51 protein-coding genes (1 of these 51 running past the window's edge) are annotated in these 56,923 nt (G+C 62.4%); 20 read left to right on the top strand and 31 right to left on the bottom strand.

Translation table 11 applies throughout. The features are described 5' to 3' along the window. On the top strand, positions 1–217 hold the end of the coding sequence (locus IQ26_RS07460) for a GcrA family cell cycle regulator (protein WP_145715422.1). It extends 302 nt beyond the left edge of the window; 217 of the gene's 519 nt are visible here — the last part of the coding sequence; its start codon lies beyond the left edge, outside the window; its stop codon occupies positions 215–217. 68 nt (positions 218–285) lie between these two features. Here IQ26_RS07460 and IQ26_RS07455 read toward each other — a convergent pair whose 3' ends face one another. From IQ26_RS07455 to IQ26_RS07445, 3 genes are all read right to left on the bottom strand, one after another. Further along, on the bottom strand, positions 286–1,293 hold the full coding sequence (locus IQ26_RS07455; RefSeq protein ID WP_145715421.1) for a magnesium and cobalt transport protein CorA: 1,008 nt from the start codon (positions 1,291–1,293) through the stop codon (positions 286–288). A 110-nt stretch (positions 1,294–1,403) separates the two neighbouring features. Then, the gene (gene phoU / locus IQ26_RS07450; protein ID WP_145715420.1) at positions 1,404–2,129 is read right to left on the bottom strand and encodes a phosphate signaling complex protein PhoU; all 726 of its coding nucleotides are present in this window, start codon (positions 2,127–2,129) and stop codon (positions 1,404–1,406) included. Between the two features lie 109 nt (positions 2,130–2,238). Then, positions 2,239–3,498: an ATP-binding protein gene (locus IQ26_RS07445; protein WP_162457882.1), complete on the bottom strand. Its 1,260-nt coding sequence runs from the start codon at positions 3,496–3,498 to the stop codon at positions 2,239–2,241. A 287-nt stretch (positions 3,499–3,785) separates the two neighbouring features. Here IQ26_RS07445 and ppk2 point away from each other — a divergent pair, with 287 nt between their 5' ends. After that, entirely contained in the window at positions 3,786–4,694 is a 909-nt protein-coding gene (ppk2, locus tag IQ26_RS07440) for a polyphosphate kinase 2 (protein WP_145715418.1), read from the top strand. 64 nt (positions 4,695–4,758) lie between these two features. On the opposite strand, the gene IQ26_RS07435 is transcribed toward ppk2, so the two are convergent. The 3 genes from IQ26_RS07435 to IQ26_RS07425 form a co-directional block, all read right to left on the bottom strand. Then, entirely contained in the window at positions 4,759–5,508 is a 750-nt protein-coding gene (locus IQ26_RS07435; protein ID WP_145715417.1) for an enoyl-CoA hydratase-related protein, read from the bottom strand. Between the two features lie 14 nt (positions 5,509–5,522). After that, on the bottom strand, positions 5,523–6,161 hold the full coding sequence (locus tag IQ26_RS07430; RefSeq protein WP_145715415.1) for an acyl-homoserine-lactone synthase: 639 nt from the start codon (positions 6,159–6,161) through the stop codon (positions 5,523–5,525). A 97-nt stretch (positions 6,162–6,258) separates the two neighbouring features. Next, positions 6,259–6,990, bottom strand: a complete 732-nt coding sequence (locus IQ26_RS07425) for a helix-turn-helix transcriptional regulator (protein WP_145715413.1) — start codon at positions 6,988–6,990, stop codon at positions 6,259–6,261. Positions 6,991–7,250: 260 nt separating this feature from the next. On the opposite strand from IQ26_RS07425, the gene IQ26_RS07420 reads away from it, so the two are divergent. Next, on the top strand, positions 7,251–8,102 hold the full coding sequence (locus tag IQ26_RS07420; protein WP_407660269.1) for a transporter substrate-binding domain-containing protein: 852 nt from the start codon (positions 7,251–7,253) through the stop codon (positions 8,100–8,102). Between the two features lie 40 nt (positions 8,103–8,142). Here IQ26_RS07420 and IQ26_RS07415 read toward each other — a convergent pair whose 3' ends face one another. Further along, entirely contained in the window at positions 8,143–8,553 is a 411-nt protein-coding gene (locus tag IQ26_RS07415) for a tellurite resistance TerB family protein (RefSeq protein ID WP_145715411.1), read from the bottom strand. Positions 8,554–8,723: 170 nt separating this feature from the next. Between IQ26_RS07415 and IQ26_RS07410 the strand changes: the two genes are divergently transcribed. Continuing rightward, complete coding sequence (locus IQ26_RS07410) at positions 8,724–10,373, top strand: lysine--tRNA ligase (RefSeq protein ID WP_145715409.1); 1,650 nt, start codon at positions 8,724–8,726, stop codon at positions 10,371–10,373. Here IQ26_RS07410 and IQ26_RS07405 read toward each other — a convergent pair. The 8 genes from IQ26_RS07405 to IQ26_RS07370 all read right to left on the bottom strand — a co-directional run bounded on the left by IQ26_RS07405 (position 10,336) and on the right by IQ26_RS07370 (position 19,635). Beyond that, a complete protein-coding gene (locus IQ26_RS07405) occupies positions 10,336–11,172 on the bottom strand; it encodes a thermonuclease family protein (protein ID WP_145715408.1) in 837 nt (278 codons plus the stop codon). The genes IQ26_RS07410 and IQ26_RS07405 overlap by 38 nt on opposite strands. A gap of 8 nt (positions 11,173–11,180) precedes the next feature. Then, positions 11,181–11,831 (bottom strand): S24 family peptidase, encoded by a 651-nt coding sequence (locus tag IQ26_RS07400; RefSeq protein WP_145715406.1) that lies wholly within the window; start codon positions 11,829–11,831, stop codon positions 11,181–11,183. A gap of 97 nt (positions 11,832–11,928) precedes the next feature. Continuing rightward, entirely contained in the window at positions 11,929–14,148 is a 2,220-nt protein-coding gene (locus IQ26_RS07395; protein ID WP_145715404.1) for a 3-hydroxyacyl-CoA dehydrogenase NAD-binding domain-containing protein, read from the bottom strand. 14 nt (positions 14,149–14,162) lie between these two features. After that, positions 14,163–15,371, bottom strand: a complete 1,209-nt coding sequence (locus IQ26_RS07390) for an acetyl-CoA C-acetyltransferase (RefSeq protein ID WP_145715402.1) — start codon at positions 15,369–15,371, stop codon at positions 14,163–14,165. A gap of 17 nt (positions 15,372–15,388) precedes the next feature. Continuing rightward, on the bottom strand, positions 15,389–15,832 hold the full coding sequence (locus IQ26_RS07385) for an OsmC family protein (protein WP_322791147.1): 444 nt from the start codon (positions 15,830–15,832) through the stop codon (positions 15,389–15,391). A gap of 20 nt (positions 15,833–15,852) precedes the next feature. Further along, positions 15,853–17,025, bottom strand: coding sequence for an acyl-CoA dehydrogenase family protein (locus tag IQ26_RS07380; protein ID WP_145715398.1), 1,173 nt, complete (start codon positions 17,023–17,025; stop codon positions 15,853–15,855). A gap of 53 nt (positions 17,026–17,078) precedes the next feature. Then, positions 17,079–18,875: an acyl-CoA dehydrogenase gene (locus IQ26_RS07375; RefSeq protein WP_145715396.1), complete on the bottom strand. Its 1,797-nt coding sequence runs from the start codon at positions 18,873–18,875 to the stop codon at positions 17,079–17,081. 298 nt (positions 18,876–19,173) lie between these two features. Next, positions 19,174–19,635 (bottom strand): MerR family transcriptional regulator, encoded by a 462-nt coding sequence (locus IQ26_RS07370; protein ID WP_145715535.1) that lies wholly within the window; start codon positions 19,633–19,635, stop codon positions 19,174–19,176. Positions 19,636–20,128: 493 nt separating this feature from the next. Here IQ26_RS07370 and IQ26_RS07365 point away from each other — a divergent pair, with 493 nt between their 5' ends. The 4 genes from IQ26_RS07365 to IQ26_RS07350 all read left to right on the top strand — a co-directional run bounded on the left by IQ26_RS07365 (position 20,129) and on the right by IQ26_RS07350 (position 27,306). Then, entirely contained in the window at positions 20,129–24,034 is a 3,906-nt protein-coding gene (locus IQ26_RS07365; protein ID WP_145715394.1) for an SEL1-like repeat protein, read from the top strand. 192 nt (positions 24,035–24,226) lie between these two features. Further along, a complete protein-coding gene (locus IQ26_RS07360) occupies positions 24,227–25,150 on the top strand; it encodes a sulfite exporter TauE/SafE family protein (protein WP_145715392.1) in 924 nt (307 codons plus the stop codon). Continuing rightward, positions 25,150–25,941, top strand: a complete 792-nt coding sequence (locus IQ26_RS07355; protein WP_145715389.1) for a TIGR02186 family protein — start codon at positions 25,150–25,152, stop codon at positions 25,939–25,941. Before IQ26_RS07360 ends, IQ26_RS07355 begins: the two co-directional genes overlap by 1 nt. 108 nt (positions 25,942–26,049) lie before the next feature. Continuing rightward, positions 26,050–27,306 (top strand): Hsp70 family protein, encoded by a 1,257-nt coding sequence (locus tag IQ26_RS07350; RefSeq protein ID WP_145715387.1) that lies wholly within the window; start codon positions 26,050–26,052, stop codon positions 27,304–27,306. Positions 27,307–27,313: 7 nt separating this feature from the next. Here IQ26_RS07350 and IQ26_RS07345 read toward each other — a convergent pair whose 3' ends face one another. Then, the gene (locus IQ26_RS07345) at positions 27,314–28,216 is read right to left on the bottom strand and encodes a LysR substrate-binding domain-containing protein (RefSeq protein WP_145715385.1); all 903 of its coding nucleotides are present in this window, start codon (positions 28,214–28,216) and stop codon (positions 27,314–27,316) included. 277 nt (positions 28,217–28,493) lie between these two features. Between IQ26_RS07345 and IQ26_RS07340 the strand changes: the two genes are divergently transcribed. The 4 genes from IQ26_RS07340 to IQ26_RS07325 all read left to right on the top strand — a co-directional run bounded on the left by IQ26_RS07340 (position 28,494) and on the right by IQ26_RS07325 (position 33,987). Next, on the top strand, positions 28,494–31,424 hold the full coding sequence (locus tag IQ26_RS07340) for a molybdopterin oxidoreductase family protein (RefSeq protein ID WP_145715383.1): 2,931 nt from the start codon (positions 28,494–28,496) through the stop codon (positions 31,422–31,424). Next, positions 31,421–32,155: a 4Fe-4S dicluster domain-containing protein gene (locus IQ26_RS07335; RefSeq protein ID WP_145715381.1), complete on the top strand. Its 735-nt coding sequence runs from the start codon at positions 31,421–31,423 to the stop codon at positions 32,153–32,155. Before IQ26_RS07340 ends, IQ26_RS07335 begins: the two co-directional genes overlap by 4 nt. Before the next feature lie 5 nt (positions 32,156–32,160). Continuing rightward, a complete protein-coding gene (locus IQ26_RS07330; protein WP_145715379.1) occupies positions 32,161–33,096 on the top strand; it encodes a dimethyl sulfoxide reductase anchor subunit family protein in 936 nt (311 codons plus the stop codon). A gap of 117 nt (positions 33,097–33,213) precedes the next feature. Further along, entirely contained in the window at positions 33,214–33,987 is a 774-nt protein-coding gene (locus IQ26_RS07325; protein WP_145715377.1) for a tetratricopeptide repeat protein, read from the top strand. A gap of 26 nt (positions 33,988–34,013) precedes the next feature. Here the strand turns inward: IQ26_RS07325 and pdeM are convergent, their stop codons facing one another. The 5 genes from pdeM to IQ26_RS07300 form a co-directional block, all read right to left on the bottom strand. Continuing rightward, positions 34,014–34,730: a ligase-associated DNA damage response endonuclease PdeM gene (gene pdeM / locus IQ26_RS07320; RefSeq protein ID WP_145715375.1), complete on the bottom strand. Its 717-nt coding sequence runs from the start codon at positions 34,728–34,730 to the stop codon at positions 34,014–34,016. A gap of 22 nt (positions 34,731–34,752) precedes the next feature. Next, positions 34,753–37,287 (bottom strand): ligase-associated DNA damage response DEXH box helicase, encoded by a 2,535-nt coding sequence (locus IQ26_RS07315; protein WP_145715533.1) that lies wholly within the window; start codon positions 37,285–37,287, stop codon positions 34,753–34,755. A 99-nt stretch (positions 37,288–37,386) separates the two neighbouring features. Continuing rightward, positions 37,387–38,247, bottom strand: a complete 861-nt coding sequence (locus IQ26_RS07310) for a C40 family peptidase (protein WP_145715372.1) — start codon at positions 38,245–38,247, stop codon at positions 37,387–37,389. Between the two features lie 30 nt (positions 38,248–38,277). Beyond that, a complete protein-coding gene (locus IQ26_RS07305) occupies positions 38,278–38,628 on the bottom strand; it encodes a MarR family winged helix-turn-helix transcriptional regulator (protein WP_145715370.1) in 351 nt (116 codons plus the stop codon). A 69-nt stretch (positions 38,629–38,697) separates the two neighbouring features. Continuing rightward, positions 38,698–40,062: a leucyl aminopeptidase family protein gene (locus IQ26_RS07300; protein ID WP_145715369.1), complete on the bottom strand. Its 1,365-nt coding sequence runs from the start codon at positions 40,060–40,062 to the stop codon at positions 38,698–38,700. Positions 40,063–40,181: 119 nt separating this feature from the next. Between IQ26_RS07300 and IQ26_RS07295 the strand changes: the two genes are divergently transcribed. Continuing rightward, entirely contained in the window at positions 40,182–41,003 is an 822-nt protein-coding gene (locus tag IQ26_RS07295) for a tetratricopeptide repeat protein (RefSeq protein ID WP_145715366.1), read from the top strand. A gap of 96 nt (positions 41,004–41,099) precedes the next feature. On the opposite strand, the gene IQ26_RS07290 is transcribed toward IQ26_RS07295, so the two are convergent. The 9 genes from IQ26_RS07290 to IQ26_RS07250 all read right to left on the bottom strand — a co-directional run bounded on the left by IQ26_RS07290 (position 41,100) and on the right by IQ26_RS07250 (position 50,221). Beyond that, positions 41,100–42,116, bottom strand: a complete 1,017-nt coding sequence (locus tag IQ26_RS07290) for a type II secretion system F family protein (RefSeq protein ID WP_145715364.1) — start codon at positions 42,114–42,116, stop codon at positions 41,100–41,102. Positions 42,117–42,128: 12 nt separating this feature from the next. Then, positions 42,129–43,142 (bottom strand): type II secretion system F family protein, encoded by a 1,014-nt coding sequence (locus IQ26_RS07285; RefSeq protein WP_145715362.1) that lies wholly within the window; start codon positions 43,140–43,142, stop codon positions 42,129–42,131. A gap of 29 nt (positions 43,143–43,171) precedes the next feature. Next, complete coding sequence (locus tag IQ26_RS07280; RefSeq protein WP_145715360.1) at positions 43,172–44,689, bottom strand: TadA family conjugal transfer-associated ATPase; 1,518 nt, start codon at positions 44,687–44,689, stop codon at positions 43,172–43,174. Positions 44,690–44,718: 29 nt separating this feature from the next. Continuing rightward, complete coding sequence (locus IQ26_RS07275) at positions 44,719–46,002, bottom strand: CpaE/TadZ family protein (RefSeq protein WP_208760114.1); 1,284 nt, start codon at positions 46,000–46,002, stop codon at positions 44,719–44,721. A 34-nt stretch (positions 46,003–46,036) separates the two neighbouring features. Next, positions 46,037–46,774, bottom strand: a complete 738-nt coding sequence (locus tag IQ26_RS07270; RefSeq protein WP_145715356.1) for a CpaD family pilus assembly protein — start codon at positions 46,772–46,774, stop codon at positions 46,037–46,039. A gap of 13 nt (positions 46,775–46,787) precedes the next feature. After that, positions 46,788–48,317: a type II and III secretion system protein family protein gene (locus IQ26_RS07265; protein ID WP_145715354.1), complete on the bottom strand. Its 1,530-nt coding sequence runs from the start codon at positions 48,315–48,317 to the stop codon at positions 46,788–46,790. Then, the gene (gene cpaB, locus IQ26_RS07260; protein ID WP_145715351.1) at positions 48,314–49,126 is read right to left on the bottom strand and encodes a Flp pilus assembly protein CpaB; all 813 of its coding nucleotides are present in this window, start codon (positions 49,124–49,126) and stop codon (positions 48,314–48,316) included. Before cpaB ends, IQ26_RS07265 begins: the two co-directional genes overlap by 4 nt. A 224-nt stretch (positions 49,127–49,350) precedes the next feature. After that, positions 49,351–49,869 carry an A24 family peptidase gene (locus IQ26_RS07255; protein ID WP_145715349.1) on the bottom strand — a complete coding sequence of 173 codons (519 nt, stop codon included), beginning with the start codon at positions 49,867–49,869 and terminating at the stop codon, positions 49,351–49,353. A 157-nt stretch (positions 49,870–50,026) separates the two neighbouring features. Further along, the gene (locus tag IQ26_RS07250; protein ID WP_145715347.1) at positions 50,027–50,221 is read right to left on the bottom strand and encodes a Flp family type IVb pilin; all 195 of its coding nucleotides are present in this window, start codon (positions 50,219–50,221) and stop codon (positions 50,027–50,029) included. A 354-nt stretch (positions 50,222–50,575) separates the two neighbouring features. On the opposite strand from IQ26_RS07250, the gene IQ26_RS07245 reads away from it, so the two are divergent. The 3 genes from IQ26_RS07245 (at position 50,576) to IQ26_RS07235 (ending at position 52,365) form a co-directional block, all read left to right on the top strand. Next, on the top strand, positions 50,576–50,998 hold the full coding sequence (locus tag IQ26_RS07245; RefSeq protein ID WP_145715344.1) for a pilus assembly protein N-terminal domain-containing protein: 423 nt from the start codon (positions 50,576–50,578) through the stop codon (positions 50,996–50,998). Positions 50,999–51,149: 151 nt separating this feature from the next. Further along, a complete protein-coding gene (locus IQ26_RS07240; protein WP_145715342.1) occupies positions 51,150–51,707 on the top strand; it encodes a TadE/TadG family type IV pilus assembly protein in 558 nt (185 codons plus the stop codon). A gap of 37 nt (positions 51,708–51,744) precedes the next feature. Beyond that, positions 51,745–52,365: a TadE/TadG family type IV pilus assembly protein gene (locus IQ26_RS07235; protein ID WP_145715340.1), complete on the top strand. Its 621-nt coding sequence runs from the start codon at positions 51,745–51,747 to the stop codon at positions 52,363–52,365. A 31-nt stretch (positions 52,366–52,396) separates the two neighbouring features. On the opposite strand, the gene IQ26_RS07230 is transcribed toward IQ26_RS07235, so the two are convergent. Next, on the bottom strand, positions 52,397–53,314 hold the full coding sequence (locus IQ26_RS07230; RefSeq protein WP_162457887.1) for a phosphate/phosphite/phosphonate ABC transporter substrate-binding protein: 918 nt from the start codon (positions 53,312–53,314) through the stop codon (positions 52,397–52,399). A 150-nt stretch (positions 53,315–53,464) separates the two neighbouring features. Between IQ26_RS07230 and IQ26_RS07225 the strand changes: the two genes are divergently transcribed. From IQ26_RS07225 to rpsT, 4 genes are all read left to right on the top strand, one after another. Next, the gene (locus IQ26_RS07225) at positions 53,465–54,703 is read left to right on the top strand and encodes a phosphopentomutase (protein ID WP_145715335.1); all 1,239 of its coding nucleotides are present in this window, start codon (positions 53,465–53,467) and stop codon (positions 54,701–54,703) included. Further along, the gene (gene mutM, locus IQ26_RS07220; RefSeq protein ID WP_145715333.1) at positions 54,696–55,604 is read left to right on the top strand and encodes a bifunctional DNA-formamidopyrimidine glycosylase/DNA-(apurinic or apyrimidinic site) lyase; all 909 of its coding nucleotides are present in this window, start codon (positions 54,696–54,698) and stop codon (positions 55,602–55,604) included. The genes IQ26_RS07225 and mutM overlap by 8 nt, the downstream gene beginning before the upstream one ends. 64 nt (positions 55,605–55,668) lie before the next feature. Further along, positions 55,669–56,442: an enoyl-CoA hydratase gene (locus IQ26_RS07215; protein ID WP_145715332.1), complete on the top strand. Its 774-nt coding sequence runs from the start codon at positions 55,669–55,671 to the stop codon at positions 56,440–56,442. A 182-nt stretch (positions 56,443–56,624) separates the two neighbouring features. Further along, positions 56,625–56,891: a 30S ribosomal protein S20 gene (rpsT, locus tag IQ26_RS07210; RefSeq protein WP_145715330.1), complete on the top strand. Its 267-nt coding sequence runs from the start codon at positions 56,625–56,627 to the stop codon at positions 56,889–56,891. The last annotated feature ends 32 nt before the right edge of the window (positions 56,892–56,923 follow it).

Raw genomic sequence — 56,923 nt, 5'->3', positions numbered from 1 at the left:
TCATTACATCCGTCCGGTCGAGAACGTCGTCGTGCCGATCTCGCGGCATCTGCAACTGGTCGAGTTGACCGAGCGGACATGCAAATGGCCGAATGGCGACCCGCTTTCGGAAGACTTCCATTTCTGCGGCAACGACGCGGCCGAAACCGGCCCCTATTGCAAGTACCACGCCCGCATTGCGTTCCAGCCCGCTTCGGAGCGGCGCCGCAGCAGGTGAGCAAATAGCGAATGGCTTGATCCTCTGTGCATGAGGAGCAAGGCCGTTCTTGTCCTATTCGCTCATTTTCACAGCCAGCCGCTCGTGCGGAAGCGCCAGTAGAGAAACGTGCAGACCAAAATAATCGCCGCCAGTACGATCGGATAGCCATATTCCATCCTCAGCTCCGGCATGTCGTTGAAATTCATACCATAGATGCCGGCGAGCGCCGTTGGCACCGCCAGGATGGCAGCCCATGAGGCGAGCTTCTTGGTGATCGCCGTTTCCTGGCTCTGGCCAACCAGAAGGCTCGCCTCGAAGGCAAAGGCGAGAACCTCCCGCAAGCTGTCGATCTTTTCCTGGACAGTGCGGATGTGGTCGGTGACGTCGCGGAACAGAGGGTGCATGGCTGCATGGATCTGCGGCAGGTCGGCGCTGGTCAGCCGGCGGCAGACTTCCACCAGCGGAAGCGCTGCATTGCGCAGGCGTAAGAGATCGCGGCGCAGCATGTAGAGCCGTTCTATATCGGAACCGGTCATCGGCTTCAGCAGAATCTTGTCCTCGATCGCCTCGACCTCATCCTCGATCTGCTCGAGCACTGGCATGTAGTTGTCGACGATGAAATCAAGAATGGCATAGAGGACGAAATCCTCGCCCTTGGCCAGCGAATGCGGGCAGCTTTCCCAGTGCTGACGAACGGCGGCATAAGAAGTCGATGGACCGTGCCTGACGCTGACGATGTAGCCGGCACCGACGAACAGATGGGTCTCGCCGAAGGTGACACGACCATCGATCAGTTGAGCCGTGCGGGCAACGATGAACAAGGCGTCGCCATATTGCTCGATCTTAGGCCGCTGATGCGGATGCTCGGCGTCCTCGATCGCCAGATCGTGCAGGTTGAATTGCGCCTGGACGCGAAGCAACAGGTTGCGGTCGGGCTCCAGCAGGCCGATCCAGACGACATGGCCTGGCTTCCTGGCCCATTCGCCAGCCTCCTCGATCGGAATGTCGGCGATACGCCGGCCGGCCGTGTAGACACTGGAAGCGATGATGCTGGACGTCGGCGACGCGGGCTTGAACTCCCGAACATATTCCATCGCAGCCTCCTGAAAGCATGGCCGTCATCGAGGAATTGAGAAGCTTAACGTCCGGATAGTTTAGCGCAATTTCATGAAGCGTTCGAGAGGCCGAGCGAGATGAACTCAGACTATTTCGCGGGTAGCGCTCCCGGGATAACAATCTTGTCTGTCTTGTCGCCCTTCGGCCGCTCGGCCGGCATCTGGTCGCCGGTGACGATGTAGTAGATCGTCTCGGCGATGTTGGTGGCGTGGTCACCGATCCGCTCGATGTTCTTGGCGCAAAACAGCAGGTGCGTGCAAGGCGTGATGTTGCGCGGATCTTCCATCATGTAGGTCAGCAACTCGCGAAACAGCGAGGTGTACACGGCGTCGATCTGGTCGTCGCGATCACGTACGAAGCCGATCTTTTCCACCGAGCGCGACGCGTAGACGTCGAGCACTTCCTTGAGCTGCGTCAACGCCAGGTCGGCCAGCGCCTCGATACCACGGAACAGGCTGGTCGGCTGGCGCCCTTCTATGACGGCAACCACGCGCTTGGCGACATTCTTGCCGAGGTCGCCGACCCGTTCGAGATCCGCCGAGATGCGGATCGCGCCGACGATCTCGCGCAAATCCGTCGCCATCGGCTGGCGCTTGGCGATGATGACGATTGCCTTGTCATCGATCTCGCGCTGCCCCTCGTCCAGAACGAGATCGTCATGGATGACCTTCTGGGCAAGGCCGGGGTCGGCGTTGACCAGGGCCGTGATCGCTTGTTCGACCATGCGTTCGGCATGCCCGCCCATCGCTGCGATGCGCTTCGACAGATACTTCAGCTCCTCGTCATAGGCGCTGACGATGTGCACGGACTGCATGGAAATGCCTTCCCGGGGTCTTTGATCCTGAGTCGTCTCCTCGAATCCCCGCTGATACGCTAGCCGGATGACAGAAAAAAGAAAAAGCCGGTTAAAACATAGTACGGCGTCAGTGCGCCGGCAAATGAACCGTGAAAGCTGCCCCCTTGCCTACCTCCGACTTGATCGAGAGCCTGGCGTTGTGGCGCGTCAGGATATGCTTGACGATCGACAAGCCAAGGCCGGTGCCTTTCTGGGTCCGGCTGTTTTCGACATCGATGCGGTAGAAGCGCTCGGTGATGCGCGGGATGTGTTCCTCGGAGATGCCGAGGCCGAAATCCCGGATGGTGACGTCGACGCCCGGTTCGGGACCGTCGTCGCTGTGGGCAATCGTCACCACGACACGTCCACCCGACTGTCCGTATTTGCAGGCGTTTTCCGCCAGATTCTCGAAAACCTGGAAAAGTTCGTCGCGATCTCCGGGCACGTCGAGCGGCCCCTCCGCGAAATCCCGCTCGATGGCGACGCCGTTCTCCTTGGCAAGCGGCCCAAGCGAATCGATGACGCTGTCAAGGATCTGGCGGAGATCGACCTTGGTTCCCGGTTTCAGGTAGGGCTTCATCTCCAGTCGCGACAGCGACAGCAGGTCATCGATCAGGCGCGCCATGCGGCCGGTCTGGTTCTGCATGATCTGCAGGAACTGCTCGCGCGCCGCCGGGTCGTTGCGGGCCGGGCCGCGCAGCGTCTCGATGAAGCCGGAGATCGAGGCGAGTGGTGTGCGCAGCTCATGGCTGGCATTGGCGATGAAGTCGGCGCGCATCCGATCGATCCGGCGCGCCTCGCTCTGGTCCTTGAAGACCAGCACATAGAGGTCGGTGCCGTGGCCGACCGAGGACGCACTCACCCGATAGGCCCGCTCGACCGGAAGCTTTTCGGTATAGTCGACGACATCCGAAGCGGCGGCCCCCGACAGAATATTGTCTAGCAAGGCCTGCATTTCGGGCGCACGGAATTTCAGCGACAGCGACATGCCCGGCGCGATGCCGCCGAAGGCGGCGAAGGCGGCGGCGTTGGCATGGACGAGCGTGGCGGTGCGATCGAAGATAATCAGCGGATCGGCAACGGCCGCCGCCAGATATTCTCCCGACAGGTGTTGCAGCCCGCCTGCCTCGATCGCCGCAGCATCCTCGGCGGATTGGCGCGCAACACCGGCCGGCGGCATCGCGGCGGCAAGCAGCAGCACGGCACATGCCAGGAGCACCACATAGCCGGACATGTCTGCGAAAACATAGACCGTCAGGATCGCAACGATGCCGGCCGCCAGCAGCCAGCGGCTGTTCCGCAGCCGGATGGCGACGGCTTGCACCGTGCTTCGCTGCTCTGCGCCCATGTCAGCCCCCATGTCAGCCATTGTCAGCCATTGTCAGCCATTGTCAGCCATTGTCAGCCATTGTCAGCCATTCGCGCGCGCCGTGCCTCCGCCCTCAGTCGGCCGGCCGGTTGGAAACTTCCCGCTGGACCGGCGCTAGAACGCCGAGCGTCCGATTGGACGCACAAAGGACGCTCTACCACTTTCAATCTGCTGCATCGTGCTTTCCGAAAATCGATTCCGATTTTCGGGCCGATGCAGTAAGGCTCCCAATAGCATGAGTCCTGGAGCTGGAAAGGTTCGTCTCGATGAAAAACCCTGGGGGAAATGCCGCCGCGCCCGTTGCAGGTCCGCTGAAGGTCCGGATCGACGGCAAGGCGTTCACCTTCGACATCGAGGATCCCAAGCTTCCGGACTGGGTCGACAACAACAAGCTGATCGCCGGCGGCTACCCATACGACAAGAAAATGAAAAGCGACGAGTATGACGAGACGCTCGAGCGGCTGCAGATCGAATTGGTCAAGGCGCAGGCATGGCTGCAATCGACGGGCAAGCGGGTGATGTCGCTGTTCGAAGGACGTGATGCCGCCGGCAAGGGCGGCACGATCTTCGTGCTGCGCCAATACATGAACCCCCGGACAGCGCGCAACGTGGCCCTGACCAAGCCGACACCGACTGAGACAGGACAATGGTATTTCCAGCGCTATGTCGCGCACTTTCCGACATCCGGCGAGTTCGTCACCTTCGACCGCTCCTGGTACAATCGCGCCGGCGTCGAGCCGGTCATGGGTTTCTGCACGCCCGAGCAGCATGAGAAATTCCTGGACGAGACGCCGTATTTCGAACGGATGATCTGCAACGAGGGCATCCATTTCTTCAAGTTTTGGCTGAACATCGGCCAGGAAACGCAGCTCGAACGATTTCACGATCGCCGCCACAGCCCGTTGAAGAGCTGGAAATTCTCGCCGATCGACATTGCCGGCATCACGAAATGGGACGACTACACCAGGGCGCGCGGTCTCATGATCGAGCGCACGCACAAGGAGTGCGCGCCCTGGATCATCGTGCGGGCCAACGATAAGCGGCGGGCGCGGCTGGCCGTCATACAGCGCATCCTGTTGTCGCTTCCCTATGAGGGCCGCGATCTCGACGCCATCGGCAAGGAAGACAAGAAGATCATCGGGGAAGGGCCTTCGTTCCTGGGAACAGGGGCCTGAAGCATTGCCGCACGCCCGAAGGGCGCGCGGCACGATTGCTCTTGTCATCTTTCCGAATGACTTCTCATGCCGCCAGCCGGGCAATCCGCTGCAGCCGCCGCAGCGTGGTGTCGTCCTGCAAGGCCTGCTGAAACAGCGAAATCTCCTGGTCGATGCGATCACAGAGCGCGCCTGTGTCGCCCTTGAGCAGGTCGCGCGTCTGCAGCAGTGCAGCGGCCGGCTTCTTGGCGAGTTGCCTGGCTCTGCCAAGTGCCGCTTCCTCGACGCTGCCCTCCACAATGATCTCCGTGACCAGGCCAAGCATCCTGGCGTCCTCGGCACTGAGCGTGTCGCCCAGGCAGAAGAAGCGGAAAGCGCCGGCATAACCGAGTTTCTGCGGCGCCAGGATGCTGGTCGCCGCATCCGGCACCAGGCCGAAATCGACGAACGGCACCCGGAACGTGCTTTCATCAGATGCGATCACCATGTCGCAATGGAACAGGATGGTGCAGCCGACACCGACCGCGTCACCATCGACACAGGCAAGGACCGGTTTTGGAAACGTCGCCAGCGTGCGGAACATGTCGGTGACGGCGGCGATCAGTCGTTGATGCTTGGTGGCATCGAGGAACTCGGAAAAGTCGCCGCCGAGGCAGAAGCAGCCGGCGAGGCCGCGCAGCACCACGACGCGTACGTCGTCGTCTACGGCGGCTTCATGGAAGGTCTTGGCCAGGCTTTCATAGGCCCGCCTGTCCAGCACCGGCCGGCCGTCATCGGACGACACCGTCACGATCAGCGTATGGTTGCGGAACTCTGTTTGCGTGTGGACGTTCATGACTGCCTCCAATCTCACGAGGCCCGCCTCAGTCCGAGCCTGTCGGGATATCCCTTGGCCAGAACTGACGCGGAATAGTTGCGACGCGAACGCACCACCTGCAATGTGTGCTCGTTGAAGGTGAGCAGCGTGGCGACGACCTGCTGGTTGCCATAAGTGCGCTGGTAGCCAAGCGGTTTCGCCAGGAAGTGCAACTGCAGTGCCCGCAGGACCCACATCGGCTCGAACTCGATGATCACCTGATTGACGTTCCGGCTCAACCCCCACTCTACGAAGCCGGCAATGAGCTCGGTGCCGACCGTCGATACGCCGCGTTTGCCGTCACGAAAGCCCGGCGCCACCGCATAGCGGGTCAGTTCCCAGACGTTCGGCCCGCACGGCGGCGTCCCTTCAAAGAGGTCCGCCAGCACCTCGGTCAGAAGATGCGGCCGCGTTGTCGGCAACATCCTCTGATAACCGGCGAGCTCGCCGTTGCGGATGACGATCTGATGGACCGCCTCGTCGTGATCGAACTGATCGATCTCGAGGCCATCGGGGCGCTGCAGATCGCTCCACCCCATCTCCTCGACGAAGATCTTGTAGCGTAAACGATGAACGGCCTCCCAAAGGTCGGGGCGTTCCATCAATTCTTGTGTGGTGAGGGAAAAAAGCATTGGCCGTCTCCTGGGTTCAAGAGGAAGATACGGCCGGGCTTTCCCGAGAAAATTACGTGATCACGTAGGCAAGAATTTCTAGGCCGGCGCGGCCGAGCTAGCTAATATAGCCGCGCCTTATCGCTTCCGCGACTGCTTGAACCCGGTTGACGGCACCGAGTTTGCCTTTGGCGTTAAGAAGGTGTTTCTCGGACGTGTGTTCCGAGATGCCGAGGATTTGCGAAATCTCCCATTCGGACTTGCCGACGGCGGCCCATTGCAGGCATTCGCGCTCGCGTGGCGTCAATTCGATGTGATCTATGGTCTTTTCCGCCATCGTATGGAGCTGCATGGCGCGGCCGATCGCATAGGTCGATACCAGCGACACCTGCCCGAACTCGGCTTCCGACAATTCCACAGCCTCGCCGCCCAGCGACACCATGACGATCTGACCATCGAGCGTAACCAGCGGGAAGGCCATGCCGTCGCGCAGTTTGAATTCGCTGGCGTCGCCCATCACCTCGCCGCTGCTTTTGTCGATGCGAATGCCCTGAGACGCTTCCCGCCATTGGAACGGCGCCTGCAGCTGCTTCATGTGGCTGACGACGGGATCATGGTCGACATAGTTGCGCGCCACATAGCGCTCCAGCCATTCTCCCGGCCAGTCACAGAGCAGCACATGGTCCTTTTGCTGACCTCGCGGCGTGCCTGGCTGCGGAACAGTTCCAGCCATCAGTGCCGTCAGCCCGAAACTCGACGTGACGCCAAGCAGTTTCTCGCAGACCGCAGCTGCCGTGTTGGCATGCTGCAGCTGATCCATGAATTCCAGAGTGCGATCGAACTGACTCATCGCAACATCAACCCCATGTTGCCTTCCGCATTGAGCTCAACGGTCCAGTGCTGGCCTGCACCTTTACCATCGACCCGGATTGCAAATCTGCCTCCCTGTTTGCAGTGCCCTGCGGCCGCCCCTCCAGCCGGCCCCGCTCAGTCATTTGCAAGCTCCGCCTAACCATATCCCTAAATCGGCGTGATGAAATCAAAAACCATTGTGCCTCTGCCATTTTCGTACCAAAAGCCAATCTGGACAGAACAGGGCGGAGCCTGATCGTGGCAATTCGCTGGATATCCATCGTCTTGATGCTGGCAATGATGGGAGCACAGCCGCTCACCGGCGTTGCGCGCGCCGCGGAGCCGCAAGTGCCGGTGCTGTGGGATGCCAAGGAGCGGCTGCCGAAGCCAGACCTTTCCGCGCTGCCGCGTCTGAGATTCCTGACCACCACCGATTTCCCACCTTTCAATTTCCTCGACGGGGCAGGCCGGTTGTCCGGCTTCCATATCGATTTGGCGCGCGCCATCTGCGCCGAACTCGGCATTGCGGAAAAATGCCAGATCCAGGCGCTGCCCTGGGCCGAGCTCGAAGGGGCGCTGCAGAAGGGCGAAGGCGAGGCGATTATTGCCGGCATCGCCGCCACCGCGGAGTCGCGGTCGAAATATGCCTTCTCACGCTCCTACCTGCAGTTCCCGGCGCGTTTCATCATGCCGAGGACGAAGGCGCTCACGGAACCGATCTTCGACAGACTGCGCGGCAAGCGCGTCGGCGTGGTCGCCGGCTCCGCGCATGAACGGATGCTGCGCGATTATTTCGGCACCGTCCAAGTGGTCCCCTTCGACCGGCCGGAAGCGCTCTACGATGACCTCAAGGCCGGCAAGGTCGACGCCGCCTTCGGCGACGGCATGCGTTTCGCTTTCTGGCTGGGCGGTTCCGATGCCGCAGCGTGCTGCCGCTTTGCCGGCGGTCCCTATCTGGCGCCCGAATATCTAGGCTCGGGCATGGCCATCGCCACCAGGGCCGACGACCCAGTGCTGGCCGCGGCATTCGACTACGCGTTGCAGGAGATTTCGGTGGAGGGCATCTTCGCCGAATTCTATCTGCGCTATTTCCCAGTCAGTTTTTTCTGATCCGGTCCGGGTCAGTTTTTCTGACCCTCCAGGGCCTGGATCAAGTCAGCGTGCGAAGGCGAGCCTTGGCGGCGCGGCCGATCGCGGCGACGGTCAGCGTGTCGAGATCGAGCTGGCGGCGAATGAGCTGCAGCACCCGCACCTCCTCCATCCGCATTTCCAAGTCTATGGCCGCAACCTCGAAAGCGACGGCATAGGCGGTGTCGTGGAGCCGCTCAGGCAGCGCCTCGGCGACGCGCGCCAGGACACCTTCCAGCCCGTCCTTTTCATGCAGCATCTTCTGGCAGTCCTGGGCGATGCCGACCACTCGGTCGTCGTTAAAATCCTCGAACACCGGCCACGTGCGGACGACGTCGCCGATCCGTGCCAGTTCGACATCGGTCATGTCGCGGTCGGACGCCGAGGTGATGACCATCAGATAGATAAGGGCTTCGTGCGGTGACAATGGCATTTACAACTCCTCGAACAGCTCCCGAACGTAGGAACGTGGTATCTGTGCCGCAAGGAAAAAGTGCCACGATCGTTGACGCTCCGGTCAGGCACGCCTAGAGACCGGTTGAAAAAACCTCTTCCGGCCCCTTTCTTGCGGCGATGCCGGCGAATGATTTGGAAAACAGTGACATGGCGGGATCAAACATCATCGATCTCAATCCCGAGGTGCTTGCGGCAGCGGCCGAAAGCAAAGCCTGGCCGTTCGAGGAAGCCAGGAAGATCGTCGAGCGCTACAAGGGCACCGACTTTCCCGAGACCGTGCTGTTTGAGACAGGTTATGGTCCGTCAGGGTTGCCGCACATCGGCACTTTCGGCGAGGTCGCACGCACCTCGATGGTGCGCCACGCCTTCCGCGTCCTCACCGGGGACACGGTCAAGACCAAGATCTTGTGCTTTTCCGACGACATGGACGGCATGCGCAAGATTCCGGACAACGTCCCCGATCGCGCCGCACTCGAGCCGCACCTGCACAAGCCGCTCTCATCTGTCCCCAATCCTTTCGGCGGCAATTATGCGAGCTTTGCAGACCACAACAACGCAATGCTTTGCCGCTTCCTGGACACGTTCGGCTTCGACTACGAGTTCGCCAGCGCGACTGAATACTACAAGGCTGGCCGTTTCGACGAAGTTCTGCTGCGCGCCGCCGAACGTTTCGACAAGATTATGGACGTGATGCTGCCGACGCTCGGCGAAGAGCGCCAGGCGACCTACAGCCCGTTCCTGCCGATTTCCCCCAAAAGTGGCCGCGTGCTCTACGTCCCCATGAAGCATGTCGACGCTAAGGCTGGCACCATCACCTTCGATGATGACGGTACCGAGACAACGCTTTCCGTAACTGGCGGCAAGGTGAAACTGCAGTGGAAGCCGGACTTCGGCATGCGCTGGGCGGCGCTCGGCGTCGATTTCGAAATGTTCGGCAAGGACCACCAGACGAATGCGGTGATCTACGACCGTATCTGCAACATCCTGGGTGGGCGAGCGCCGGAGCATTTCGTCTATGAGCTGTTCCTGGACGAGAACGGCCAGAAGATTTCGAAGTCGAAGGGCAACGGACTGAGCATAGACGAGTGGCTCACCTATGCGCCGACCGAAAGCCTCGGGCTCTACATGTACCAGCGGCCGCGGCAGGCCAAGAAGCTCTATTTCGATGTCATTCCGAAGGCGGTGGACGAGTATTACGCCTTTCTGTCCGCCTATCGCCGGCAGGAGTGGAAGGAGCGGCTGGGAAATCCCGTCTGGCACATGCATGACGGCAATCCGCCTGTAGTCGACCTACCGGTGTCGTTCGGGCTGCTGCTCAATCTGGTCAGCGCCTCGAACGCCCAGAACAGGGACGTGCTGTGGGGGTTCATTTCGCGCCATACATCGGGCGTGACGCCGAAGACCCACCCTGAGCTCGATCGGCTGGCTGAATATGCGATCCGCTATTTCGACGATTTCGTGAAGCCGGCCAAGGTGTACCGGGCAGCCGACGCGGTCGAGCGCGAGGCGCTGACGAAGCTCTCCGAAGCGCTCACCGCATTGTCGCCAGACGCCGATGGCGAGGCGATCCAGAATGCCGCTCTCAACGTCGCGCGCAAGATCGAGCGCTATCAGGACCATTCGAAGCAGAGCCCGGAAGGCGGGCCGGGCGTCTCGGTCGCATTCTTCCAGATGATCTACCAGGTGCTGATCGGACAGGAGCGCGGCCCGCGCTTCGGTTCCTTCGCCGCGCTCTACGGCATCGCAGAAACCCGCGCGCTCATTCAGAAGGCGCTGACTGGTCTGCTGGTGGCGTAACCGTCGTCGCCGACGGATCGAGAATCGGCTGCGTCGGCTCCGATGAGGCCGCGACGGGCGCTGGTGCCGGAGGCAGGCCCGAGAGGTTTGGCGCCGGCCCGAAAATGCCCTTTCTCGCCGCACGCGCCTTCTCACCGGCCTCGACATAAGGGCCGCTTTCGGCGGCGCGCGCCCAGCCGTTTTCGATCAACCACTGGCCGACATCCTGGTTGCCGACGCGGCATTCGGCGGCGATCAGGTCGCGGCCGCCCTCGGGCGGCACCGTGCAGACCACCGCCCGGCCGCGCAGGAAGGCACGGAATGCCGTTCGCGCCCGGGTGCCGCACGCCCAGGACTTGCCGCCGTCGGTGCAAGTCTCGTCCTGCCCGACGATGTCGATACCAGAAATCGCGACCGAGTAGCCGTTGGCCTCGATCACCCCTGCGGCCGACGCAAGAGGCTGGAACAGTTTTGTCCCGTTCCAGTCGTCGGGCATTTTCGTTTTGGGCGGCTTGGGTCCAGCCAGCGCCAGGTCACTCAGCGGCGCGCGCGGCTCGAGCCGTTCAAGCTCTTCGGCCTGAAGCTGCGGCGGCGCGACGACCTCGGGATCGATCGCCCTGGAATGCGCCTCCGGCCTTGCCGCGTCGGGGCGCGGGATCGCGGCGGTGGCGGACGTTTCGGATTGCGCCGCCACACTGGGCTGCGCCCACACTGCGGCGTCGTAATTTTCGCCATGGAGCACGGCGCGGCCACCGGCGACGATCGCGGCCGCAATCGCCAGGATCGTCAACACCGCGGCGGCTGCATGAAGCGGACGCACCGGCGGCCCTACTGGCTTGCCCAGACAATTCGCGCCACCCATTCGACATCACGCATGGGGATGTCGCGATCCGGATGATCGGGATTGAGCGAGACCAGCACGATCGAGTTCGCTGTCTGACGGTCCAGAACTTTAGCCATCACCTCGCCGGCATTGGTCTTGACGACGACCCGGTCGCCCTTGCGGGTTGCAGCGCCCGGCTCGACGATCAGCACGTCGCCGTTGCGGTAGAGCGGCAGCATGGAATCGCCCTGGACCTGCAGCGCGTAGGAGGTCTCGGTCGCTCGCGCGGGAAGCTCGATCAGGTCCCAGCCCTGCCCTGCCGGAAAGCCGGCGTCGTCGAAGAAGCCGCCGGCGCCGGCCTGGGCGAAGCCGAGCAGGGGCACCGAAGACCCCTGCGCGGGCAGATATCCAGGAGCAGGCTTGCCTCGGCCTTCGACGAGCTCCGTGAATTCGTCGAGCGAGGCGCCTGTCGCCTCGATGATCTTGGCCAGCGATTCGGTCGACGGCCAACGCGGCCGCCCGTCCGAGGACAGCCGCTTCGACTTGTTGAAGGCGGTCGAATCAAGGCCCGCGCGCCTTGCCAGCCCGGATGCCGAGAGCGAATAGCGCTCGGCGAGAGCGTCGATGGCGGCCCATACGCGGTCATGCGAGAGCACTTTTTGCTCTCCTTCAAAACAGGAAAAAATACCTTCTTCTTTCTAGTCTTCGATCGCTGATTTGTCCATCGGCCGCGTCAGACATAGGTCAGGTGTGTCAGGCTGCCTTCTTCACCTCGCCCTTCGCGTAAGGATCGAAGCGCTGGTAGAAGGTCTCGCCCTTCTCCGCCATGTCTAGCAGCAGCTTGGGCGCCTTGAACTCGGCGCCGTATTTTTTCTGCAGGGCCTTGGCAATCTTGATGAATTTCTTCGCGCCGATTCCGTCGATGTAAGACAGCGCGCCGCCGGTAAAGGGCGCAAAGCCGAAGGCGAGGATCGAGCCTACATCGGCCTCGCGCGGATCGGTGACGATGCCCTCCTCCATCACCCGCGCCGCCTCCAATGCGATGGTGACCAAGAGCCGCTGCTTCAGTTCCTCATAGTCGACCTTTTCGGGCGCAAGCTGCGGATAGAGATCCTTCAGGCCCGGCCACAACTTCTTCTTGGCAGGCTTTTGTGGATAGTCGTAAAAACCCTTGCCGTTCTTGCGGCCGAAGCGACCATGGGTGTCAACCAGCGTGTTGATCAGCGCCATCTGCTTCGGGTCAACCGCCTTTTCGCCGAGATCACGCATGGTCTGCTTCATGATCTTCTGCGCGAGGTCGATCGCTGTTTCGTCCGTAAGCGCCAAGGGACCGACCGGCATGCCGGCGGCCTTCGCTGCGTTCTCGATCATCGGCGCCGGAACGCCCTCGATCAGCATCTTGTAGGCTTCCGACATGTAACGCAGCACGCAGCGGTTGACATAGAAGCCGCGCGTGTCGTTGACGACGATCGGCGTCTTCTTGATGGCTCGGACGAAGTCGATCGCGGTGGCTAGCGCCTTGTCGCCCGTCTTCTTGCCCAGAATGATCTCCACCAGCATCATCTTGTCGACCGGCGAGAAGAAATGGATGCCGATGAAATTCTTCGGCCGCGCCGAATTCTTCGCCAGCGACGTGATCGGGATGGTGGACGTGTTCGACGCGAAGACCGCCGACGGCTTCAGTATAGCCTCCGCCTTTTCGGTGGCGTCCTTCTTGACGCCCGAATCCTCGAATACCGCCTCGACCACCAAGTCGCAGCCTGCGAGGTCGGCATAGTCCGCCGTCGGCGTGATCAGCGACAGCAGCCTGTCCTTGTCCTCCGGCTTGGCGCGGCCCTTCCTGACCTGATCCGAGATCAGGCTGTCCGAATGCGCCTTGCCCTTGGCGGCAGCTTCCATGTCGCGATCAAGCAGCACCACCGGAATACCGGCCTTGGCCGTGACATAGGCGATGCCGGCGCCCATGAAACCAGCGCCGAGCACGCCGATCTTCTTGAATTTGGTCTCCGGCACGCCGGCCGGACGGCGCGCACCCTTGTTCAGTTCCTGCAGCGACACGAACAGCGAGCGGATCATCGCCGCCGCCTCCCTGGTCTGCATGATCTCGGTGAAATAGCGCTGCTCGATGCGCAAGGCGGTGTCAAACGGCACCAGCAGCCCTTCATAGACGCATTTCAGGATGGCGGCGGCAGCAGGATAGTTACCATAGGTCTCGCGACGCAGGATGGCGATTGCCGGCGGCCACAGATTGGCGCCGGCCACCGAATAGATCGGGCCGCCGGGCAGCTTGAAGCCCTTCTCGTCCCACGGCGCCACCGGCTTCAAGCCATTTTTAATCATGGCCTTGGCGGTCTCGACCAGCTTCCGCGGCTCGGCGATCTCGTGGATCAGGCCCATCGACTTGGCCTTCTGCGGCGACAATGTCTGGCCGGAGGTCAGCATCTGCAGCGCCTGCTGCTGGTCGGTCAGCCGCGGCACGCGCTGGGTGCCGCCGGCGCCTGGGAAGATGCCGATCTTCACTTCGGGAAGCGCCATCTTGACCTTGTCGGAATCGGCCGCGACACGGCCATGACAAGCGAGCGAAAGCTCGAACGCGCCGCCCATGCAGGTGCCGTTAATCGCCGAAACAAACGGCTTGCCTGAGGTTTCCAGCTTGCGGAACAGGCCCGTCATATAGCCGGCGTTGTCGAACAGCGCCTTGGTCGCCTTGTCCAGGTCCTTGACTTTTTCGGCTGCGAACTTCGACAGCATCTTCTGCAGCATGGTGATGTCGGCACCGCCGGAAAACGTGTCCTTGCCGGAGGTGATCACCGCGCCCTTGATCGCTGCATCGCTCGCCACTTTGTCGACGATGGAATTCAGCTCAAGCATCGCCTCTTCGGTGAAGACGTTCATCGACCGGTCGGGCATATCCCAGGTGATCAGCGCGATGCCGTCGGCGTCGACGTCGAGGGTGAAATTGGTGTAGCTCATCGGTCTCTCTCCCGTCAGACGCGTTCGATGATCGTTGCGGTGCCCATACCGGCGCCGATGCAGAGCGTCACCAGTGCGGTGTTCAAGTCGCGGCGCTCCAGTTCGTCCAGCACGGTCCCGAAGATCATCGCACCTGTGGCGCCGAGCGGATGGCCCATGGCGATGGCTCCGCCATTGACGTTGATCCTGTCGTGCGGAATGTCGAACGCCTGCATGTAGCGCAGCACCACCGAGGCGAAAGCCTCGTTGAGCTCGAACAAGTCAATGTCCGACAGTTTCACCCTGGCGCGCTTCAACAGCTTCTCGGTCACGTCGACCGGGCCAGTCAGCATCAACACCGGTTCCGATCCGATGTTGGCGAATGCACGAATACGTGCGCGTGGCTTCAGGCCGAGCGTCTTTCCTGCCTTCTTCGAACCGAGCAGGACGGCGGCCGCGCCGTCGACGATACCCGAAGAATTGCCGGCGTGGTGGACGTGGTTGACCTCTTCCACCTCGGGATGCTTCTGCACCGCGACGGCATCGAAGCCGCCCATTTCGCCAGGCATGATGAAAGACGGGTTGAGTGCCGCCAGCGACTGCATGTCGGTCGAAGGCCGCATGTGCTCGTCATGATCGAGGATGGTCAGGCCGTTCTGGTCCTTGATCGAGATCACCGACTTCTTGAAGCGGCCTTCGCCCCAGGCTTTGGCGGCGCGCTTCTGGCTTTCGACCGCATAGGCGTCGACGTCGTCGCGCGAAAAGCCGTATTTCGTGGCGATCAGGTCGGCCGAGATGCCTTGCGGCACGAACCAGCCCGGCAGGCCGACCGAGGGGTCCATGAACCAGGCGCCGCCGGATGCGCCCATGCCGACGCGCGACATGGATTCGACACCGCCGGCGATGACGATCTCGTCGGCGCCTTGCGCGATCTTGGCGGCCCCGAAATTGATGGCGTCCAGACCCGAGGCGCAGAAACGCGAGATCTGCATGCCGGGCGCCGAAGTCGCGTAGCCGGCCTCGAAGGCGGCGGCGCGCGGAATGACAGAACCCGCCTCGCCGACCGGATCAACGCAGCCGAAGATGATGTCGTCGACGGTGCCGGTGTCCAGCCCATTGCGGTCGCGGATCGCCTCGAGCACCTTGGCGCCAAGCCGCACCGCCGGCACCTCGTGCAACGAGCCATCCTTCTTGCCCCTGCCGCGCGGCGTGCGCACGGCGTCGTAGACATAAGCTTCGGCCATTGGTGATCTCCTGTGATCTAGAACCGGGGTTCGACCACCACTTCGGTCCGCACCGAATTGGCGATGAAACAGGCGTCGTGCGCCTTGTGGTGAATACTCTCGATCGTAGCTACGTCCGCGTCGCATTCCACGAGCGGACGAAGGGTGATATGCGTGATGGCTGTGCGCCCTTCAGTATTCTTGGCCATCAGGCCTTCGGCTTCGTCGCGATAAGATCGGACATCGAGCTTGGCACGTTTCGCAAGGTCCAGGAACCAGAGCATGTGGCAGGAAGAAACCGAAGCGACGAACAACTCTTCCGGATCAACGCTCTTTGCGTCGCTGAAAGGTGCTGGCACGATCGTCGGCGATGCGGAAGCGGAGATGACCGCGCCGCCATCAAAATGAAGTTCATGGACCCGGGAATAGCGGCCGGACAGGAAATCGTCCCCTGACCCCGGTTTCCAGCGCAGCTCGGCCAAATGCTTCGACATGCGACCTCCTAAAGGCTCCGCCCGATCAGCAATTTCATGATCTCGTTGGTGCCGCCGTAGATGCGCTGGACGCGGGCGTCGCGGAACATGCGGGCGATCGGGTACTCATTCATGTAGCCGTAGCCGCCATGCAATTGAAGGCATTCGTCGACGACTTTTCCCTGCAGGTCGGACAGCCAATATTTGGCCATCGAGGCCGTCACCGAGTCGAGGCCACCATTGATATGGCGGGTGACGCAGTCATTGTAGAAGACGCGGCCGATGGTCGCCTCGGTCTTCAGTTCGGCCAGCTTGAACTGGGTGTTTTGGAAATCGATGATCGCCTTACCGAAGGCCTTGCGCTCCTTGACGTAGTCGATGGTCAGCGCCAGCGCCCGCTCGACCATGGCGATGGCGCCGGTGCCGATCTGCAGCCGCTCCTGCGGCAATTGCTGCATCAGCTGGACGAAGCCCTGGCCTTCCTCGTGGCCGAGCAGATTGGAGGTCGGCACGCGCATATCGTTGAAGAACAGTTCCGACGTGTCGTTGGCCTTCAAACCGATCTTATCGAGGTTGCGGCCGCGCTCGAACCCTTCCACCTCGTCGGTCTCGACGACGATCAGCGAAGTGCCCTTGGCGCCCTTCTCCGGATCGGTCTTGGTGACGACGATGATGAAGTTGGCGAGCTGGCCGTTGGTGATGAAGGTCTTCGAGCCGTTGACCTTGTATTGGTTGCCATCCTTCTCTGCTCGCGTCTTGACCCCCTGCAGGTCGGAGCCGGCGCCGGGCTCGGTCATGGCGATGGCGCCGATCAACTCGCCGATCGCCAGCTTCGGCAGCCATCTCTTCTTCTGCTCTTCGGAGCCGTAGTGAAGGATGTAAGGGGCAACGATCGAATTGTGGAGGCCGATGCCGAAACCGTCGACGCCGACATGGCCGATCGCCTCGATGATCGCGCTCTCATGCGCGAATGTCCCGCCCGAACCGCCATATTCCTCCGGCATCGAGGCACAGAGCAGACCGGCGGCACCTGCCTTCAGCCAGCTCTCGCGGTCGACCATCTCGTTCTTCTCGAACTCGTCATAGCGCGGCGCGATCTCTTCCGACATGAAGCGGTGCGCCATGTCGTAGAGCATGCCGACCTCGTCCGCCGCCCAGGCGGGTTTGGGCAAAGCAAGCACTTCGGCAGGATTTGTCGCCACGATTTCCTCCGCGTATCGACAGGTTAAGGCCGGCTGTACCGACCCTGTCGAGCTTAGAACGCTTCCACCGGCAGTGCCATCATCGCCTCGGCGCCGCTGGAAATCCAGTCAAGACGCGCCGACGTCTCCGGCATGACCCGCTCCATGAAGAAGCGCGCCGTCACCAGCTTGCTGTCGTAGAAGGTCGATGAACCATTGGCGCCATTCGCCAATTTCGCTCCGGCTGCCTTGGCCATCTGCGCCCACATATAGCCCAGCGCCACCAGGCCGAAGAGATGCATGTAGTCGGTCGAGGCGGCACCGGCGTTGTCGGGCTTGGCCATGCCGTTCTGCATCAGCCACATCGTCGCGGCCTGCAGATCGTTGAGGCCCTTCTTCAGCGCCTTGGTGAAAGGCGCCATCTTCTCATCGGTGCGGTTCTCCTCGCAGAACTCGCCGACCTCCTTGAAGAAGGCCTGCACGGCGCGACCTCCATTCAAGGCCAGCTTGCGGCCGACGAGGTCGAGCGCCTGGATGCCGTTGGCGCCCTCGTAGATCATGGCGATGCGGGCATCGCGCACGAACTGGCTCATGCCGTGCTCTTCTATATAGCCGTGGCCGCCGAACACTTGCTGCGCCATCACCGCGTGATCGAAACCCTTGTCGGTGAGCACGCCCTTCACGACCGGCGTCATCAGGCCGGTATAGTCGTCTGCAACCTGGCGGTCCTTGTCGTGGTCCGAGCGGTGGGCGATATCAGACTTGATCGCCGTCCACAGCGCCAGCGCGCGACCGGCCTCGTTGAAGGCTTTCATGGTCATCAGGCTGCGGCGGATGTCGGGGTGGACGATGATCGGGTCGGCCTTCTTGTCCGGCGCCTTCGGTCCGGACAGCGAGCGGCCCTGCAGGCGATCCTTGGCATAAGACACAGCGTTCTGGTAGGCGACCTCCGACAGCGAAAGCCCTTGCAGTCCGACGCCGAGCCGGGCTTCGTTCATCATCGTGAACATCGCCTTCAGCCCGCCATTGGCCTCGCCGAGCAAAGTGCCCTCGGCCTCGTCATAATTCATGACACAGGTCGAATTGCCATGGATGCCCATCTTCTCCTCGATAGAGCCGCAGGAGACGGTGTTCTTCTCGCCCGGATTGCCCGATGCATCGAGCTTGAGCTTCGGCACGATGAACAGCGAAATGCCCTTCACGCCTTCCGGCGCGCCTTCGATGCGGGCCAGCACGAGGTGGACGATGTTGTCCGACATGTCGTGCTCGCCGGCCGAGATGAAGATCTTCTGGCCTGAAATCCTGTAGGTGCCGTCGCCGTTGGGCACCGCCTTGGTGCGCAGCAGGCCGAGATCGGTGCCGCAATGCGGCTCGGTCAGGTTCATGGTGCCGGTCCAGGCGCCTTCGACCAGCTTCGGTAACCATGTCGCCTTCTGCTCGTCGGTGCCGTGGGTGATGATCGCCGCGATCGCGCCCTGCGTCAGGCCGGGATACATCATCAGCGACATGTTGGCCGACACCATATATTCGGAAACGGCGGTATGCACCGCGTAAGGCAGGCCCTGGCCGCCAAATTCGACGGGCGCGGCCAACCCCATCCAGCCGCCTTCGCGATACTGGTCGAAGGCCTCCTTGAAGCCTTTCGGCGTCGTCACCGAACCATCATCGTGGCGCACGCAGCCTTCCATGTCGCCGATGCGGTTCAGCGGCTGCATGACATTTTCGGCGAGCTTGGCGCCTTCGGCGAGGATCGCCTCGACCACGTCCGGCGTCGCATCGGAAAAGCCCGGGAGATTGGAATAGCGCTGGTAGCCCAGAACCTCGTTCAGCACGAACAGCGTGTCCTGGACCGGCGCCTTGTAGATCGGCATGCTTTTCCTCCACCATGCGGACTTGGCCCGGAATCAAGCCGCGCACGGCAGGCGGACCAATGTTGAAATCGAGATAGCAAAAATTGACGTTTGCGTAAACGTCAATTTTTTAGTGCGACAAATTTTCCCGATGCCTCGCCCCGGAGCGTAGCGGCGCCACGCCCTTGAAGCCAGTGCGGAACAGATTGAAATGTCTTCTTCCCGACGCAGCCGGAAGACGCGCAAAGAGCCGCGCAGCCAAGGCTACGCGGCTCCTCATTCGTCAGAAGGCCGTTCACCGGAAGCCGGCGAGGCCAAATTATCCCGCGGCGCTGGCCTGCGGCGCCGAACGCTCGACCAGCATCTGGCGCACCGCCGCCATCGAGTTGCCCAACTCGTTGATGGCGTCTTCGATAAGCGCCCGCTGCTTCTGCAGGCGGGCAAGCTGCTTCTCCGACTTGTCGAGCGCCAGCCGCAACTGCTTGGTGTTGGAGCCGGTCGGGTCGTACAGATCCATCATCTGCTTGACGTCGCGCAGCGAGAATCCGACCTTGCGACCGAGCAGGATCAGCTTCAGCCTCGCCTTGTCGCGGCGCGTATAGAGACGGGTCGAGCCGTCGCGTTGCGGATTGAGAAGGCCCTTGTCCTCGTAGAAACGCAGCGTGCGCAGCGTTACTCCATATTTCTTGGCCATCTCGCCGATGCGGACAAGATCCTCGCCGGCTTTATCAGACATATCATTGGTATTGGCCGCGGCTTCGCCGGGCGAAACAAGTTTCATGGTCACTGGCTTTCCCCGTCTGGTGGCGTCGCGGTCCCGGACCTTGCGTCGCCTGAGTGGAAGCAGGGGCGTGCTCCCAGTCGTGGTTTCAACAAACAAAATCGCAAACGGCACGGTCTGTGCACCCTTTACGTTTACGTCAATTCTATACCGATAGCCGCCTCACGAAGCAAGGGCGTTGTGCGGGAGGAACTTTTTGCCGCATCCACCAGCGCGTGCACCAGCGGCGCTTAGGTGGTCCGCCGACAAGTTGCAACTTCTTAAGTTTGGTTAACGCGTTGTTTACCACGTTGGGCGAAATGTGGGCATGTCGGTACCCCGTGTTTATCCTGTAGCGAATTTTTCACGGTTTTTCGAAGCGCGGGTGAAATCCCGGGAAGTTCGGCTTCCACCGCAGCAAAGCCGCGCGGCCGCCTTCGTTTCCGGCAGGACTTTGGGAAACTGGTCACAAGCCAGCAACATACGGACCAGCAATTCTGAAACGGGCGCATCGATGAACAGCAAGCGGTCCTATCTCGATACACTCAACGCCGGCAGGCAGCGCAGGCCGCATACCACGCTTGAGGAACTCAACCGTTCCCTGGAAACGCTGGAGCAGCGGCTGGAGCACACGCGCGAGGACATAAGCGAGCGTCCCGATCCGCGCTATGCCAGCGCCCGGCCCTATGAGGATCCGCGCCCCGCGCGACCGCCGAAAAGCCCGGCGCCGGCTGCCTTCGACCAGAACTATCAGGCGATCGCCCGCGACATCGACCGCGTGCGCGGCCAGGAAGACGGCGTCGCCGTGGTCGGCAAGATCGCCGGCGAATTGCGCGGCCTGCGCGAGGAACTGCGCCACCAGATGACCGCCGGCCTGCAGCGCGAATTCGAAGCGCTGCGCAAGGACATCGAGCGGGCCTTCCAGGCAAGTGCTCAGCCGGGCGGCCAGTCGGGCGGCAGCAAAGGCAGCGCCGAACTCGGCGTCGAGTTCGAGCGGCTTTCCGGCGCCATCCAGACTCTGGCCGAAAAGAGCGACGACAGAAGCGTCAACATGCTTCGGCTCGAACTGGAGCAGGTCAAGGCAGCGCTCGATACGCTGGCGCGCGAGGAGAGCGTGCAGGCGGTCGGCCGCCGCTGGGACGATTTCGACCGCCGCTGGACCGCTTTCGAGGACCGCGTCGATGCCGATCAGCGCAAGCGGTCGGACGCGCCCGGCCTTTCGATGCTGACCGACCGGCTCGAACAGATCAGCAATGCCGTCAACAATTTGCCGGAATCGCTGTCGCTGCGTTCGCTCGAAGACAAGGTCCGCACGCTTGCCAGCGCCGTCGATCATTTCGCCAATCAGCAGGACAATCGCGGCAGCGGCACATTCGGCATGATCGACGAGCGGCTGGATGAGATTTCCCGCGCCATTGTCGCCTCGACCGTCGTCGCGCAGGCCAATTCGTTCGACCCGGAACCCTTCGAGCGCATCGAGAAGCGGATCGCCTCGCTTGCTCAACAGATCGAGGAAGTCACGCAGGTTCCCCCGAGCGGCGAGGTCATCGATCGCCTCAACATGCTGTCGAGCCGGGTCGACGATCTTGCCGGCCGCGCCAATCTGCCTGAGCAGGCGATGGAGCGGCTCGACAAGCAGATCGCGCTTATTGCCGACAAGATCGACAGGGCGCCTGCCATGCCGGATGCCGACTATATTTTCCAGGGGCTGGAACAGCGTTTCGACGTGCTGTCCGGCATGCTGGAGCGCCGCCAGGGCGACGCGATCGAACAAGGCAACATGCTGTTTCGCGATCTCGAGCGCCGGCTGGACGAAGTCGCCGACAGACTGGACCAGCGCATGCCGCAGGTCGACGGCGCCGGCATCATGGACGCCATCGACGCCCGTTTCAGCGCGCTGGCCAAGCGCATGGAAGCACGCGTTCCCGATCCCGCGGGCGAAGCGGCAATCCGTGGCCTGGAAAGCCGGCTCGAAGACATTTCAAGCCGGCTGGATTCGTCCGCGGCACAAGTCGCCGGCATCGACCCGGCCCTGATCCGCAGCCTGGAAGCGCAGGTCGCGGGTCTGTCGGCGCATCTTTCGAAACCCGGCACGCCACTGCCGGAGTTCGAGGACATCAGCCCGCGTCTCAATGAGATCGAGAAATCACTGGCTGGAACCCGCGATTCCATCCTCAGCGCGGCGCGCGAGGCAGCCGAGAGCGCCGTCCGTTCGCTGGCCGACTCCAGCGCCAATACGGCGGCCGTTTCCGGGCTCGCCCAGGATCTGAAGACGCTGGAAGCACTGACACGCCGTTCCGACGAGCGCAATTCGAGGACTTTCGAGGCCATCCACGACACGCTGCTCAAGATCGTCGACCGACTAGGGTCGCTGGAAACCAGCGAGCCGACCGACGTGGTGAGCGAACTTCTGAACGCGCAACCTGCCGCGCCGGACAGCTGGCGCGGCGCGCGATCGTCAAAGATGGCCGTTCGGAACGCGCCGTCCATGGATATCGACCAGCCATTGCCGCTGACGGGGGACATGGCCGACCTCGACAGCCGTGCCGCCGCCATCATGCGCAATGAGCCAAGCCCGCGCACGCCGGCCGAAGCCGCCGCGGCTGCGGCGATGGCGGCGCTTGGTTCCGACACGTCACCGGAGAGAAGCGAGCAGAGCGGCGGCCGGAAGTCGATGCTCGGCGGACTGGCGCGCGCCTTCAAGAGCAAGAAGGAGGCGGACGTTCCGCCGCTTGCCGGCTCGGCGCCTGATGTCGAGATACCGAGTGCCGATCTCGACGAGCCGCTGGATCCGAAGCTTGCCAACCGGCCGCTGGAGCCCGGCTCCGGCCCACCCGACCTCAATGCCATCATGAAGCGCGTGCGCGACGAACGCGGGCCGCCCGTCAGGACCGGCGATGCTGATGCATCGAAATCCGACTTCATCGCCGCAGCCAGACGCGCGGCGCAAGCGGCCGCCGCTGAGGCCGAGGTTCTCAAGCGCCAGTCAACGAAGAGCGGCCCGGTGAAGGCGCTGAGGATCGGCGACCTGCTCAAGGCACGGCGCAAGCCGATCCTGATGGCGGCCGCCGCAGTCATGCTGGCGCTCGCCGGCCTGCAGCTGGGTAAGGCCTTTTTCTCCGACTCCGTCGAAATAGCCAGCAACGACGCGGCGCCGATTGTGGCCGCGCAGCCGGCGGATACCGCGTCGGCCGGTGTCGCCAGCGAGCCGAAGGCGGATGTGCAAACTGCAGCGCAGAACAGCGAGCCGGCCCGCGCCGTCAGACAGGCAGAACCCTCCGAACCGGTAGCCGAGGACGACATGCCGGCGCAGACCGTCGTCGCCGCACCGATGGACGCCGAAACACCGATGGACACCGGCCCTGCGGCCGAACCTCTTCCTGCGCCCATGGCTTCAACGGCATCGCCTGATCCGGCGACGGACGCAACGGCCCCGGCACCTGGAGAAACGGACACCGACCCAGTGGCCGCAGCGCCGGCCAACACCGCGGCGGCCCGGGATACCACCCCGGACATGACCGGCACGGTTACGCCCGTGGATGCTTCGACGGCGGCAACTGCCAAGATCGACATCCCAGCCGACGCCGGCCCGGCTGCCTTGCGTGACGCAGCGGCCGACGGCGACGCCAAGGCGTTGTTCGAGATCGGCTCGCGCTACGCCGAATCGCGCGGCGTCAAGCAAGACATGGCAGCGGCCGCCAAATGGTATGAGAAGGCCGCCGAGTTCGGCTTCGCACCGGCGGAATACCGCATCGGCAATTTCTATGAGAAGGGCATCGGCGTCGCGCGCGACGTCAAGAAGGCGAAGACCTGGTACCAGCTCGCCGCGGAGCAGGGCAACGCCAGCGCCATGCACAATCTCGCCGTGCTCTTTGCCATGGCGGCGGACGGCGTGACCGACAATGAATCGGCCGCGCACTGGTTCCAGGCGGCCGCCGATCTCGGCGTCAAGGACAGCCAGTTCAATCTCGGCATCCTGGCGGCGAAGGGCGTCGGCATGAAGCAGAATCTCGAGGACTCCTACAAATGGTTCGCCCTCGTCGCCAAGACCGGCGACAAGGACGCGGCGGCAAAGCGCGACGAGATCGCCAATGCGCTCAGGCCCGAGCAGCTCGAACGCGCACGCGCCGCCGCCGAACTGTGGAAGGCAAAGCCGCTCGATCCCGCGGCCAATTCGGCCGACATTCCCGAATCGTGGCAGGATGGCACGCCGCAGACGACCGCCGGCATTGACATGAAGAAGGCGGTTCAGAACATCCAGCGCATTCTCAACAAGAACGGCTATGAGGCCGGCAATGCCGACGGCGTGATGGGTGAAAAAACCAAGACCGCGATCATGGCTTTCCAGACCGACAACGACATGAAGGCGACCGGTTCGGTCGACGAAAAGCTGGTCAAGGCGCTGCTTGCGCGCAAATAACGGCAGATGCGTCGTTTACACGATGCCCTTGCCACACATTTGCCTGTTAACTGATTGAGTTGTTTTTTGTTTCGGCTGTACGGCGGGGTTTGACTTCGCCGTCCTGCCGGCGCAAGAACAATTTAGCTTTTTGGCGCAAAAATGCCCGCAACGGTTGCATTCGCCGAGAGGCATACTGATCGAGACTGACGGGTGGGCATCTATCTCCCGATCGCGGAAATTTCCGTCAACATCTTCGTGCTGCTGGCCATGGGCGCGGCGGTGGGCTTCTTGTCGGGCATGTTCGGAGTGGGCGGCGGCTTCCTCATCACGCCGCTGCTGATCTTCTACAACATACCGCCGGCGATCGCGGTGGCCACCGGCGCCAACCAGGTTATCGCCTCTTCCTTCTCCGGCGCGTTGTCGCATGTGAAGCGCGGCACGCTCGACTTCAAGCTCGGTGGGGTGCTTTTGGCGGGCGGCATCGTCGGCTCGACCGGCGGCATCTTTGTCTTTGGCTTCTTGCGCCGGCTCGGCCAACTCGACCTGTTCATTTCGCTGCTCTATGTCGTGCTGCTTGGCACCGTTGGCGGGCTGATGCTGGTCGAGAGCGTCAATGCGCTGCGCGCCACCCGCAGCGGAGCGGCACCGGTGCTGAAGAAATCCGGCCAGCACAACTGGATCCATCGCTTGCCGTTGAAAATGCGGTTCAGGGCCTCGAAGCTTTTCGTCAGCGTCATCCCGGTGCTCGGCCTCGGCGCCGGCATCGGCTTCCTGTCGTCGATCATGGGCGTCGGCGGCGGCTTCATCATGGTGCCGGCGCTGATCTATCTCTTGAAAGTGCCGACCAACGTCGTCATCGGCACCTCGCTGTTCCAGATCATCTTCACCTCGGCCTACACCACGCTGGTCCATGCCACCACCAACCAGACGGTCGACGTCATGCTCGCCTTCCTGTTGATGGCGGGCGGCGTCGCCGGCGCGCAATACGGCGCCAAAGCCGGCCAAAGGCTGCGCGGCGAGCAGCTCAGGGCACTGCTGGCACTGCTGGTGCTGGCGGTCGCCATCCGGCTGGCCATCGACCTGTTCGTAACGCCGCCCAACCTCTATTCCCTGTCCGGCGTGGATCTGACCTGATGGCGGGCTTGAGGGCGTTCTTGGCCGTTGCCTCGCTGTCGCTGTTTGCTGCCTCGTCACCGGGAAGAGCACAGACGCCGCCGACCGAAAACATCCAGATCGGCCTGTCCACCGACCATGTCTCGATCACCGCCGGCTTTTCCGGTGCCGACCTCACCATCTTCGGCTCATTGGAAAATGCCAACCCGCTCGTCGCGCGCCAGGGGCGCTACGACGTCATCGTCGTGCTGGAAGGTCCAGCCCGGCCCGTCGTCGTGCGCCGCAAGGACCGGGTGCTCGGCGTCTGGATCAATCTGGAGTCGGAGACATTCGAGAATGTGCCGGTGTCCTATTCGGTGGCGACGACGCGCCCGCTGCAGGACGTCACCGATCCCAACAGCTACAAGCAATTGTCGCTCGGCGCCGCCAACATCTACATGCAGCCGGCCGATGACGGCGACAGTCCGGCAACGATCCAGGAATTCACCGCAGCGCTGCGCGACCGCAAGTCGGCGACCGGCCTCTACAGCGAGAATGTCGGCGGCGTGCGGTTTCTGTCGCAGAACCTATTCCGCGCCACCGTCAGGCTTGCCCCCAATGTTCCGGTCGGCACCCACAAGGCACGCGCGTTCCTGTTCAAGGGCGGCCTGTTCATCAAGGAAAGCTCCGCCCAACTCGAAATCCGAAAGTCCGGTTTCGAACAGTCGATCTTCCGCGTCGCCCACGACTATTCCTTCCTCTACGGTTTCTTCGCCGTGTTGCTGGCCATGCTGACAGGTTGGCTCGGAAGGCTGATCTTCAGGAAAGACTGAAGCTCTCATAAAAGTGGTTTCCCTTTTCAGGGGCATGCGATAGATCGCGACCCACCGGCTTGGCCGTACACGAGCTGTTGCTCCCCCAAAATCACCAGGACATTTGCGATGCGACCAGCATTCGGCGGTATCGACTTCGGCACTTCGAACTCCACCGTGGGGGTGGTCAGGAACGGGCAGCCGCGGCTCGTGGCGCTGGAAGACGACCAGGTCACGCTGCCCAGCGCGGTATTCTTCAACTTCGAGGACAATCGCACCTATTTCGGCCGCCGCGCCATCGCCGACTATACCGACAGCATCGAAGGCCGCCTGATGCGCTCGCTGAAGAGCGTGCTCGGCAGTTCGCTTGTCCATGAAAAGACGCGGATCAAGACACGGTCGATCGCCTTTACAGAGATCATCGGCCTGTTCGTCGGCCATCTCAGGAAAAGGCTGGAAGAGGATGCCGGCGACGTGGTCGAGAGCGTGGTGCTCGGCCGGCCGGTGCAGTTCGTCGACGACGATGCCGAGGCCGATGCGAAGGCCGAAGGTGAACTCGAAAACGCGGCCCGCACCCAGGGCTTCAAGCATATTGCGTTCCAGTTCGAGCCGATCGCGGCGGCGCTCGACTACGAGCAAAAAGTGATGCGGGAAGAACTGGCCCTGATCGTCGACATGGGCGGCGGCACGTCCGACTTCTCGATCGTGCGGGTCTCGCCGCAGCGTGCCCGCTCCCTCGATCGCAAGGACGACGTTCTGGCGAGCCGAGGCATCCACATCGGCGGCACCGACTTCGACCGGCAGTTGAGCATCGCCCATGTGATGCCGCAGCTCGGCTATCTCTCGCCGACCAAGGACGGCAAGCGCAACTTGCCGGCCAGCTACTTCATCGACCTGGCGACGTGGCAGCGCATCAATCTGGTCTACACCGCCCGGGCGATGACACATCTGCGCCAGATCCGCTACGAGGCGGAACGCGCCGACCTGGTCGACCGTTTCATCCACATCGTCGAGCATCGCTACGGGCATGCGCTGGCCGCCTTGGTCGAAAAGGCAAAGATCGCGCTGACGGAGCAATTGTCCGCCGATGTCGTGGTTGCGCTGCCAGGGGCGGAATTCGCGGCCGAAATTACGCGCGCCGGGCTCGACGCCACGATCGCCAGGGACATAGAACGGGTTACTGCCACGGTTGATGAGACTATCCGCGACGCGCAGGTGAAACCGTCCGACATCACCGCGGTGTTCCTGACCGGCGGATCGACCGCGATCCCGCTGGCCAGGCAGCAGATCCTGGCCTTGGTGCCGCAGGCGTCCGTCATCGAAGGCGACATGTTCGGCTCGGTCGGGCTCGGCCTGGCACTCGACGCGCAGCGGAAATTCGGCTGACTTCTGCCTACCCCGGAACGGTCTCGCCAGCCTTGGCACCGAGATGCGCCTTGAGCGCCATCTGAGCCAGGCTTGCCTGCCGGTCACGATGCGTGATCATGGCGAAGTCGCGCTTCGGCAAATCGATCGGCACGGACCGCAAGCTGCCTTCGGCAACCGCGCGCGCGACGACGAGCTCCGAAATGATGGTGGCGCCGGCACCGGCCTCGACCGCCTGGCGAACCGCCTCGTTGCTCGGCAGCACCAGGAATATCTGCAGGTCCGCGAACGAGACCCCTTCGCGGCGGGCAAGGTCTTCCAGCACCTCGCGCGTGCCCGACCCGCCTTCCCTGATGATCCAGCGAAGCCCCCTGATGTCGGGATGTCCGCACGAAACTTCCGCTATTTCGGGATGCGAATGCGCCACGACCAGCATCAGGCGATCCACATCGAGTTTGGCGCGCCGCAATATGTCGGATTCGGTGCGCCCCTCTACCAGGCCAAAATCCGCCGTGCCGTCGAGGACATTGGTCTCGACATGTCTGGTGTTGCCGATGGTCACGCTCAGCCTGACCGCGGGATAGGCCTCGTGGAAGGAGGCCAGCCGGCGCGGCAGCCAGTAGCTGGCGATGGTCTGGCTGGCGGCGATCGAAAGGCTGCCGGTGATCGTTTGCGAAACGTGGTCCAGCACATTGTGGGCGGCAGCCGCCCGTTCGAGGACGGCCTTGGCCTCGGGCAGGAACCTGCGCCCGGTCTGCGCAAGCTCGATGTTGCGGCCGACCCGGTTGAAGAGCTGGACGCCATGCTGCTGTTCGAGCGAGCGGATGGCGGCCGAAGCCGCCGATTGTGAAATGCCCAGCAGCTCGGCCGCCTTGGTCATGTGCCCTCGTTCTGCGACAGCAACGAAAATCCGCAATTGGTCCAGGGTCATGGGAGAATTAAGAAACAAATTCGATTGGAATTACAAGAGCAACTTGTTAGACAGATCGATTGCTTTGTTCTACGTTTTTGGAGGAATTTGGAAAAATATCGCGGCTAGGCGGTAAAGGATAGAAAGTGGTCGGGCGGTTCAAATCCCTGTTTGCCCATTGGACCCGCGGCCTGCGACGCCGGCTGACCGGCGAGCGCTATCATCCGGAAGAGCACTACATGCGCGGCCCCGGGCCGAAGACGAGAGCCAAATCCACGGACCGCAAAAGCACCAGATCATGAGCCACGGAGCGCTGCGCGGCGCCAATTCCGCACCGTCCCAACGGCCGCTTGCTAACACGCGCGCGCCAGACGAGGGCGATGGCGTCGACACGTCGCCTGACGTCTCCGACAGCATCGCCAAGACCACCTGCTACATGTGCGCCTGTCGCTGCGGCATCGACGTCCACATAAAGGACGGCAAGGTCCGCTACATCAACGGCAACAAGGACCATCCGGTCAATCGCGGCGTGCTCTGCGGAAAGGGCAGCGCCGGCATCATGCAGCACTACAGTCCGGCCCGGTTGAAGAAGCCATTGCTGCGTACAGGTCCGCGCGGCTCGGGAGAATTCCGTGAAATCGAGTGGGAGGAAGCGTTCTCCATCGCCACGGAGCGGCTTTCGACAATCCGCCGGACCGACCCGAAGAAACTCGCCTTCTTCACCGGGCGCGACCAGTCGCAATCGCTGACCGGCTGGTGGGCGAGCCAGTTCGGCACACCGAATTTCGCCGCCCATGGCGGCTTCTGCTCGGTCAACATGGCGGCCGGCGGCCTCTACACGATCGGCGGCTCGTTCTGGGAGTTCGGCGAACCCGACTGGGACAACACCAAATACTTCATGCTGTTCGGCGTTACCGAGGACCATGATTCCAATCCGATCAAGATCGGCCTCGGCAAGCTCAAGGCGCGCGGCGCCAAGGTGGTCTCGATCAATCCGTGCCGCACCGGCTATAATGCCATCGCCGATGACTGGGTCGGCATCCGGCCCGGCACGGACGGCCTGTTCGTGTTTGCCCTCATCCATGAACTGCTGAACGCCGGCCGCGTCGACCTCGATTATTTGCTGCGTTACACCAACGCCCATGTCCTCGTCATCCAGCAGCCGGGTGCGGCCGACGACGGACTGTTCGCGCGCGACGGTGAGGGAAATCTTCTGGCCTGGGACAGAGTGGCGAAGACGCAAGTCAACGCCACCGATGCCGATGCAAAACCGGCGCTGACCGGCAGCTTCATGATCGATGGTCGCCGCTGCATGCCGGTCTTCCAGCTGATCGCCAACCGCTATCTGCACGTGAGCTATTCTCCCGATGCGGTCGCCGAACGCTGCGGCGTTCCTGCCGACACCATCCGCCGGATCGCTGCCGAATTGGCACATGTCGCTTTCGAGCAAGCAATCGAACTGCCGATAGCGTGGACCGACTGGGCCGGCCGCCGCCACGAGACGATCAAGGGGCGGCCTGTGTCGATGCACGCGATGCGCGGCATCTCAGCCCATTCGAACGGTTTTCACACCTGCCGCGCCATCCATCTGCTGCAGGTGCTGCTCGGCACGGTGGACGTGCCGGGCGGGTTTCGCTTCAAGCCGCCCTATCCTCGTTCGACGCCGCCAGGTCCGAAGCCGGCTGGCAAGGACGTCAGACCGATGACGCCGCTCCAGGGCATGCCGCTCGGTTTCGTCTGCGGGCCGGACGATCTGCTGGTCGATGACGCCGGCACGCCGATCCGTATCGACAAGGCCTATTCCTGGGACGCGCCGCTCGCCGCGCACGGGCTCATGCACACGGTGATCCGCAATGCCTGGGCCGGCGATCCCTACAGGATCGACACGCTGATGATGTACATGTCCAACATGGCCTGGAACTCGTCGATGAACACCGTCGAGACGATGGCGATGCTGGCCGACAGCGACGAGGCCGGAAACTACAAGATCCCCTTCATCATCTATTCCGACGCCTATTATTCCGAGACCGTGCCGTTCGCCGATCTCGTGCTGCCGGACACGACCTATCTCGAAAGGCACGATTGCATCAGCCTGCTCGACCGGCCGATCAGCCATGCCGACGGGCCGGGCGATGCCATCCGCCATCCCGTGGTCGAACCGGATCGCGATGTCAGGCCATTCCAGACGGTGCTGATCGAGCTCGGCGCGCGGCTCGGCCTGCCCGGTTTCGTCGACGACGACGGCGCGGCCAAATACCGCGACTATGCCGATTACATCGTCAATCATGAGCGCACGCCGGGCATCGGCCCGCTCGCCGGTTGGCGCGGCAAGGACGGAACCTCGATCGGCAAGGGCAAGGCCAATCCTGATCAGCTTCAGCGCTACATCGACAATGGCGGCTTCTGGCATCACGAGTTCACTGACGACCAGCGCTACTACAAGATGGCCAACCGCTCCTATCTCGACTTCGCCGAGAACATGGGCTTCATCCCGAAAGCCGAGCCGATCAACTTCCAGCTTTATTCGGAACCGATCCAGCGGTTTCGCCTCGCCGCGCGCGGCCATGGGCGGGTGCTGCCGCCGGAGGGGGGGCGGAGCCGCATCGAGACTTATATGGACCCGCTGCCGTTCTGGTATGCGCCCTTCGAGGAAGCCGCTGTCGACACGCAGATCTATCCGCTGCATGCGCTGACGCAGCGGCCGATGCACATGTATCATTCCTGGGGATCGCAGAACGCCTGGCTGCGGCAGATCACCAGCCAGAACCGGTTGTTCGTGCACCACCAGACCGCCGCCGGGCTCGAGCTTGTCGATGACGACTGGGTGTGGATCGAGAGCATCAACGGCAAGGTCAAGGGGCAGATCAAGCTGGTCGACGGCGTCAACGCGAATACGGTGTGGACCTGGAATGCCATCGGCAAACGGCGCGGCAGTTGGGGGCTGAAGGACAATGCTGCCGAATCCAATCGCGGCTTCCTGCTCAACCATATCATCGGCGACCAGACCTCTGCCGATGCCAATGGCAAGCGCTATTCGAATTCGGACCCGGTCACCGGCCAGGCGGCATGGTTCGATCTCAGGGTGCGCATCGTGAAATGCGCGGCTGAAGAAGCCGGCTTCACGGAGCCGCAGTTCGAACGGTTCCAGCAGCCGCCGCGTTTCGAGCCTTCGCCGGACAAGCTCAGTTTTGGCGCCGAGTTCCGCATGAAAAGAGAAGCCGCCGAATGACCTGCCTTCCCGCCCATACCGACAGGAGGCTCGGCCTGGTCATCGACCTCGACACCTGTGTCGGCTGCCAGGCCTGCGTCACCGCCTGCAAGGAATGGAACACCGGCGGCCACATGGCACCGCTGACCGACGTCGATCCCTATGGCGGCAATGTCGACGGTGTCTGGTTCAATCGCGTGCACAGCTATGAGCACACGACCGAGATGGGCGGCCGCACAGTCAATTTCCCACGCTCCTGCCTGCATTGCGAGACGCCGGCCTGCGTCACCGTGTGCCCGACTGGCGCCTCCTACAAACGGGCCTCCGACGGCATCGTGCTGGTCGACGAGGACAAATGCATCGGCTGCAAATTGTGCAGCTGGGCCTGCCCCTATGGGGCGCGCGAATTCGACGCGGATGTCGGGGTGATGAAGAAATGCACGCTGTGCGTCGACCGCATCTACAACGACAATCTGGCCGAGGAAGACCGCGTGCCGGCCTGCGTCGCCGCCTGCCCGACCAGTGCCCGGCACTTCGGCGACCTCGGCGATCCAACCTCGGCGGTGTCGCTATTGGTGGCCGAGCGCGGCGGCGTCGACCTCATGCCTGAGATGGGCTATCACCCGACCAACAAGTACCTGCCGCCGCGCGCGAATACCGCGCGCGCCGCATCGGTTCCGGCACCAGCACTCGAGCCGGTGCGGACCGAAGGCGGTTTCCTCGGCTGGGTCGACCGCATGCTTTCGAACTGACATCCATGCATCCAGCTTTCTCGGTCGTCTTCTTCACCACCGCCACGGGCGCCGGCTATGGCCTGCTCGCGTTGCTTGGCGTGCTCGGAGGGGTCGGCGCGATCCTGGCTGATTTCTGGCTCGGGCTCATCAGCATGGGGCTGGCGCTCGGCCTGATCGCCGCCGGCCTGTTGTCCTCGACCGGTCATCTCGGCCGGCCGGAGCGGGCATGGCGCGCCTTCTCGCAATGGCGCAGCTCCTGGCTGTCGCGCGAAGGCGTTGCGTCGGTCGTCACCTTTGTCCCGGCCGGGCTGTTCGGCATAGGCTGGGTGCTGCTCGGCCGCACGGATGGCTGGGTGGTCATCGCCGGATTGCTGGCGGCCGTCGGCGCGGTCGTCACCGTCTGCACCACCGGCATGATCTATGCGTCGCTGAAGCCGATCGCCCAGTGGCACAGCCGCTATACCTTGCCGGGCTACCTTATCTTTTCGGCAATGACCGGCAGCGTGCTTCTGAACGCGCTGCTGCAGGGCTTTGCCGTCGGCTCGAACATCCTTCTGGCGGTTTGCCTGCTGCTGAGCTTGCTTGGCTGGGGCTGGAAGCTGGCGACCTGGCGGCACAATGACCGATTGGAAATCCCGACCACCGCCAACACCGCGACGGGCTTGGCCGGGGGCACGGTGCGGTCGCTGGAATGGCCACACACCGAGGAAAACTATCTGCTCAAGGAAATGGGCTTTCGCATCGCGCGCAAGCACACCGCGAAACTGCGCCGGATCACGCAATTGCTGGCTTTCGCCTTGCCTGTCCTGCTGCTTGCCATTGTGTTCGCCCTGCCTTGGCCGGTTGCGGCGGTACTGTCGGTGCTAGCGGCGGCGGCCCAGTTCGCCGGGATGCTGGTCGAGCGCTGGCTGTTCTTCGCCGAAGCAAAGCACACGGTTGCGCTCTATTATGGCCGGTAGGGAACGCCAACATGCCATCGCAGTTGCTGGATGTCAGCTAGTGTTGTCGTAAGTTGTGGCTCGGAAGAATGTGTCGTAGTTCTTGGAACCGTATCTTCCGGATTGGCATAGCAGGCGATGATCCTCACCCCCTTCAATTTAGCATCGCATCTCGCACGAGGGGTTTGCGTTGCGGGCATTTTGGTTTTTGCTTCCCACGATTTAATAGCAGGCGCGCTCGAAGCCGACGCCGCCTTTGAAGCAAAGAATTATACAGAAGCGTACAAAGAATGGACGGCCCTCGCCCAAGAAGGCGATGTCACTGCGCAATTTAATGTCGGATTTCTGTATTCCAGGGGGCTTGGTGTGCTTCAGGATTATTCCAAGGCTGCCGAATGGTGGAGTAAGGCGGCGGATCAGGACATGGCAGTGGCCGAGTTGAATCTCGGACTTTTATACTCCTGGGGTAAAGGCGTTCAGCAGGATGATTCCAAAGCGGCAGAGCTATGGCGCAGGGCGGCGGTCCAAGGTCTGTCTGAAGCTCAGCAATATCTTGGATATACGTATTTCTCTGGGAAGGGAGTACCCAAAAGTGGCGCCGATGCGATTCTTTGGTCAGCCAGAGCAGCGGAGCAGGGTAACGCTGATGCGCAGATTAATTTGGCTGCTGCTTACCTGACCGGTGAGGCTGTAGATAAAAATCCCAAGCTAGCCTTTTATTGGTACGAAAAGGCTGCACAACTGAACAACGGCAAGGCCCAATTCAACTTGGGATTGATGTATCTCAAAGGCGTTGGCGTTGAGGAGAATACTGACCTCGCCATCCAATGGCTAAAACGCTCGGCAGCGCAGGGATACCATGGCGCGGAAGAAGCGCTTGCACGCGTTCAAGCTGCACTTAAGAAAACTTGAGCTTCACCGAAAACCTGACGACGACCTCAGCCCGGCCTGAGCATCGAGCCGGAAATAGCGAAGATGCGCTCGGCGCCCAGCATATAGGCCATCAGGCTCTCGCGGCGGAATAGGCCGGCATAGGCGCGGTCGAGCACGTTGAGCGAGCCGGTATAGGCGCCGAAGGCCGGCATGATCATGCGGCCACCGTCGCCGGCAAAGCAGCGCCGCCGCACCGAGCGGCCGCGTTGCACGATGCGGGCACAAGGATGCAAATGGCCTGCGATCTCGCCTTCAACCCTGATCTTCGACGGCTCATGCCGGAACAGCAGCGAGCCGATGGCGAGTTCGCGCACGGTGTAGCCAGGCAGGTCGGCGGGCGCCTCCGGATCGTGGTTGCCGGCGACCCAGAACCAGTCGCGGCCGGCCATCAACGCCACCAGGCGCTCGCGGAAACTTTGATGCATGCGCTGGGCGCCGCCACCGTCGTGAAAGCTATCGCCCAGGCTGATAACGATCGCGGGTTGGTAGTCGGCGATCACCGCCTGCAGCCTGAGCAAGGTCGCGCCCGTATCATAGGGCGGGATCAGCGTACCACGACGAGCAAGCGACGAGCCTTTTTCCAGGTGCAGGTCCGATACCGCCAGAAGCCGAAGCTCAGGAAAATAGAGCACGCCGCGCGGGTCGCCGACCGCGCGCTCGCCAGCGATGCCGACCATGTCGGCCTCGGCGATCAGCGATACGCGCGCCAGCGAAAAGTTCATCCCCCTCGTCACTCCCAATTGGTCATCCTCGGCCCATGGCCTCCTCGACCAGATCAGCCGCTTCCATCAGCAGCGTCTCGTTGGCGGCACCGTTCACCGATTCCTTGCCGATCTCCAGCATGATCGGCACGGCGAGCGGCGAAATCTGCTCAAGGTGCTTATGCACGATTCGACCGCGGACACGCGAGAGCATCTCGGCAAGTCTGCTGACATCAAGCAGGCCGGCCGCGGCATCCGTCCGCGTCGCCTGCAGCAGGATATGGTCAGGCTCGTGACTGCGCAGCACATCGTAGATCAGATCGGCCGAGACCGTCACTTGCCGCCCGCTCTTCTCCTGCCCTGGGAAGCGCTTCTCGATCAGTCCTGCGATTACCGCGCAGGTGCGGAAGGTGCGCTTCAGCATCCAGCTGTCGTTCAGCCAGGCTTCTAGATCGTCGCCCAGCATGTCCTCGTCGAACAAGGCAGCCAGCGAGGGCTTCCGGGCCTTGAACAGCGACGCCATGTCGTCCAGCGCCCAGACGGCCAGTGAGTAATCGGTGGCGACAAAGCCGAGCGGCCGCGCACCCACCCGCTCCAGCCGCCGCGTCAAAAGCATACCGAGCGTCTGGTGCGCCAGCCGTCCTTCGAATGGATAGGCGACCATGTAGTGCCGGTTGCCGCGTGGAAAGGTCTCGACCAGCAGGTCGCCGCGCTTCGGCAGCACCGACTTTTCTTTCTGCAATCTCAGCCAGTCGGCCACCTGTTCGGGCAGCGCCTGCCAGCGATTGGAATCGGCCAGCATTCCGCGCACCTGGTCGGCGAGATAGGTCGACAGCGGGAATTTGCCACCGGCATAGGACGGCACGATGATGTTGGCGCCGGCACCATTGGAGACGACGCACTCGTTCTCCCGGATACCCTCGAAACGAAGAACTTTGCCGGCAAATAAAAAACTGTCGCCGGGGCGCAGCGTCTCGGCGAAATACTCCTCGATCTTGCCGAGCACCGGGCCACCCCGCCCGGCAAGGCCACGCCCTTGCCTGACATAGCGCACGTTCAGCTCCGGCATTTCCACGATGGTGCCGACATTCAGCCGGTACTGCTGGGCGATGCGCGGGTGCGAGACGCGCCACATCCCGTCATTCGTCTTTCGAATACGAGCGTAGCGCTCATAACTCTTGAGCGCGTAGCCGCCGGTTGCGACGAAGTCGACGACACGGTCGAAGGTGCCGCGTTCCAATCTGGCATAGGGCGCGGCACTCCGCACTTCCTCGAACAGAAGGTCGGCGTCGAACGGTGCCGCGCAGGCGCTGCCTAGTACGTGCTGCGACAGCACGTCGAGCGCGCCATCGATCAGCGGCGGCGTGTCCTGCGCCCCGAGATAGTTGGCGTCGAGCGCCGCTCGGCATTCCAGCACCTCGAAGCGGTTGGCGGGGATCAGGATCGCCTTGGATGGCTCGTCCATGCGGTGGTTGGCGCGGCCGATGCGCTGCGCCAGCCGGCTTGCGCCTTTCGGCGCGCCGACGTGCACGACTAAGTCGACGTCGCCCCAGTCGATGCCGAGATCGAGCGTCGAGGTGGCGACAATGGCGCGCAGCGCATTCTCGCCCATCGCCTTTTCCACCCGCCGGCGCTGGCCGACATCGAGCGAACCGTGATGCAAGGCGATCGGCAGTGAGTCCTCGTTTGCCCGCCACAGTTCCTGGAACAGCAGCTCTGCCTGGCTGCGGGTGTTGACGAACAGGAGCGTCGTGCGATGGCGCTTGATCGCCTCGTAGATTTCGGGAATGGCGTAGCGAGCCGAGTGTCCGGACCACGGCACGTGCTGTTCCGAGTCGAGGATGGAGATGTCGGGTTTGGCACCGCCGGCGACAGTGATCAGACTGGCCATAGCGGGCTTTGTTGAGATTTCGGGTGGATTCTGGCCGAGCAGCCAGCGGCGCAATTCGTCGGGCTCGGCGACCGTCGCCGACAGGCCTATCGTCTGCAGATCTGGCACGAAGCTGCGTAACCGGGCCAGCCCAAGCGCCAGGAGATGTCCGCGCTTCGAGGTCACCAGCGAGTGCAACTCATCGAGCACGACATAGCGCATATCCTCGAAGAAACGCCTGGCGTCGGGTGCCGCGATCAGCAGCGCCAGTTGCTCGGGCGTGGTCAGGAGGATGTCGGGCGGCACCAGCTTTTGCCGCTGGCGTTTATGCGCGGGCGTGTCGCCGGTGCGCGTCTCGATGGTAACAGGCAGGCCGATCTCTTCCACCGGCTTGCCGAGATTGCGCTCGATGTCGACGGCCAGCGCCTTCAGCGGCGAGATGTAGAGTGTGTGGATGCCGCGATGCGCCTGCCCCGGCCTTCTCCTTGGCCGGCCTGCCAGCTCGGTCAACGAGGGCAAGAACCCGGCCAGCGTCTTGCCGGCGCCGGTCGGCGCGATCAGCAAGACCGACTGCCTGTCTTGGACGGTCGCCAGCAATTCGACCTGATGGGCGCGCGGCGACCAGCCTCTTTCCGCGAACCATTTGACGAATGGCTCGGGCAAGTGCACGGCGGCATTCTGTTCGGTAAGGCGCGGCTGCTCTGTCACGCGCCAGAGGTAGCGCGACGGCACGCAATCGCCAAGAAGAATCGGAACAAAAGGTGATCGAGCGCCTTCCTTCTCCCTTGAAGAAGGACCGCTCTCGCGCTACGGCCGCCGAAACCCCGTCGGCCCGCCATAGAGATAGCCGATGCGGGCGACGGCTTCCTTGAGCCCCTCACGCGACACCAGCATGGTGTGGCCGTTGGCGTGGATCATGGTCTTTGCGTCGGTCATGATCGCGACATGGCCTTTCCAGAACACCAAGTCGCCACGCCGCAACCCGACCAATTCCGGCCCCGGGTCGAGCGGCTCACCGATGGTCGTCGCCTGCATGTCGGTATCGCGCAGCACTTGCCTGCCGGCCATGCGCATCGCCAGTTGCACGAGACCGGAACAATCGATGCCGAAACCGGAAGTGCCGCCCCACAGATAGGGTGTGCCGAGGAACGTCTCCGCGACCGTGACATAGTCAGGGGCAGCCTCGGCGATAGACCTCAAATGGCCCGATATGAGCGCCTCGCCGGACGACAGCAACGCATAATGCGTGCCGCGTGTTTCGGCGGCGTTCGTCACCGTCACCGCGGATCCCATCGACAGTTGCCCACTCACCGGGAACCGCAAATCCGGTCCGGGATAGAGGAAGGTGCGCGGCACCGAGACGATGTGGGTCGGCGCATGGTCCCGTCCGCCCAACGCGGTGTCAGCGACATAGCCGACATAGCCGTCGCCCTCGGCCTGGATCCAGGCCCAGCCTTCCGCGTCCTCGAAGACGAGGACGTCGTCGCCGAACAGGGCTTGCGTGTTGACGCCGGCATCCGGGCGCGGCGCCTTGCGGACATCGGCGATGAAAGCGGCGATACGCGCTGGCCGGCCGGCGACGAAGCGGTCGGCGGCGACCTCGCCTTTCAACCTGGCGTCAGCGAGATCGGAACGGAAGGCGTGAAGGCGGGCATCCCTGGCGGTCAAATCGGCAACTCGTTCAGAAGGGCGGTTCGGTCAGATGGGCAATTCCTGGGCTTTGGCGATGATAACATCGCCGAAGCGCTCGACAAAGAGCGCGCCCTCGACGGTACGCTTGATCAGCACGTTGCGCTTGTCGAGTTCGTCGCGATGACGCGACACCAGCTTCAGCGCTCCCATCGTGTCGAGCGCGCGTGTGATCACCGGCTTGGTGACATTGAGCCGGGCGGCGAGCCCGCGCACCGTATGCGGCGGCGGGTCGAGATAGATGGTGAACAGGATCGCCGTCTGGCGCATGGTGAGGTCCGGCGCGTCGTCGCGCACCTGGGACAGCATCACCTGCTGCCACAGTCGCAAAGCCTGGCTCGGGCGCATCGAAATCGACATCCGGCCAGCATGACGGCAAATTGTTTCGGTTCCGTTTCAGTCCTGAGCCTGTCGTGGTGCCTCGGAACTTCAGGCGTAGCGGTTCGAGATGACCCGCTCCAATGTCCGGATGCCTTGCGCCTCGCCACCAGCCAGTCCATGCGGACGATCGGACGGGTTCCAGGCGAAGATGTCGAAATGTGCCCAGGCGGCGGTCTTCTCGACGAATCGCTTCAGGAACAGCGCTGCAGTAATCGAGCCGGCAAACCCGTCCGACGTGACGTTGTTGATGTCGGCGATCTTGGAGGACAGTTTTGCGTCATAGGGCCGCCATAGCGGCATGCGCCACAGCGGGTCCTCAATCGCGGCGGAAGCCGCAGTCAGATCGGACGCCAACGCTTCGTCGCCGGTGTAGAAAGGCGGCAGGTCGGGGCCGAGCGCGACGCGAGCAGCCCCCGTCAAGGTCGCCATGTCGATCAGCAGTTGCGGCTCGTCGTCATCGGCGAGCGCCAAGGCATCCGCCAGCACCAGCCGACCCTCGGCGTCGGTGTTGCCGATCTCGACGGTGATGCCCTTGCGGCTCACCAGCACGTCGCCGGGCCGGAAGGCGTTGCCGGCAATCGAATTCTCGACTGCCGGGATCAGCACACGCAGCCGGACCTTCAGCCCGGCGGCCATGATCATGGAAGCGAGGCCCAGGACGTTGGCGGCGCCGCCCATGTCCTTCTTCATCAAAAGCATGCCCGAGGACGGCTTGATGTCGAGACCGCCCGTGTCGAAGCAGACGCCCTTGCCGACCAGCGTCACTTTCGGGGCGTTCTTCGGCCCCCATGTCATGTCGACCAGACGCGGCGCGCCGACCGATGCGCGGCCGACCGCATGGATCATCGGGAAATTCTTCTTGAGCAGATCGTCGCCCCTGGTCACCGACATTTCGGCCTTGTGCTTTTTGGCCACGGTCCGCACTGCCTTCTCCAGCTCGTCCGGTCCCATGTCGCTGGTCGGCGTGTTGATCAGATCGCGCGTCAGGAAGACGCCATCGGCGATGCTACGAACACGCGCCGCGCCGGCGCCGGACGGCAGCGAAAAACGTAGCGCCTTGCCGGGTTTCTTGCCGTAGCGGGTGAAAACATAGCCGCCGAGCGCCAGTGCGATGGCCGCGAGCTCCGGTTCGGCGGGCGCCGAGGCGAAATGCCAGTCGCCTTCCGGCAAGGCTCTCGCCAGCGCGCCGATAACAAGCGCGCCTTCGCTGTCGCCCATGCCAAACAGTGCCCCGGCAACCGCACCGTTTTCGCCAGGCACGACCAGCGTCCTGCCCGCCTCGCCGGAGAAGCCGTTGGCCCTGGCCCAGGCGAGCGTGGACGACGCCAAGCCTGCCGCCTCCAGTCTGTCCTTCGCCACCAGATGGACCGGCAGCGCGGTCTTCAGTTTTTTCTCGACGAGTTCGACAGGCATTCAGTGGTCTCCGGCATCCGAGTCGGCGTTTCTTAACTATCCGTTAGGGTTAACAGAATATTTCTGCGGGAGGGAAGATGGCCGTTCAATGGCTACGCCTACTGGAGGATCCGGTGCCGATGTCGATCAAACGCATGATGAACGCCAGGGGAAAGCAGCTGATCACCACGGCGTTCACGATGGCTCTCGCGGCCAGCGTTGCCGGCTGCGGGACCAGCAAGTTGACGACCGGCTCTATCTCTCGCACCAGCGGCAAGCCGCTGGAAACCATGTCGGCCGGCGAGTTGCACAACGCGACGATCGCGCTCGGTCAGTCCTATGCCAAGAATCCGAACGACAAGCGGATCGCGACAAACTATGCAGCGGCGCTGCAGATGGATGGCGACGCCGATCAGTCGCTCGCCGTGATGCGCAAGCTGGCGATCGCCCTGCCGAAGGACCGCGACGTGCTCGCCGCCTATGGCAAGGCGCTCGCCGCCAACGGCCAGTTCGAGCCGGCGCTCGACGCGGTGCGCCGCGCGCAGACGCCGGAATATCCCGACTGGAAGCTGGTGTCGGCGGAAGCCGCGATTCTCGACCAGCTCGGCCAGAAAGACGAAGCGCGCAAGAATTACCGCAAGGCGCTGGACCTCAAGCCGAACGAACCCTCGATCCTTTCCAATCTCGGCATGTCCTACCTGTTGGAAGGCGATCTGCGCACGGCAGAGACCTATATGCGCTCGGCCGCCCAGCAGCCGAATGCCGACAGCCGCGTCCGCCAGAACCTGGCGCTGATCGTCGGCCTGCAGGGCCGCTTCGACGAGGCCGAGAAGATCGCCTCGCAGGAGCTCTCGGCCGAACAGGCGCAGGCGAACGTGGCTTACCTTCGCCAAATGCTCGCCCAGCAGAACGCCTGGAGCCAGCTCAAGGACCAGGACAAGGCAAAGCCTGCCACCAACTGACCGCCCCACCCATTTCTCATTCGATATGCCGGAAATGCCAAAAGCCGCGCTGCATCAGCACCGCGGCTTTTGGCATTTATTGCCGCCTTGGCGAGGCTACTGGCTGCTGGAGCTCGACTGGTCGCCGAAGATGCCGCGCTGGCTCACCTGGATGCCTGCAGGCCCCAGAATGATGGCGAACAGCACGGGCAGGAAGAACAGGATCATCGGCACGGTGAGCTTCGGCGGCAAGGCCGCTGCTTTCTTCTCGGCGACGTTCATGCGCATGTCGCGGCTTTCGCCGGCAAGCACGCGCAGCGCGTGCGCCACCGGCGTGCCATAGCGCTCGGCCTGGACCAGCGCCTGCGACACCGACTTGACCGACTCCAGGCCGGTGCGGCTTGCAAGGTTCTCGTAAGCCTGTTTGCGTTCCTGCAAGTAGGAAAGTTCAGCATTGGTCAGGATGAATTCTTCCGCAAGTGCCACCGATTGCGAGCCGATCTCGTCCGCGACCTTACGAAACGCCGCCTCCACCGACATGCCGGATTCGACGCAGATCAGCATCAGATCGAGCGCGTCCGGCCACGCCATCTGGATCGACTGCTTGCGCTTGGTGGCGCGGTTGTTGACATAGAGCACCGGCGCGTAAAAACCCGCATAGGCGACAACGACGCAGACGAACAATTTGATGAGAGGCGGCTGCTCGGACAATCCTCCGAGCACGAACATATACATCGCGGCCAGCGCGAAGCCGACAAAGGGCAGGACAAGACGGAAGAAAAGGAACCGCGTCAGCGGATTCTGCCCGCGGAACCCCGCCACTTTGAGTTTCTGCAACGTGCCTTCATCGGCCAAGGCGCGCCTCAGGTCCAGCCGGTCGACAATATTGCGCATGCCTATCGACTGTTCCTCGCGCAGGCCCTTGCGGCGGCGATCGGCCTCGACGGCAAGCCGCGCACGCTGCTTGGCGCGCAGTTCGTCACGCTCCAGCGCCACGGATTTCATGCGCGCCTTGAGCTGGTTTCCGCCAAAGGCCGGCAGCAGCGTGAAGACGGTCGCAAACACCGCGATGGCGACCAGCAAGGCAATCAGGAATGCCGGATCCGTAAGGGTTTTGATGACTTGGTCGGTCATGCCATCTGAGTCCTAAACCTCGAAGTTCATCATCTTGCGCATCACCAGGATGCCGATCGACATCCAGACCGCTGAACAACCGAGGATCAGATTGCCGACGCTGGTGGTGAACAATGGCATGATGTAGTTCGGGCTTGTCAGGTAGACGAGAAAGGCGACGACGAAAGGCAAGGCGCCGATGATCACGGCGGACGCCTTCGCCTCCATGGACAGCGCCTGGACCTTGGCCTTCATTTTCTTGCGGTCGCGAAGCACGCGCGAAAGATTGCCCAGTGCCTCGGAAAGGTTGCCGCCGGCCTGTGACTGGATCTGGATGACGATGCCGAAGAAGCTCGCCTCCGTGCATGGCATCGTTTCGGCCATACGGAGGCTGGCGTCGGGGATCGACAGGCCCATCTGCTGCGAATCGACGATGCGGCGAAACTCGGTCTTGACCGGTTCGGGAGATTCGTTGGCGATCAGGCGGATGGCGTCGTTCAGCGGGAGGCCGGATTTGACAGCACGCACGATGATGTCGAGCGCGTTCGGAAATTCGTTCAGGAACGCCTTCACCCGGCGAGCACGGCAAAACGAGACGAACCAGCGTGGCAGGCCGAGGGCGCCGACCAGCAGAACACCCGGCAAGACAAGCGGCGGTGCGCCGATGAAATAGGCAAGAAATGTCAGGATAACGCCGCAAACGGCCGAGTAGAGATAGAAGCGCTCGAGCGAGACCTTCATGCCCGCCTGACGGATCTGGGCCTTCAGTGGCGGCTTCTTGACGACACGCTGGTTGGTTTTCTGCTTCTGTTCGAGCTCCTTCAGCGAATCCTGGACCGACTTGCGCCGCTTGGTGGCTTCCGCCACGCGATCACGCGAGGCCTTGACGACGGCACCATCCGTCTCTGCGGTCTTGATCGTCTCGAGCCGCCTGCCGACCTGCTTCTCGGTGCTGATCCGGTTGAACAGAAAAGCATAGGCGACCGCGCCGGCGCTGAAGCCGGCGAGCACTATGAATGCCAATACAGTGCCGTCAATTCCGAACATCGACCCTGGCCCCTACGCCTCAAAACGCATCAGTCAGCGCGTTTCTCCATCGCCTCAAGCGCATTGGCGAGGCGCTGTTCCTCACCGTAATAGCGGGCGCGCTCCCAGAAATGCGGGCGACCAATGCCTGTCGACACGTGCTCGCCCAGCAGCCTGCCGTTCGCGTCCTCACCTTTTATGTTGTAGAGGACGATGTCCTGCGTGATGACGACGTCGCCCTCCATTCCGATCACCTCGGTGATGTGGGTGATGCGCCGCGATCCGTCGCGCAGGCGTGCTGCCTGGATGATCACGTCCACGGAACCGACCACGATTTCACGCACGGTTCTTTGCGGCAGCGTATAGCCGCCCATCGCGATCATCGATTCGATGCGGTTCAGGCATTCGCGCGGGCTGTTCGAGTGGATCGTGCCCATCGAGCCGTCATGGCCGGTGTTCATCGCCTGCAGAAGATCGAACACTTCAGGTCCGCGCACTTCACCGACGATGATGCGCTCGGGCCGCATGCGCAGGCAGTTCTTGACCAGATCGCGCATGGTCACCTCGCCTTCGCCCTCGAGGTTGGGCGGGCGGGTTTCCAGACGCACGACATGCGGCTGTTGCAATTGCAGCTCGGCCGAGTCCTCGCAGGTGATGACGCGTTCCTCGCGGTCGATATAGTTGGTCAGACAATTGAGCAGCGTCGTCTTGCCCGAGCCGGTACCGCCTGAAATGACGATGTTGCAACGGACGCGGCTGATGATCTTGAGAATCTCGGCGCCTTGCGGCGAAATGGCGCCGAACTTGACCAGCTGATCGAGCGTCAGCTTGTCCTTCTTGAACTTGCGGATGGTGAGCGCGGTGCCGTCGATGGCGAGTGGCGGCGCGATGACGTTGACGCGGGAACCATCGGGAAGGCGTGCGTCGCAGATCGGGCTCGATTCATCGACGCGGCGGCCAACCTGGCTGACGATGCGCTGACAGATGTTGAGGAGCTGCTGATTGTCGCGGAAACGAATGCCGGTCGGCTCGACCTTGCCGTTGACCTCGATGTAGACGTTCTTGGAACCGTTGACCATGATGTCGGCGATCTCGTCGCGGGCGAGCAACGGCTCCAGCGGCCCGTAACCCAGCACGTCATTGCAGATATCCTCGAGCAGTTCTTCCTGCTCGGCGATCGACATCGCGAAATTCTTGATCGCAATGATGTCGTTGACGATATCGCGGATCTCCTCGCGTGCGCTTTCGGGGTCGAGCTTGGCAAGCTGCGACAGGTCGATCGTATCGATCAACGCAGAGAAGACCTGGCTCTTGGTGTCGTAGTAGGTTTCGCTCTTTTCACGCTGGAGCTTTTTCGGCTCCGGCGCCAATGGCGGCGGCTCGACCGCACGGCGCACGGGCGGCGGCGCAGCAAACGCGCCAATCGTGCCGGATGGCGGCGGCGCGGGCTTGGCAAGGACCGCCGTTGTTTCCGCGGGGTTTGCCGCCGGCGCGGCAGGCGCGGGTGCTGGCTGACGGAATTCCGGGTTGAACCGGCTGCTGTCGTCGCCGCCTCTTTTACCAAACATGATCGACTACCAATTCCGCTACGGAAGCATCACTTCTTGTTGCGCGAGAGCTTGCCAAGGAGATTGCCGAGGCTCGCCTTCTTTTTTACCTTGATTTCGCTGCGTCCGGTCAGCACGTGCGCAATCTCGTTGATCGTGCCGACGATCGGGTTCTTGGCATCCATTTCGCCGAGCATGCGTCCGTTGTTGGCGGCATTTCCAAACAGTAGCGGCTCGAAGGGAATGACCGACATCGGTGACAGGCCGAGCGAGTCGGCGAAGTCGGATGACGTAATCTCCGGGCGCTTTGGCACGCCGGCCTGATTGATGATCAGCTTCGGCGGCGGATCATTCGGGCGAAGCCGTTTGAACATGTCGACCAGATTCTTGGTGTTGCGTAGATTGGCCAGTTCCGGCGTCGCCGTGATCACGATCTCGTCGGCCTTGACCAGCGTGTTCTTGGTCCAGCCTGTCCAGATGTGCGGGACATCGAGCACCAGAAGCGGCACACTGCGCTGGGCCATGTCGATAAGCTGCGTGAAGGCATCGGGATCGAAATCGTAGACGCGGTCGAGCGTTGAGGGCGCCGCAAGCAGCGACAGGTGCTCGGCGCACTGGGCAAGCAGCCGATCGAGATAGACCTCGTCGACGCGTTCCGGTGAGAAGACGGCCTCGGCAATGCCTTGCGCCGGATCCTGATCGAAATTGATGTTGGCCGTTCCGAAAGCCAGGTCGAGATCGGCGACAACCACTTCGGACTTGAACAGGGACGACATCGCCCAGGCCACATTGTGGGCAATGGTCGAGGAGCCGACACCACCCTTGGCGCCGATGAAAGCGATCGAGCGGCCGATCGGCTCGGCTTCCGGATCAACGAAAATCGACGATATCACGCTGACGATGTCGGCCATCGACACCGGCGCGATGACATATTCGGAAATGCCGGAACGGATGAGTTCGCGGTAAAGGCCGACATCGTTGTAGTGGCCGACGACCACGACCTTCGAGGTCGGATCGCAATATTCGGAGAGCTGCATGAGCTGCTCCAGCAATTGCGTCGGCTCGCTGCGCGATTCCAGCAGGATCAGGTTCGGTGTCGGTGCCGATTGATAGAACTCGATGGCGGTGGCGATGCCGCCCATATGGACTTTCAGATGGGCCTTGGCCATGCGGCGATCCTCGCCGGCGCGCTCGACCGGATTGGCAACGCCCTCGGTCTCGCAAAATGCCTGAATCGAAATGCGCGGAACCGGCCGCAACGCCTGCATGGCGGCGATATCCTGCTGCGAGATTTCGCCGCCATCCACCCCTGTATCGTAGGCAAGATTGCTCATCGTCATTTCTTTCCGTGACTTGTTCGGCTCAAGCTCAATAATCCACTTCCGAATTACCGAGGAACTCGTCCGAAATGCCTCTCTGGCGGTAGACGTCGATCACCTCGCCTCGATTTTCCGCGTCGATGTCGGATTGCTTGCGCGGCCCGATCAGATCGGCTGGATTGGCCATCTGGGCGGCAAGATTGTTCTGATAAGAGCAGCCGAAATCGGCATAATGCTTGTTTTCCGACGTCTGAAGCAGATCTTCGGGCCAGCGCCCGCATCTATCGGTCTGGGCCTTCACCGAGACATAGGCGACGCGGATCGGCGCGGACGCTTCGGCCGAAGCCGATTGGTAGGTGGTCATGACGATCCGGTTCCGGCTGATGCCGCTGGCAATCGCCAGCCTGGCAAAATCGCGACCGGCCGCAGTCGCGGCGATCTCGTTGGCCGAACCGCTCGGGATCGAGATCGTCAGGGTCGGAGCGGCGCTCTTGTCATACCCGTCCAGGAAGCCCAGAAGCGTCTCGCGCTGAAATCGGGTCATGCCGCGATCGCCGGCGCCTACCGGAAGGTCGATCTTCTCGTTTTTCTCCGCAATCACGATCGGATGGTTGGTGCGATAGTCGTCCGGAACAGCGCCGACGGTGATGCTGTCCCGCTTGGCGCAGCCCGCCAGCAATGCCGCGACCGCAACCGCCAGGACCGGAATGGCCGGCCGATAGATCCGCGAACGGACGGGCGGCATCGCTGCGGTGATCGTCCTTGCCTTCAACGCTGACTGCGACATGTCGCTTCCCCGCTTACTTGTAGATGAAGCCGACAACGCCGTGGTAACGGCCGTTGGGCTTATCGGTCTGCATGGTGCCGTAGACGCGATTGACACGGCCAAGGAATATGCCGGCGCCATCGCTAGCGGCGTTGAAATTGTCGTCCGGCTTGGCAAGAGCGTTGCGCGCCACCGGCTTCACCAGGTAGGGCGTGATGATGATGACAAGCTCGGTCTCGTTGCGGACGAAGTCCCTGCTGCGGAACAGCGTGCCAAGCACTGGGATCTTGGTCAGCCCGGGCAAGCCGTTGACGGCTTGCCTGAGATCGTCGCGGACTAGGCCGGCGATCATCATTGAGCCGCCGGATGGCAGCTCCACTGTCGTGTCGGCCAAGCGTTTACGGAGCGACAAGGCGTTCATACCAGGGCTTGTTACGCCGTTGGAAAAAGACACGGATCCCTCGGTCGTGGGCTCGGAAACCGAGGTCCTGACCTTTAAGCTGATACGGCCGGGAGACAACACCACCGGTTGAAATTCCAAGCCGATGCCGTATTCGATCGTTTCGACCGAATAGGTCCTCTGGCCGGTCTGGTTGTCGTCGGATACATTCGACGTCACGCCGCTTACCAAATTGTATTCACCGCCGACCTTGAAGGTTGCCTTCTCGCCGGATACGGCAGTCAACGTCGGCTCGGCCAGCGTTTTCATGACGCCGGACTGTTCCATGGCGTTGATGTACGCCTGCAGCGTCGATGTGCCGATACTGAGGCCTGAATTCGACAGCGGCTTGCCCAAGCCTGTGAAATTGTCACTGATCGCGCTCCAGCTGATGCCGTTGCTGCTGCCGTCGCCAATCATGTTGACGCCGAGCTGCTTCATCACCGAGCGGCTGACTTCCGCGACCGTCACCTTCAGCGTCACCTGGTCGTCGCCGATGATCTGCAGCAGGTTGACGATCTTGCTGACGCGACGCTCGGAATCGGGATTGTCGATGTCGACACCGGCTTCGGCCGAACCGCCGGAGGCGGTCTGCGAATATTGTCCCGTGGTCGCTTCACCGCCGGACACGAAGATGGTCGCCAGATCGACCGCACGCTTGGCATCCAGGGGCGTGTCGACGGTTCCGGTCAGGACGACGTTGTCGTTCAGCAATTCGACCTTGATGGTCGATGACGGGATGAAGCGTCTGATATAATCTTCCAGTCCGGCGACGTCGCGTTCGACTGCCAGATCCAGGCTGACGATCTGTTCGCCATTGGGGCCGAAGACGAAGATGTTGGTGTCGCCTACTGCCTTTCCGAACAGATAGATGCGCCTGGCGGTGCGGGTCACCGCATCGGCGACCGCCGGGTTGGCGACGAGAATATCGTAGGCATCGCTCGGCAGGTCGATGACAACCGATTTGTTGAGACCGAGCTTGACGCGCTGGGTGGCGGTCGAGGCCGACACCTGGGCATTCTTGCCTGCTGCGTTCGCCTCGACGAGGCCATGCGCATTCATTCCAAGCAGAAAAAGCCCGATTGTCGTAGCCAGGGTGACCGGCAGTCTAGCGTTTAGTCTCATTGCCTTGCCCCCACTTCGGAAACTTCGCCTGACTTGATCAATCGCACGGTTCCGCGCCGTCCGTTGCCGGAAACCAGATAGTCGGCCTCGCCCAGATTCTCCTCCTGGGTGTCGCTGATCGACCGCAGCGCCAATGTCAGGCGATCGGCCATCTGCTGGGCGACGGTGATGATCTCCGCCTGCTGCGGTGTCAGTTCCAGCGTAGCGGTCTGGCCAACCCTGGTCCTCTTGCCTTCCTCGTCCTCTTGGATGGTCTGGTCGATTGCCAGGACGCGAATGTTCTTGAGGATGGTTTCTGTCGTAAAACCGCTGCCGCCGTTCCCGGCATCGGATCTGCGGGTCATGATCACGTCGACGAAATCGTTGGGGAGAATGAAGCCGCCAGCCGAAGTGTCGGCCGATACGGCTGTGGCGACAGCCCGCATGCCGGAGGGCAGTATCGACGACATGAAGCTCTGTCCCTCGCCGATCAGCTTGGAGCGCCGTAGCGGCTCACCGGCATACATCGCCACACGGGCGACGCCGCCCTTCAGCTTCTCCAGCGCTTCGGGCTCCGCGGCGCGGGTGATGAAATTCGCATTGATGCCGTCGGCCGGCCAGGACTGCCATGTGATGTTGTTCTCGAGCGGACTGCCCATCGGAACGTCGCCGGACAGGACAAGCACGTCCTGCAGCGCGATTGCCGGCGCCTGGGGGCCGGAATCGACGATTTGGGGCGGCGGCGCCGCCACCATGTTCTTAGCAACATATCCTGCGCCACCCGCCGCGGCCACCGCCACGCTCAGAATGATCAGTCGGGATGCTGGCATTTGTCCGAACCTCGCCTTGGCAAACCACGTAGCCAAGTCGGACCTTGCAGCGGCAATCGTCAAAACAAGGTTAATTTAATACTTACGATCGTGATTAATTTAAGGTTTACATAAATTGGAGCGACCCGGCCGGCGTATAAAAAAGGCGGCCAAGCCGCCTGTTTTGCAACGCCAACTCCAAGTGCGGAAGGTTGGTCTGACGAGGGAAGGGGTGGCCGCTGGAATTAGGCCGCCAGCCTTGCGATTGCCCACGCCATCAACGGCGAATTCGGAAAGGTAATCAGCCCGCCAATGCCAAGCGCGATGCCATAGGGAACGCCGGTCCTCTCGTCGGCGAAGTGGCGTAAGAACGGATTGTGGCCTGTAATGGCTGCAAGCGGCGATTTCCGATAGACAAGAATGGCGAGCGTCAGCAGGCCGCCGATGAATGTCGAGACGACCAGATATTGAATGAGATGGATATCGAGCCCCATCCAGAGGGCGGTGGCGGCCAGCAGTTTGGCGTCGCCGCCTCCCATGCCGCCGAGCGCGAACAGACCGAACGTCACGGCGAGAACCAGGCCGCCAGCGGCGAAATGCCCGCCATAGGTTGCCCAGTCCATCCCCGTCAACGGCGCGACCAGGGCAAAGACAGCCACAAGCAGCACCGGCACGCGATTGACGATCGTCATCGACAGCATGTCGGAGATCGCGGCAAAAAGCATGCAGAACGGAAAGACGACGAAGATCAGGGCTTCAAGCATGGGCGCGGCGCCTGTGGTCGAACTGTACCTGGTCCCAGCCTAGGCATGTTCGATTAACGATTGATGAGGCCGAAATTTCAAAATCGCGCGGTACGATTGGATAAGGGCCGCCAACGCGGCGGCCCTTGTCCGGAAAACAACTGAACGTCGTTGTCTATTACGGGGTGGCGGCGGGCGTCGTGCCGGCGCCATCCAGCGTATCGGCAATATTGTCGAACTTGGCATTAAGGCTATTGCCCAGCGCGCCGGCGCCGACCATGATGGCGAGTGCGATGAGGGCGGCGATCAGACCATATTCGATGGCGGTCGCGCCGGATTCGTCCTTCACAAAACGTGCAATGAGATTAGACATTCGAGAGCTCCTACTCCACGTGTTACAGCAATTCCGTCAACTTCTCTTGGCGGCTGATCGGATGCTGCCAATCTATCGAGAAGCTCTTTCGATCGGCTTAATAAACAGCCTTACCGATTCCTTTCCCACTTCGAAGGCATTGCGTGGTTAACCGTAAACTAAGTGACGCCCAGAGCCCCGGCAGGCGTGTCAAAGGCCGCGGAAAGCACAATTTGGCGATTCGAGAAACGGGTGTCCCGCTCCAGGCGATCACGATGCCGATCCCGACGTCATCATCGATCCCATCCGCTTAACCGTTGGTTCACCAATCTCGTTCATGTTCCGTTGAGCAGTTTGCCGCCGTGGAGCGCTTCGATGACTGGGCCGAAATCGTCATTTCCGATTGCCGCGCTTCTTGCCGCCGCAACCTTCGTCGCGCCGGCCATGGCTGGCGCCGGCATCGAGGTCACGATGAACCAGGCGAAGATCGTCAAATTATCGCGCGCCGCCGACACGATCGTCGTCGGCAATCCGGCAATCGCCGACGCGTCCGTGCAGGATGCTTCGACGATCGTGCTGACGGGCAAGGGCTTTGGCGTCACCAACCTCGTCGTCCTCGATCAGGAGGGCCAGCCGATCGTCGACGAGCAGATCACCGTCGTGCGGCAGGACGCGTCGTCGGTGCGCATCTATCGACGTGCCGAAATACAGACCATGTCCTGCACGCCTTATTGCGAGAGTTCGTATAAAAGCGATGCGGAGAAGGCCTCCGAGGCCGAGATGAGCGCCGGCCGGTAGGCGACCGGGCCGTCTCGCTCGCCAAAATGACGCTTCGGTTATCGGCCGATTAAAACCTTCCCGTCGAATTTAACGATCATCCAAACCGCACTTCAATGGGTTTCCGCTAATGTTTCCTCCGACACCTCTTCAGGATCGGTAGAGACGGGACATGAGCAAAGCAGGACGAGCTAGCCTTTCCGCGCGATTCCTTGGCGACCGGCGCGGCAGCACGGCTTTGGAATTCGCGATGCTTGCGGTGCCGTTTGCGCTTCTCGTCTTTGCCATCCTGGAGAGCTGCATTTCATTTGCCGGTCAGGAGGTGATGGCCAATATCACCGACGACGTCGCGCGCCAGCTGCGGACGGGCCAGATAAGGCAGGCCGACATGACCGAGGCCACGCTGAAGACCATGATCTGCAGCCGGCTGGAGATCATGGTCGCCAAGGACTGCCCCGGATTGGAGGTGGATTTGCGCGAATATCCGACCTTTGCCGATGCGGCCAAGGCGGGCTTCAAGATACAGGACCGCGAAATCGTGCTGACGGGCACGAACCCCGCGACTTTTACGGTATCCCCAGGATTGGCTGAATCAATAAACATGCTGCGGGTTTTTTACAAATGGCCTGTCATGACCGATTTCATGGCCAAGTCGATCGCCAATCTGAAAGACGGCAAGACACTGCATTTCGCATCCGTGACCTGGCAGAACGAGCCATTCGACAACTGAAACCGCGCCGTTGCGTGAGTGGGAAAAGGACGAGGGCATGGTTCGTGCGGGGGCACATGGGGGGATCGCCGGGATTTGCACGAAAGCAATCCGGTTCTACCGCGATCGCCGCGGTGTCGCGGCCGTTGAGTTTGCCTTCATCGTGCCTGTGCTGCTGATCATGTACTTCATGACCATGGAAGCCTCGCAAGCCATCGAGACCAGCAAGAAGGTCAGCCGCGTCGGCAGCATGGTGGCGGATCTCGTCACACAGCGGCAGACCGTCGAGGCGGCCGAACTCGATGCGATGATGCAGATCGGCAACTCCACCCTTCAGCCCTACAATCGATCAACCCCGGAAATCACCATCACCGCGATAGAGATCACCAACGAAACGACGCCGAAGGTGCTGGTCGTATGGTCACGCAAGATGGTCGGCGGTGTTTTTAGCGCCGGCGCCGCCAAGGACTCCGTCACCACGGTTCCACCGGCGCTCAAGATCAAGGGCACCTTTCTCGTTCGCGTTGAAAGCAATCTCTCCTACGAGCCTATCATCACCTGGTCGGCAGACAGCGCAAACCGGCTCGGATTGAGCTCTGCCTTCGCCCACATCTCGATGGGCGAAACCTATTATCTCAGGCCCCGCAGGAACCCGACGATTCCCTGCGGCTCCTGCTGAAACGACCGTTTCCAGGCCCCGATCGCCATTGCTATCGACCGTTGCCTGACACAAAACGCACCATGGCCGCCGCCATCGCGTAATCCTTTGGGCCGGCAACGGCGAAGCCGCCGGAATGTTTCGATTCCAGAAGATCGTAGACATCCGGCGCCATCGATTTGAGATTGGTGAGGAATACGGTGAGCCGACGCTTGGCCTCGGGGTCGAGGTCGCTGCGGACGGCATGGGGACCATATCGCAGCAGGCCGGACGTCCACACGACCTGAAGCGCTGCTTTCGAAAGCCCCGCTACTTCCAGCCTGGCCACCGTGCCGCCCGGCACTGCAGGCTGGCCGTCGGCCACCGCCGGCACCCAGCCGAACATGGCATCGGCCTCGCCGTCGACCAGCATCGTTTCAGCCGCCGCAGCCGAACTGGCGTGCGTCAGAAATGACGCGTTCTCAGCGACCTTGACGCCTTCGGCGGCCAACCCGGCAAGCGGCAATAGAGAACCGCCGACGCTGTCGGGAGGCGCCATGGCGACCCGATGTCCTTCCATCGCGGCCAGATCGGGGACCTTGCCGTCCCGCGTCAGCAAAACGGAGCGGATGCCGATCGCGCCGTCGGAATCGACAGGCGCCACAAGAGGCTCGACGCAGTCGCAGCGTTCGGAGGCGGTGGCGTAGGCCATCGCCGAATAGACCGCATAGTCGACGCGGGCATCGGCCTGCGCCTCGATCAGCGCCGCGTAATCGCGGGCAACGACAAACTCCACCTTCATGCCGAGCGCCTTGGTGTAGGCATCAGTCAACAGCGCCAGACCCGGAACGGTGCCGCCGGCGCCGGGATCGGCGACGATGCCGGCACGAAACGTGCCGATGTCATCCCGCCAATCGGCACGTGCCGGGTTTGACCAGGACGCGCCCAGTATCGTCATGACGGCTGCAGAGGCCTTCAAGGCACGCGCCATGTGAATCCCGTCGGTTTTTTCGTCGATCCGTGCACGCACAGGCATTTCGCCACATCTCAACTATCGCGCCAAGCCGCCTGGTTCCGAATTGCCAATGGCGGCGCAGATCCCTATGTCTGGGCGGACAGACAATAATAACGAATCCCTGCAATGGCGCGCGCCTTCCTTTTCGTTCTCGATTCCTTCGGCATCGGCGGCGCGGCCGACGCCGAGCGCTATGGCGACGCCGGTTCCAACACGTTCGGACACATCGTCAAAGCCTGCGCGGAAGGGCGCGCGGATCGCGCGGGGCTGCGCAAAGGGCCGCTCTTCGTACCCAACATGCTCTCGCTCGGTCTGGGCCGCGCGGCGAAAACCGCGACGGGATTTATCTTCGGCGACGGCGCCAAGGCCCAGCTCGCCTCCGCCTTCCATGGCGCGGCGCAGGAGATTTCGAGCGGCAAGGACACGCCATCGGGCCATTGGGAAATCGCCGCCCTGCCAGTCCGATTCGACTGGGGCTATTTCCCGGACACGGTTCCCGCCTTTCCGGCCGAACTGTCTGAAGCGATCATCCGCGAAGGAGGGATGCCGGGCATTCTCGGCAATTGCCATGCCCCGGGTACCGAGATCATCGAGCGGTTCGGCGAGGAGCATATCCGCACCGGCAAGCCGATCTGCTACACTTCGGTCGACTCCGTCCTGCAGATCGCCGCGCATGAAGTTCACTTCGGCCTGGAACGGCTCTATGAATTCTGCAAGGTGGTGCGCAGGCTGGTCGATCCGCTGAATATCGGACGAGTGATCGCACGGCCTTTCATTGGGGAAACCGCCGCCAGCTTCGAACGGACGCACAACCGCCGGGACTATTCGGTGCCGCCGCCGGAGCCGACCCTGCTCGACCGGCTGACGGCGCGCGGCAGCCGCGTCATCGCGGTCGGCAAGATCGGCGACATCTTCGCCCATCGCGGCATTTCGGAGGTGCGCAAGGCCGCTGGCAACATGGCGATGTTCGACAAGGCGCTGGGCGCGATGAACGACGCGGGCGACGGCGATCTCGTCTTCGCCAATTTCGTCGATTTCGACACCGAGTTCGGCCACCGCCGCGACGTTGCCGGCTATGCCGCCGCGCTGGAGGCTTTCGATCGGCGGCTGCCGGAGGCGCTTGCGCAGCTGAGGCAGGGCGATCTTCTCATCCTCACGGCCGACCATGGCAACGATCCGACCTGGCACGGCACCGATCATACGCGCGAACGCATTCCGGTGATCGGCACGGGCCCGGGTTTTGGCGGCGATATCGGGCTCCGTGCGACGTTCGCCGACATCGGTGAAACCGTCGCCGAACACCTTGGGCTGGTACGTGGCCGCCACGGCACTTCCTTCTATGCGACGATAGGCGGCCATGCCTGAGTTGCCTGAGGTCGAAACGGTCCGGCGCGGCCTGCAGCCGGTCCTGGAAGGCGCTCGCATCACCCGCGTCGAGGCACGCCGGCCCGACCTGCGTTTTCCGTTCCCCGAAAAATTCTTGGAGAGGCTGACCGGCAAGACGATTACGGCGCTCGGTCGCCGGGCAAAATACCTGACGATGCACCTGGAAGGCGGCCCGGTGCTGATCTGCCATCTCGGCATGTCGGGCTCGTTCCGCATCGAGACGTCCGATGGCGGCGAAATGCCCGACAGCAGCGAAATGTTGGGCGAGTTTTATCACGAGCGCTCGAAAAGTGCGGTGCATGATCATGTCGTCTTCGATGTCGTCTCTCCCGAAGGCGCCCGATCCCGCGTGATCTTCAACGACCCGCGCCGTTTCGGATTCATGCTGTTTTCGGAAGGGGCGCCCGACACGCATCCGATGCTGGCAGGACTGGGCGTCGAGCCGACAGGCAACACGTTGGACGGCGGGCTGCTCGCCTCGCTGTTGAAAGGCCGGAAGTCGCCGCTGAAGGCAGCACTTCTCGACCAGCGGCTGATCGCCGGGCTCGGCAATATCTATGTGTCGGAAGCCCTGTGGCGGGCCGGCTTGTCGCCGTTGCGCGAGGCGGGCACAGTCGCAAAGCCTGGAAAGAAGGCCAAGCAGCAGAGCGACGCCTTGGCCGAAGCAATCCGCTCGGTGATCGCCGATGCGATCGCCGCTGGCGGATCGTCGCTGCGCGACTATATGCAGACCGACGGGTCCCTGGGTTATTTCCAGCATTCCTTCGCGGTCTATGATCGCGAGGGCGAACCCTGCTCCAAGCCCGGCTGCGGCGGCCAGATAGAGCGCATCGTGCAAAGCGGGCGTTCCACATTCTATTGCCGGACCTGCCAATTGTAAGTTAGGTGCCAGATATGAGCCAGGTGCCGGCTGCAAGCAGATGACCGAGCGAGGAGATACAGTCATGGCCTATGAAACGATCATCGTGGAGACCCGCGGCAAGGTCGGGCTGATCACGCTGAACCGGCCGAAGGCGCTCAACGCGCTGAACTCGCAGGTCCTGGCGGAAGTGGTCGCGGCCGTGAACGGCTTCTGCGCGGATGCCGGCATCGGCGCGATGGTCATCACCGGCTCCGAAAAAGCCTTCGCGGCGGGCGCGGACATCAAGGAAATGCAGGCGATCTCCTTTGTCGACGCCTATGTCCAGGACTTCTTTGTCGGCTGGGAAGAGTTCACCCGGACGCGCAAGCCTGTTATCGCGGCGGTGGCCGGCTATGCGCTCGGCGGCGGCTGCGAACTGGCGATGATGTGCGATTTCATCATCGCCGCCGACAACGCCAAGTTCGGCCAGCCCGAGATCACGCTCGGCGTCATGCCGGGCATGGGCGGATCACAGCGTCTGACCCGTTTCGTCGGCAAGTCGAAGGCGATGGACATGTGCCTGACCGGGCGGATGATGGATGCTGCAGAGGCCGAGCGTTCCGGCCTGGTGTCGCGCGTCGTGCCTGCCGGCGAGCTGCTCGAGGAAGCGCTGAAGGCGGCGGCCAAGATAGCCGATTTTTCGCTGCCGTCGGTGATGATGGCGAAAGAGGCCGTCAACCGCGCCTATGAAACGACACTGGCCGAAGGGCTGTGGTTCGAACGCCGGCTGTTTCACTCGCTGTTTGCGCTCGACGACCAGAAGGAAGGCATGGCGGCCTTTGCCGAGAAGCGGAAGCCGAATTTCACGAACCGGTAGATCGTGAGGGCGGCGGCCGGAGGCGAGCGACAGCAGCAGCCAAAAAGAAGCCGAAGCAGCGTTGACGCGCCGGAAAAGCTGAACTATAAGCCGCACCAACCGAGGCGGCCCTGTGGCTGCCCGTTTGTTTTTTGCGCCCTGCGGCATCCCGCAAGCGCCCACCAGATCAGAAGAGAGGCATCATGGCCAATACCTCCTCGGCCAAAAAGGCAACGCGCAAGATCGCCCGCCGCACGGCGATCAACAAGAATCGCCGCTCGCGCGTACGGACTTATGTCCGCCAGGTTGAAGAGGCGCTCGCCTCGGGCGACAAGGCTGCCGCGCAGGCTGCTTTCAAGGTGGCGGAGCCGGAGTTGATGCGCGCCGCGACCAAGGGCGTGATACATAAGAATACAGCGTCCCGGAAGGTGTCGCGCCTGGCCCAGCGACTCAAGGTGCTGTCGGCCTGATATCCCTTTCCTGAACTGGTCTTCTTCAAGCC

The sequence above is a fragment of the Mesorhizobium tianshanense genome, assembly GCF_007830515.1.
Classification (GTDB): Bacteria; Pseudomonadota; Alphaproteobacteria; order Rhizobiales; family Rhizobiaceae; genus Mesorhizobium; species Mesorhizobium tianshanense.
This window is presented reverse-complemented; position numbering and strand designations above follow the sequence as displayed.

Excerpts from the sequence above, each read along its gene's own strand:
- IQ26_RS07455 (WP_145715421.1), bottom strand. The coding sequence starts at position 1,293 with ATGGAATATGTTCGGGAGTTCAAGCCCGCGTCGCCGACGTCCAGCATC.
- phoU (WP_145715420.1), bottom strand. The coding sequence starts at position 2,129 with ATGCAGTCCGTGCACATCGTCAGCGCCTATGACGAGGAGCTGAAGTAT.
- IQ26_RS07445 (WP_162457882.1), bottom strand. The coding sequence starts at position 3,498 with ATGGGCGCAGAGCAGCGAAGCACGGTGCAAGCCGTCGCCATCCGGCTG.
- ppk2 (WP_145715418.1), top strand. The coding sequence starts at position 3,786 with ATGAAAAACCCTGGGGGAAATGCCGCCGCGCCCGTTGCAGGTCCGCTG.
- IQ26_RS07435 (WP_145715417.1), bottom strand. The coding sequence starts at position 5,508 with ATGAACGTCCACACGCAAACAGAGTTCCGCAACCATACGCTGATCGTG.
- IQ26_RS07430 (WP_145715415.1), bottom strand. The coding sequence starts at position 6,161 with ATGCTTTTTTCCCTCACCACACAAGAATTGATGGAACGCCCCGACCTT.
- IQ26_RS07425 (WP_145715413.1), bottom strand. The coding sequence starts at position 6,990 with ATGAGTCAGTTCGATCGCACTCTGGAATTCATGGATCAGCTGCAGCAT.
- IQ26_RS07415 (WP_145715411.1), bottom strand. The coding sequence starts at position 8,553 with ATGCCATTGTCACCGCACGAAGCCCTTATCTATCTGATGGTCATCACC.
- IQ26_RS07410 (WP_145715409.1), top strand. The coding sequence starts at position 8,724 with ATGGCGGGATCAAACATCATCGATCTCAATCCCGAGGTGCTTGCGGCA.
- IQ26_RS07395 (WP_145715404.1), bottom strand. The coding sequence starts at position 14,148 with ATGAGCTACACCAATTTCACCCTCGACGTCGACGCCGACGGCATCGCG.
- IQ26_RS07390 (WP_145715402.1), bottom strand. The coding sequence starts at position 15,371 with ATGGCCGAAGCTTATGTCTACGACGCCGTGCGCACGCCGCGCGGCAGG.
- IQ26_RS07375 (WP_145715396.1), bottom strand. The coding sequence starts at position 18,875 with ATGCCGATCTACAAGGCGCCGGTCCAGGACACGCTGTTCGTGCTGAAC.
- IQ26_RS07370 (WP_145715535.1), bottom strand. The coding sequence starts at position 19,635 with ATGAAACTTGTTTCGCCCGGCGAAGCCGCGGCCAATACCAATGATATG.
- IQ26_RS07365 (WP_145715394.1), top strand. The coding sequence starts at position 20,129 with ATGAACAGCAAGCGGTCCTATCTCGATACACTCAACGCCGGCAGGCAG.
- IQ26_RS07355 (WP_145715389.1), top strand. The coding sequence starts at position 25,150 with ATGGCGGGCTTGAGGGCGTTCTTGGCCGTTGCCTCGCTGTCGCTGTTT.
- IQ26_RS07350 (WP_145715387.1), top strand. The coding sequence starts at position 26,050 with ATGCGACCAGCATTCGGCGGTATCGACTTCGGCACTTCGAACTCCACC.
- IQ26_RS07345 (WP_145715385.1), bottom strand. The coding sequence starts at position 28,216 with ATGACCCTGGACCAATTGCGGATTTTCGTTGCTGTCGCAGAACGAGGG.
- IQ26_RS07340 (WP_145715383.1), top strand. The coding sequence starts at position 28,494 with ATGAGCCACGGAGCGCTGCGCGGCGCCAATTCCGCACCGTCCCAACGG.
- IQ26_RS07335 (WP_145715381.1), top strand. The coding sequence starts at position 31,421 with ATGACCTGCCTTCCCGCCCATACCGACAGGAGGCTCGGCCTGGTCATC.
- IQ26_RS07330 (WP_145715379.1), top strand. The coding sequence starts at position 32,161 with ATGCATCCAGCTTTCTCGGTCGTCTTCTTCACCACCGCCACGGGCGCC.
- IQ26_RS07325 (WP_145715377.1), top strand. The coding sequence starts at position 33,214 with ATGATCCTCACCCCCTTCAATTTAGCATCGCATCTCGCACGAGGGGTT.
- pdeM (WP_145715375.1), bottom strand. The coding sequence starts at position 34,730 with ATGAACTTTTCGCTGGCGCGCGTATCGCTGATCGCCGAGGCCGACATG.
- IQ26_RS07305 (WP_145715370.1), bottom strand. The coding sequence starts at position 38,628 with ATGTCGATTTCGATGCGCCCGAGCCAGGCTTTGCGACTGTGGCAGCAG.
- IQ26_RS07300 (WP_145715369.1), bottom strand. The coding sequence starts at position 40,062 with ATGCCTGTCGAACTCGTCGAGAAAAAACTGAAGACCGCGCTGCCGGTC.
- IQ26_RS07295 (WP_145715366.1), top strand. The coding sequence starts at position 40,182 with ATGTCGATCAAACGCATGATGAACGCCAGGGGAAAGCAGCTGATCACC.
- IQ26_RS07290 (WP_145715364.1), bottom strand. The coding sequence starts at position 42,116 with ATGACCGACCAAGTCATCAAAACCCTTACGGATCCGGCATTCCTGATT.
- IQ26_RS07285 (WP_145715362.1), bottom strand. The coding sequence starts at position 43,142 with ATGTTCGGAATTGACGGCACTGTATTGGCATTCATAGTGCTCGCCGGC.
- IQ26_RS07280 (WP_145715360.1), bottom strand. The coding sequence starts at position 44,689 with ATGTTTGGTAAAAGAGGCGGCGACGACAGCAGCCGGTTCAACCCGGAA.
- IQ26_RS07275 (WP_208760114.1), bottom strand. The coding sequence starts at position 46,002 with ATGAGCAATCTTGCCTACGATACAGGGGTGGATGGCGGCGAAATCTCG.
- IQ26_RS07270 (WP_145715356.1), bottom strand. The coding sequence starts at position 46,774 with ATGTCGCAGTCAGCGTTGAAGGCAAGGACGATCACCGCAGCGATGCCG.
- IQ26_RS07265 (WP_145715354.1), bottom strand. The coding sequence starts at position 48,317 with ATGAGACTAAACGCTAGACTGCCGGTCACCCTGGCTACGACAATCGGG.
- cpaB (WP_145715351.1), bottom strand. The coding sequence starts at position 49,126 with ATGCCAGCATCCCGACTGATCATTCTGAGCGTGGCGGTGGCCGCGGCG.
- IQ26_RS07255 (WP_145715349.1), bottom strand. The coding sequence starts at position 49,869 with ATGCTTGAAGCCCTGATCTTCGTCGTCTTTCCGTTCTGCATGCTTTTT.
- IQ26_RS07250 (WP_145715347.1), bottom strand. The coding sequence starts at position 50,221 with ATGTCTAATCTCATTGCACGTTTTGTGAAGGACGAATCCGGCGCGACC.
- IQ26_RS07245 (WP_145715344.1), top strand. The coding sequence starts at position 50,576 with ATGACTGGGCCGAAATCGTCATTTCCGATTGCCGCGCTTCTTGCCGCC.
- IQ26_RS07240 (WP_145715342.1), top strand. The coding sequence starts at position 51,150 with ATGAGCAAAGCAGGACGAGCTAGCCTTTCCGCGCGATTCCTTGGCGAC.
- IQ26_RS07235 (WP_145715340.1), top strand. The coding sequence starts at position 51,745 with ATGGTTCGTGCGGGGGCACATGGGGGGATCGCCGGGATTTGCACGAAA.
- IQ26_RS07230 (WP_162457887.1), bottom strand. The coding sequence starts at position 53,314 with ATGGCGCGTGCCTTGAAGGCCTCTGCAGCCGTCATGACGATACTGGGC.
- IQ26_RS07225 (WP_145715335.1), top strand. The coding sequence starts at position 53,465 with ATGGCGCGCGCCTTCCTTTTCGTTCTCGATTCCTTCGGCATCGGCGGC.
- mutM (WP_145715333.1), top strand. The coding sequence starts at position 54,696 with ATGCCTGAGTTGCCTGAGGTCGAAACGGTCCGGCGCGGCCTGCAGCCG.
- IQ26_RS07215 (WP_145715332.1), top strand. The coding sequence starts at position 55,669 with ATGGCCTATGAAACGATCATCGTGGAGACCCGCGGCAAGGTCGGGCTG.
- rpsT (WP_145715330.1), top strand. The coding sequence starts at position 56,625 with ATGGCCAATACCTCCTCGGCCAAAAAGGCAACGCGCAAGATCGCCCGC.